Below are 42,929 nucleotides of genomic sequence, written 5' to 3' on the forward strand. Positions count from 1 at the left end.
GCATCACCTTTCTTGCCGGGGCCATCCATGAAATCCGTCGTTCAGCCGCTTACCTGGTTCGTCATGCTCTCCTGCGTCGTGGCGCTTGCCAGCGGCCTGTCCCTGAGTCTGGTCTGACCCCGCCCCCTCTTTAGCCATTACAAGGATCCATGCCATGGTGCTCCACCGTGTCCATCACCAGATTCTGCGCAGCCATCATCTGTTCGAGCCCTTGAACGAAGAACAGCTCGACGAATTGATGAGCAACAGCCAACTACTGAGCATCGACAAGGGCGACCCGTTGTTCCGTCAGGGGGAGCCGGCGCAGGCGTTTTATTTCGTGATTTCCGGGGCGGTGAAAATCTACCGGCTGACCCCGGACGGCCAGGAAAAAGTCTTCGAGGTCATCGGCGAGCGCCAGACCTTCGCCGAAGCGATGATGCTGATGGACACGCCCAACTACGTCGCGTCCGCCGAAGCCGTGGGCCCGACCCAGCTGTATCGACTGTCCAACGCCACCTACATGCGCCTGTTGCAAAGCAATAGCCGGCTGACCTTCGCCCTGCTCGGCAAGCTCTGCGTACGCCTGCACCAGCGGGTCAACGAGATTGAAACCCTGTCGCTGAAAAACGCCACTCACCGCGTGGTGCGCTACCTGCTGACGCAACTGGTGCGCCTGCAAACCGTGGACAGTCAGTTCGAACTGCCGATGGCCAAGCAACTGATCGCCGGGCACTTGTCGATCCAGCCGGAAACCTTTTCGCGGATCATCCGGCGCCTGATCGATGAAAAAATCATCACCCAGGACGGTCGCCAGATCGCCATTCTCGATCGCCTGCGCCTGGAGCAATTCGAATGAGCGCGCAGCCCACTTGCCTGTATTGCCAACTGGCCAACCCTGTCGATACCACCGAATGCCGCCAGTGCGGCATGCCGTTGCCAGCCGAGGCGGCAAGGGCCGGCGAGCGCCGGCTACGGCGCTTCGGTTGGTTCTGTGGCGGGCTGACGATCTTCTGCATCGTCATGTTCTTCTGGTTGCCTCGCAGCATCGTCTGAACCCTCAATCCTGAGTCAATTGCCGGTACAACTGCGGTAGACGCAGTGGCAATTGCTCGGGCTGGCGAATCAAGGTGTAGCCGTTGGCCCCGAACATGTACGGCAGGTAATCCCCTGCTTCGCGGTCGATGGTGATACAGAACGGCGTCAACCCTTGGCGCCGCGCCTCAAGCACCGCCTGGCGGGTGTCTTCCACGCCGTAGCGTCCCTCGTAGAGGTCCAGGTCATTGGGCTTGCCGTCACTGAGCAGCAACAACAATTTGCGCCGGCGTTTGCAGCCCGCCAACCGTTGCGTGGCCTGGCGAATCGCCGCGCCCATGCGCGTGTAGTAACCAGGCTTGAGGCCCTGGATGCGTCCGCGGGTGTGATCGTCGTAACGCTGGTTGAAAGCCTTGAGTTCATGCATGCGCACCTGCTGGCGGCGCAGGGAAGAGAACCCGTACAGAGCGAAATCATCCCCCAGCACCGACAGGGTTTCGCCGAACAGCAACAGGCTGTCGCGGATCACATCGATCACCCGGTGCTCGTCATTGAGGTGGGCATCGGTGGACATCGACAGGTCGGCCAGCAGCAGGCAGGCCAGGTCGCGACGGGTCTGGCGCTGGTCCATGAACAGTCCGCGTTCGCTGCACTGGCCGTGCTGGCGCTCGACATGAAAATCCAGCCAGGCTTGCAGGTCCAGCTCCGAACCTTGGGTTTGCTGGCGCAACCACTGGCGATCGTTGCGCAAGTGTTCGAACTGGCGACGCAGGCGCTGGGCCGAGCTTCGCAGGCGTGCGGGCAACGGCTGGGGCTGGCAATCGCGGGGGGTGAAGGTTTGCAGGCTGACGAAGTCGTCCTGCAGGCGTTGCTTGCGGTAATCCCATTCCGGCAACAGGATGCCCGCGCCCAACGGGATGTCGTCCACATCGGCCGGGGGCAGGTCCAGGTGCAGTTTCAAACCACCGCCCTTGCGTATGCGGGTGCGTGACAAGGTCAACTGGTCCAGGTCCTCGGCGACGCGAGCGGCGTCCGGGTCTTCGCTGTCATCGGCCCAGCGATCCAGGTCCACGTGTTCGGTCCAACTGAACAGGTTTTCCAGGCGCACGATCAGCAGCCCACCGTCACGGGTGGTGTCATCGATTCGCTCGGCGCGCTTGCGCCCACCTTGCTGTTCACCGGGCGGCGTCGCCAGGTATTGCTCGGACTCTTCGAGATTGGCGGCCTGGGGATTGGCCAGGTGTTGGGGTGGGTAGAGCCACAGCGGCAACGGCCAGGCGGCCCGCTCGCTGCGGGGAAAATGTTCGACACTGCCCGGTTCGCGCAAGGCTTGGCACAACGCCCGCTCCAGGGCGGCTTCGACCGGGTTGAGCGTGGCGGGATCGGGGCGCAGGGACAGGTGCGCGTCCACCAGCCGCCGGTAGCGAGGGCGCAGCGCCGGGTAGCGCGTCAACACCGCTTGGGTCCAGCGCTGATTGTCTCGCCCCCAGTGCGTCATCGGTCCCGACTGCGCGGCCAGCAAGGCGAGCCAGCGATACAGCTCTTGGTTGAGCCCGATATCGGGGAACGCCGCCAGGCTCGCTGGCAGACGCAGGTTGTCGCCGTCGCAGCAGGCCAGGGGCACTTGCTTGCAGGTGCCGGCGATCTGCTGCAACAGGTTGCGACGCAGCAGCAGGTCGCGGTCGCTGACCGCTTCCACCCCCAGGTGAGGCGCACCGCCGGTGGCGCGGAACAGTACCTGGAGGGCGCGTTGCCGGGGAATCAGTTCGACCCGTGCTTCAGGAAAATCGGCGCTGGCCCGACGGGTGATGAAACGGTGCCAGACACTGCCGACCCATTCTTCCAGCTCGAGGGTGAATGCCATGGTTGTTCTCCTCTTAAGCCGAACCCATTGTGGCGAGGGGATTTATGTGGGAGCAAGGCTTGCTCGCGAAACAGGCGCCTTGATCTCTGGAAGACCGCATCGCCCCCATCGCGGGCAAGCCTTGCTCCCACATAAATCCCCTCACCACAAATGAGTTCGGCTTAGTCGTTGTGGCGACTCATGAAGGCACCACCGCCGCCGGTGCGCGAAGGGCCGCACGACCACGTTGACGGAAGCTGAACAGGTAGCAGAGCAACCCGGCCAGGAACCCGACGCCGCTGACCAGTCGCGCCCAGAACAGCGGCTTCAAATGGTCCATCGTCGCCATGAACGGCAAGGCGCTGCCATCCGGCATCCACCGCTGCAACCACACCTGGACCACACCAGCGGCGGTGAGGAACAAGGTGATCATCACCATCGACAGGGTCATCAACCAGAAGCCCCAGATCTCCAGGCGCTGGGAGCGTTCGTCCGCCGCTTCACCCAAGCCCCGCAAGCGCGGCATGGCGTAGCTGATCAGCGTCATCACGATCATCGCGTAGGCCCCGTAGAAAGCCAGGTGACCGTGGGCCGCGGTCAGTTGCGAACCGTGGGTGTAGTAGTTGACCGGTGCCAGGGTGTGCAGGAAACCCCAGACACCCGCGCCGAAGAACGCGGTGACCGTGGTGCCCTTGGCCCACAACGTGGCGGCACGGTTCGGATGCTGCCGACGGCGGTTTTTCACCATGCTGAAGGCGAAGACCACCATCGCCAGGAACGGCAGCGGTTCCATCGCCGAGAAGATCGAGCCGACCCACAACCAGACCTCGGGCGCGCCGATCCAGAAGAAGTGGTGACCGGTGCCGATGATCCCGGTGATCAACGCCATGGCGATAATCACGTAGAGCCATTTTTCCACCACTTCCCGGTCTACGCCGGTGATCTTGATCAGGACGAAGGCGAGCATCGAACCCATGATCAGTTCCCAGACGCCTTCCACCCAAAGATGCACCACCCACCACCAGTAGAACTTGTCGCGTGCGAGGTTTTCCGGGTTGTAGAAGGAGAACAGGAAGAACACCGCCAGGCCGATCAGCCCGGTCATCATCACCATGCTGACCGTGGTCTTGCGCCCCTTGAGCAGGGTCATGCCGATGTTGTAGAGGAACCCCAGGCATACCACGACGATGCCCATCTTGGTGATGGTCGGCTGTTCCAGGAACTCGCGGCCCATGGTCGGTAGCAGGTCGTTGCCGGTGAATTTCGCCAGCGTGGCATAAGGCACCGAGAGGTAACCCAGGATCGTCGCCACGCCTGCGGCGGCGAATACCCAGAACAACACCAGCGCCAGTTTCGGGCTGTGCAGTTCGCGGTCGGCCTCCTCCGGTATCAGGTAATACGCCGCGCCCATGAAGCCGAACAGCAGCCAGACGATCAGCAGGTTGGTGTGGACCATGCGGGCCACGTTGAAGGGGATCAGCGGGAACAGGAAGTCGCCGACCACGTATTGCAGGCCCATGATCAAACCGAACAGCACCTGCCCGAGGAACAGCATCAGGGCAAACACGAAATAGGGTTTGGCGACAGCCTGCGAGGCGAATTTCAGATGCGGATTAGCCATGCTCATCTCTCAGCCCTCCTTGTTTGGCGGCCAGCCATTGGTATTGATTTTCGAACTCCACTTGAGGAACTCGGCGATGTCGTCGACCTCCTGCTCGCTCAGGTTGAACTGAGGCATGGCCCGCCGCCCCGGAACGTTCAGCGGCTGCATTTTCATCCACGCCTGCAGGAACGGCTTGAAGGCCTCGTCGCCACCACGCCGGTTCACGACGTTGCCCAGCTCCGGCGCAAAATACGCGCCCTCGCCCAACAGCGTATGGCAGCCGATGCAGTTGTTGCGCTCCCAGACGCCCTTGCCGCGTATCACCGACTCCGTCAATTGCGCCTGGTTGCTGCGTTCGGGAAAGGTCTGTTCCGTGTGGTAGGTCAGGGCCAGGAATATCAGGAAGAAGAAGATGCTTCCCCCGAAGTAAATATTCCTGGCCATGCCTTTGGTGAAGGTATCTGACATGGTCACTTCCTCATTGCTTGGCGTGACCATTCTAGGAACCGAGGGGGCTGAAACCGCTTGATGGCGATCAAGAATCTCCGATGGTTTTGGTAGGTTGTTCCAACACAGCCCGAAAGGCAGATGAGCTTTTGTGGCGAGGGCGCTTGCTCCCGCCGGGGCGCGAAGCGGCCCCAGGCAAGTTGATCGCGGTCAGCCTGATACACCGGGATGCCTGGCCTTGGGGCTGCTGCGCAGCCCAGCGGGAGCAAGCTCCCTCGCCACGGCTATGTGCCAGACATGAGTGTCGAGGCAATCAGCACGGCCAATAGTGCGGCCCAACTCAATATCAACCGCCGCCACAGGCGCGGCGCATGGCGCAGTTCCATGAAGCCGTCGGCGATCAGCCAGGCCTTGGTCACCGCGACCGCCAGGATGGCGATGGACACCAGTGCGCTGGCGGCGACTTGGCCCAGGGCGACGGTGCCGGTGCTCAGCACGGCCAGCGCCATCCAGCAGGTGATCAAGACACGGGAAGCCGACATGAGCACCTCCGCTCAACCGAGAATGTAGACAACCGGGAACAGCAACACCCAGACCAGATCGACCATGTGCCAATACAGCACGCCGGACTCCAATCCGCTGTGTTCCTGCGCACCGTAGCGCCGACGCCGGCAACCCTCGGCCAGCCAGGCGAGGATCACCATGCCCAGCAGCACATGGAGAAAATGAAACGCGGTGAGGATCCAGTACAAGGTGAAGAACGTGTCGTGCTCCATCCCCAAACCGTTCGCCAGCAGATGGGCATACTCAGTGAGCTTGATCGCCACATAACCGCAGGCGAGCAACAACGCCCCGCACAACAACAGCGCGGCGCGACGCGGCCGGTCCCGCCTGACTTGCTCCTGGGCCAGGGCGGCGAACAGCCCGGCGGTGATCAGGCTCAGGGTCATGGCCAGGCCCGTGGAGCGGTCCAGCAACTGCCGGCCCTCGCTGAACATCTGCGGGTGCAACGCCTGGGCGACAGTGAATGCCAGGATCAACAGCGCGAACACCGACAACTCGGCGAGGATGAAAAACCACATCGCCAGATCCCCGGGCAACCGCCGGGGCACGCCAGCGGTTTCAGCCGAAGTGGACATCGACCACATCCATCAAAGCGGCAACGGTCTGCGGGTCGTCACTCAACGGCTCGGCCAGGCAGGCCAGACAGGCTTGGCGCGGGTCCATGCCGGAGCCGATCATGCGCGCGGCGAAAATCAACAGGCGCGTTGAGGCGACTTCCTCCAGGTCATGTTGATCGAGCCGGCGCAGCGCCTGCCCCAGCCGCACCACCTGGGCCGCCAGGGCCAGGTCCACACCCGCCTCGCGGGCGACGATGCGCTCTTCATCGGCCACCGCCGGATAGCCAAAGCGCATCGCCACGAAACGCTGGCGCGTGCTGGGCTTCATACCCTTGAGCAGGTTCTGGTAACCGGGGTTGTACGACACCACCAGCATGAAGGACGGCGGCGCCTGCAGCACTTCGCCGGTGCGTTCCAGGTACAGCTGCCGACGATCATCGGCCAGCGGGTGCAGCACCACCGCCGTGTCCTGGCGCGCTTCGACCACCTCATCCAGATAGCAGATTCCGCCCTCACGCACCGCCCGGGTCAAGGGCCCGTCCTGCCACCAGGTGCCCTGGGCGCCGATCAGGTGACGGCCCACCAGGTCAGCCGCGCTCAAGTCATCGTGGCAGGCGACGGTGTACAGCGGCAGTTTCAGGCGGTGAGCCATGTGCTGGACGAAGCGGGTCTTGCCGCAGCCGGTGGGGCCTTTGATCAGCACCGGCATGCCGTGATGCCAGGCCTGTTCGAACAGCGCCTGCTCGTTGTCCTGGGGTTGATAAAAGGGTTCGTCGGGGTGCTGCAGAGTGTGGATAGCGTTCATGGCGAGGGCCTGATCAGACAACACGATTGCCGGCCACGCTACGGCGCCCTGCGACAACCTGGCAAGGGCGGCGGCCAGCAAACTTGATCGCCGTCAAGCGGCTCACCACCGCCCTGGGCATAGCCTTGCATCGCACCAAGAACCTGCGCGCCGAACGTCAATTACAGCACAGCGCGGGTCATGCCTGAGGAGAAATGGAATGCTGATCAGCCACAAAAAAACGTGGGCCCTGAGGGTGACGGCGCTGTGTACAGCGCTGGTCGCTCCCTACGCCTTCGCCGACCAACCCACCACGCCGGAACCGTCCCGCGTGGTCAAGACCGAAGGCGCGCCGGACCTGAGCCAGGCCGACTTCGACTCGGCCAAGGAAATCTATTTCCAGCGCTGCGCCGGCTGCCACGGGGTCTTGCGCAAAGGCGCCACCGGCAAACCGCTGACACCCGACATCACCCAGTCCCGCGGCCAGGCCTACCTGGAGGCGCTGATCACCTACGGTTCGGCCGCCGGCATGCCGAACTGGGGCACCTCCAATGCCCTGACCAAAGACCAGATCACGGTGATGGCCAAGTTCATCCAGCACACCCCGCCGACGCCGCCGGAATGGGGCATGGCCGAAACCCTCAAGACCTGGAAGGTCCTGGTCAAACCCGAAGACCGTCCGACCCGGCAGCTGAACAACCTCAATCTGCAAAACCTGTTTTCAGTCACTCTGCGCGACGATGGCAAGATCGCCTTGATCGACGGCGATACCAAGAAGATCGTCAAGCTGATCGACACCGGTTATGCGGTGCACATCTCGCGCATCTCCGCATCGGGGCGCTACCTGCTGGTGATCGGCCGCGATGCCAAGATCGACATGATCGACCTGTGGCCGAAAGAGCCGACCAAGGTGGCGGAAATCAAGGTGGGCATCGAAGCCCGCTCGGTGGAGACCTCCAAGTTCAAGGGCTACGAGGACAAGTACACCATCGCCGGTTCCTACTGGCCGCCGCAGTTCACCATCATGGACGGCGAGACCCTGGAGCCCAGGCAGATCGTCTCGACCCGGGGCATGACCGTCGACACCCAGCAATACCATCCCGAGCCACGGGTCGCGGCCATCATCGCCTCCCACGAATGGCCGGAGTTCATCGTCAACGTCAAGGAAACCGGCAAGGTGATGCTGGTCAACTACCAGGACATCAAGAACCTCACCATCACCAGCATCGACGCCGCGCCGTTCCTCCATGACGGCGGTTGGGACAGCAGCCATCGCTACTTCATGACGGCCGCCAACAACTCCAACAAGGTCGCAGTGATCGACTCCAAGGAACGCAAGCTCACCGCCCTGGTGGATGTCGGCAAGACCCCGCACCCGGGGCGCGGCGCCAACTTCAACCACCCACTCTACGGGCCGGTCTGGGCCACCAGCCACTTGGGCGACGCCGGGGTTTCCATGATCGGCACCGACCCGATCAAGCATCCGCAATACGCCTGGAAGCAGGTCGGTTCGCTCCAGGGCCAGGGTGGCGGCTCGCTGTTCATCAAGACCCACCCCGCCTCGCGCCACCTGTATGTCGACACCACCCTCAGCCCGGACGCCAAGCTCAGCCAGTCGGTGGCGGTGTTCAACATCGACAAGCTCGACGCCGGCTACACCGTGCTGCCGATCGCCGAATACGCCGGCATCGAGAAAGGCGCGCTGCGCGTGGTGCAACCGGAATACAACAAGGCCGGCGACGAGGTCTGGTTCTCGGTCTGGAGTGGTCAGGAGGACGAGTCGGCGCTGGTGGTGATCGACGACAAGACCCTCAAGGTCAAGAACGTGATCAAGGACAAGCGCCTGATCACCCCGACCGGGAAATTCAACGTCTACAACACCCAACACGACATCTATTGAGCCCCATCAATAAGAGGAAAAACCATGAAGCCTATTCTGATTGCCCTGGCCTTGACTGCCGCCTACAGCCTGCCGGCGTTGGCGCAAGACGGCCCGACGCTGTTCAAGAGCAAACCCTGCGCCGCCTGCCATTCCATCGACACCAAGGTGGTGGGCCCGGCGCTCAAGGAGGTCGCGGCGAAAAACGCTGGCGTCGCCGGGGCCCAGGACGTGCTTGCCAAGCACATCAAGGAAGGCACGCAAGGTAACTGGGGACCGATGCCGATGCCGGCCAACCCTGTGACGGAAGAGGAAGCCAAGATCCTGGCTGCGTGGGTCTTGACCCTTAAATAACGCTCAAGGAGTCCAGCTCTGTGGCAAGGGGTTGTATGTGGGAGCAAGGCTTGCCCGCGATGGGGGCGGTGCGGTCCTTCAGAGATCAAGGCGGCTGTTTCGCGAGCAAGCTTTGCTCCCACATAAACTCCCTCACTACAGGGACCGCGCTCAACTTTATTTCTTGATCAGGAGGCGTCATGGAACGACACAACACCGCAATCTCGATGACCACCCTCCTCTTCGCTTTCTCTTCCTGCGTGCTGGCCGCTCCCGACAACCAGCGCCAGGCCCAATTGCAACACCTGCTGGACCAGGACTGTGGCGCCTGCCACGGCCTGTACCTGACCGGCGGCCTCGGCCCGCCCCTGACCCACGAAGCCCTGGCCGGAAAATCCCGCGACAGCCTCATCGCCACCGTCACCCTCGGACGGCCCGGCAGCGCCATGCCCGGTTGGGCAGCGTTGCTTGCGCCCGACGACATTCGCTGGCTGGTGGACCGGCTCCTTCAAGGAAAACCCGCCCCATGATCCGTTCCTTCCTGTCCTCCACGGCCATCGCCCTGCTGCTCTGCGGTTGCGCCCAGACACCGTTGCGCGGTACCGGCGATTTGGGCGTGGTGGTGGAGCGCGCCAGCGGCAGCCTGCAAATCATCGAAAGCGACACCCGCACCGCCCTGGGCCGCGTCGAAGGCCTGGGCGACTTGTCCCACGCCTCGGTGGTGTTCTCCCGCGACCAGCGCTATGCCTATGTCTTCGGCCGTGATGGCGGCCTGAGCAAGGTCGACCTGCTGAGTGCGCGCGTCGAACGCCGGATCATCCAGGGCGGCAACAGCATCGGCGGCGCGATCAGCCAGGACGGCAAGCTGATCGCCGTTTCCAACTACGAGCCCGGCGGTGTCAAGGTGTTCGATGCCCAGACCCTGGAACAGGTCGCCGACATCCCGGCCACGCCATTGCCCGGTGGCCAAAAGCGCTCACGGGTGGTGGGCTTGGTGGATGCGCCAGGACAACGCTTCGTGTTCAGTCTGTTCGACACCGGCGAAATCTGGACCGCCGATTTCAGCCTGGGCCTCACCCCGCGCATCGAGCGTTTCACCGCCATTGGCCAACAACCCTACGACGCCCTGATCACCCCGGACGGGCGTTATTACATGGCCGGACTGTTCGGTGAAGACGGCATGGCCCAACTCGATCTCTGGCACCCGGAGCGCGGGGTGAAACGGGTACTGGGGCATTACGGGCGCGGCCAGGAGCGGCTCCCGGTGTACAAGATGCCGCACCTGGAAGGCTGGGCCATCGCCGACCGGCAAGCCTTCGTGCCCGCCGTCGGGCATCACCAAGTGTTGGTGATGAACGCCCAGGACTGGCAACAGACCGACGCCATCGCCGTGGCCGGTCAACCGGTGTTCGTCACAGCGCGACCGGATGGCCGACAGTTGTGGGTCAACTTCGCCTACCCGGACAACGACCGCGTCCAGGTCATCGACACCCAGACCCACGCCATCGTCGCCGACCTGCGGCCGGGTCCGGCAGTGCTGCACATGGAGTTCACCGCCCGAGGCGACCAACTGTGGCTGTCCGCCCGGGATGGCGGTCAGGTGCAGGTCTGGGACCCTTATCGCCTCGAACGCCTGGGCAGCTTGCCGGCCCTGAGCCCCAGCGGCATTTTCTTCAGTAGCCGCGCCCACAAGCCGGGGTACTGACCATGACACTCAACTCACTGGCCCGGCGCCTGATCGATCGATTCCAGCATGGCCTGCCGTTGTGCGCCGAGCCCTATCAAGCCATGGCCGAGGCCTTGGGCTGCAGCGAAACCCAGGTCATCGACTGCCTGCACCACCTGCACGTGGCCGGGACCTTATCGCGCGTCGGCCCGGTGTTCGAACACACCCGGGCCGGAGCCAGCACCCTCGCCGCCCTGGCCGTGCCCGAAGACCGCTTGCACCAGGTGGCGGCACGCGTCAGCCAATACCCGGAAGTCAATCACAACTATGCCCGGGAGCATCGCTACAACCTCTGGTTCGTACTGACTGGCCCCAATCGGCCCCATCTGGACAACATCCTCCAGGAACTGGAACACGACACCGGTCTCACGCCACTGGACCTGCCCATGCTCACCGCCTACCGCATCGACCTGGGCTTTGCCCTGGAGGCCACCCCATGAAAAACGCCCTGAGCGAGCAACAGTCACTGGCGCTGCGCCGTCTGCTGGAAACCGGCCTGCCCCTGACATCGCGGCCCTTCCAGGCCCTGGCCGAGCAGATCGAGGCCAGCGAGCCCGAGGTGCTCGAGCAGGTGCAGCGCTGGCACGAACAGGGCCTGTTCCGGCGCGTCGGCCTGGTGGTCAACCATCGCGCCCTGGGGTTTGCCGCCAACGCCATGCTGGTGCTGGACGTGCCGGACGCCTTGGTCGATGAAGTCGGTCGGCGCCTCGGCCAGGCCCCCGGCATCAACCTTTGCTACCAGCGCCCGCGGCGCCTGCCCCAGTGGCAATACAACCTGTTCTGCATGATCCACGGTCGCCAGCGCGACCGCGTCGAAGCCCAGGTCCAGGCGCTGCTGGAAGAACACTTGCTGGACGACCTGCCCCACCAATTGCTGTTCAGCACGCACCTGTTTAAGCAATGCGGCGCACGTTACGCCGCACCGGTCGGAGCCCGTATCGATGGATGACCTCGACCGCCGCCTGATCAATCGCCTGCAACTGGGCCTGCCGCTGGTCCGCCATCCTTGGCAAGCCCTGGCCCAGGAACTGGACAGCAGCAGCACTGAATTGCTCGACCGCCTGCACGAACTGCTCAACGACGGCGTACTCACCCGCTTCGGCCCGATGTTCGACATCGACCGCCTGGGTGGCGCGTTCACCCTGGCGGCGCTGGCGGTGCCCGAACCGCGCTTCGAAGCCATCGCCGAGCTGCTCGCCGACATGCCCGAAGTGGCCCACAACTACCGCCGCGAGCACACCTGGAACATGTGGTTCGTGCTCGCCTGCCCCAGCGAACAGGCGATCGACGACACCCTGCTGCGCATCGAACACCTGACCGGCCTGGTGCCGCTGAACCTGCCCAAAGAGGAGACCTACCATGTCGGCCTGTACTTCCCCGTCTGAGACTGCGTGGAAAGCACCGCCAAGGCTGGATGAAACGCCCTTGGCGTTGCGCCTGGTGGAACTGACCCAGGCCGGCCTGCCCTTGCTCGAAGACCCCTGGGCCTGGCTGGCCGAGCAACTGGGCTTGAGCGTGGAATCCACCCTCGACCTGCTCAAGCGCCTGCAGGCCGAAGGGGCGATCCGGCGCATCGCCGCCGTGCCCAATCACTACCGCCTGGGTTATCGCCACAACGGCATGACGGTCTGGGACGTGGCCGACGCCGACATGTCGCGCCTCGGCGCGCTGCTGGGGGCGCAGCCCTTCGTCAGCCACTGCTATCGGCGGCCGCGCCGGCCCGGCTGGCGCTACAACCTGTTCGCCATGGTCCACGGCCGCAGCCGCGAAGAAATCGACAGCTACCGCGAACACCTGCGCTACCTGCTGGGGGACGCCTGCGCCGCCGACGAAATGCTGGTGAGCAGCCGCATCCTGAAAAAAACCGGCCTGCGTCTGACGCCTGTGGGAGCAAAGCTTGCTCGCGAAACAGGGGCGTCGGTTTTATGAAGGAGCGCATCGGCTTCATCGCGGGCAAGCCTTGCTCCCACCAACCCTTGCTCCCACAACGCGGGAGCAAGCCGCGCTGAACCCGCACGTCGATCGAAATCGAAGGAGCGCTTTATGTTGAGGATCAGCCACTACCTGCGAGCCCTGGCCGGGCAATGCCCCGCCCCACGCGTCGCGCCACCGGGCAAGCACCGCCCGCCGGTGGTGATCTGGAACCTGCTCAGGCGTTGCAACCTGACCTGCAAGCACTGCTATGCGACGTCGGCCGACAGCGTGTTTCGCGACGAACTGGACACCGCGGCGGCGCTCAAGGTCATCGATGACTTGCATGACGCCGGGGTGCGCGTGCTGATCCTGTCCGGCGGCGAACCGCTGCTGCGCGACGACCTGTTCCAACTCAGTGCCTATGCCCGCAGCAAGGACTTTTTCCTGGCCCTATCCACCAACGGCACACTGATCGACGCCTCCAATATCCAACAGATTGCCGCGGCGAACTTCGATTACGTCGGCATCAGCATCGACGGCCTGGAAGCGACCCACGATGAGTTCCGCCAGCTCAAGGGCAGCTTCGCCAGCTCCATGGCGGCCATCCGGCTCTGCCGCGAGCAAGGCATCCGGGTCGGATTGCGCACCACCCTCACCCAGCACAACCACGCCCAGTTGCCGCGCTTGCTGGACTTGATGGATGAGTACGACGTGCAGAAATTCTATCTGTCGCATCTGAACTACAGCGGCCGGGGCAAGCGCAGTCGCAAGCTCGATGCCCATCAGCAGATGAGTCGCGAGGCCATGACCCTGATCTTCGAGCGAGCCTGGCACGACATCGAACAGGGCCGCGACAGTGACTTCGTCAGCGGCAACAACGACGCCGATGCGATCCTGTTGCTGCAGTGGGTATCCCGACGCCTGCCCCAGCACTACGCCGCACTGGAGCAGATGCTGCGGGCCTGGGGCGGCAATGCGTCGGGCAGCGGCATCGCCAACATCGACAATACCGGCGAGGTCCACCCCGACACGTACTGGTGGCAGCACTCGGTGGGCAACGTGCGCCAGACGCCGTTCAAGACACTCTGGTCAGACCGCCCCGATGCCCTGCTGCTGAAGCTGCGCGAACATCCACGGGCCGTGGGCGGCCGTTGTGGGCAATGCCGCTGGCTGGACATCTGCAACGGCAATACCCGCACCCGCGCCTGGGCCGACGGCGACCTGTGGGGCCAGGACCCCGGCTGCCACCTCAGCGATGACGAAATTGGCCTGCACGCGATTCCCAGCGTTGCGATGCCCTGCGCCTGATAAACCGACGGCGAACCTGATGACGAACCAAGGAAGTCCCATGCCTGCCTCCATCGTTTTGCCCGCTGCCCTGCAATCACCCTTCAGACCGGGTGAGGTCGCCCTGGTCGGCGCCGGCCCCGGTGATCCGGGCCTGCTGACCTTGCGCGCCTGGAGCCTGTTGATGCAGGCCGACGCGGTGGTCTACGACCGCTTGATCAGCCCGCAACTGCTCAACCTGATCCCCCTGCCCTGCGCCCGGCACTACGTCGGCAAGGCCGCCGGCTGCCACAGCCTGCCCCAGCCACAAATCAACGAACTGCTGGCCGACCTGGCCGACCTGGGCCAGCGGGTGGTGCGGCTCAAGGGCGGTGATCCGCTCATCTTCGGTCGCGGTGCCGAAGAGCTGGAGTATCTGCTGGCCCGGGGTATCGATTGCCAGGTGGTGCCCGGCATCACCGCCGCGGCCGGTTGCAGCACCTATGCCGGGATTCCCCTGACCCATCGCGACATGGTCAATTCCTGTCGTTTCATCACCGGTCATCTGCAACGCGAAGGCGACTTGAACCTGCCCTGGCAAAGCCTGGCGGATGACAGCCAGACCCTGGTGTTCTACATGGGCTTGTCGAACCTCGGCACCATCGCCACGCGGCTGATCGCAGCGGGCCTGGCGGCCGACACGCCGGCGGCCTTGATCAGCAACGGCACGCGACCCGACCAGCAGGTCCTGCGTGGCACCCTCCAGCAATTGCCGGAGATGGCACTGACGTGCGCCGAAGGCCTGCCGACCTTGACGGTGATCGGCAAGGTGGTCGGCCTGTTTGCCCATCAGTTGCTGGAGCATCCGGCGCGCCTGCACCCGGGCATACCGCTCCAGCCCGGTATCGCGAGGGTGGCATCATGAACCTCGGCTGGCTTGCCCCGTTGCTGTGGATCGGTGCCGTCCACGCTGCCACGGCGCCTGAACCGGACCTGGCATTGGCCGAACACAACTACCAGCAACATTGCCAGCAGTGTCACGGGGTCAATCGCATCGGCGCTGCCGGGCCGGCGTTGTTGCCCCAGAGCCTGAGCCGGATCAAGCCCGACGAGATTCGCCAGGTGATCGAGCATGGACGCCCAGCCAGCCAGATGGCGGCATTCGGCGCGGTGCTGGAGCCCGCGCAGATCGATGGCCTGACCCACTATCTCCAACGTCCGCCCGCCGTCGAACCGACCTGGAGCGAGGCCGACACTCGCCGCAGCCATCGCCTGCTGGCGGATGTCGCCACCCTGCCCGATAAACCCCAGCACCACGCCGATCCGCTGAACCTGTTCGTGGTGGTGGAGGCTGGCGACCATCACGTCGATATCATCGACGGGGATCGCTTCGAGGTCCTGGCGCGCTTCGCCTCACACTTCGCGCTACATGGCGGACCGAAATTTTCGCCGGACGGACGCTTCGTCTATTTCGCCTCCCGGGACGGCTGGATCAGTCTGTATGACTTGCACAACCTCACGCTCATCGCCGAGGTGCGGGCCGGGCTCAATACCCGCAACCTGGCGGTGAGCAAGGACGGGCGCTGGGTGCTGGTGGGCAACACCCTGCCGGGCAACGTGGTGGTGCTGGATGCCCGCGACCTGTCGCTGGTCAAGACGGTTGCAACGGTGGGACTGGGCGGCCAGGCCTCGCGGGTCAGTGCGGTCTATACCGCGCCGCCGCGCAACAGCTTCATCGTGGCCTTGAAGGATGTGAAAGAGGTCTGGGAGCTGTCCACCGGGCCGAACCCGGACTTCGTGCCCAGGCGAATCGAAGCCGAGGATTACCTCGACGACTTTTCCTTCTCGCCCGACTACCGGCAGTTGCTCGCCACCTCGCGCAAGGCCCAGGGCGGCCAGGTGATCGACCTCGACACAGGGCGGATCGTCACCGACATCGCGCTGCCGGGCATGCCGCACCTGGGCTCGGGGACCTATTGGAAACGCGATGGGCACTGGGTGTTCGCCACACCCAACATCAGCAAGGGGCTGATCTCGGTGATCGACTTCGACACCTGGAAAGTCATCAAGCAGATCCCCACCCTGGGGCCGGGTTTCTTCCTGCGCAGCCATGCCAACTCTCGCTACGCCTGGACCGATGTGTTCTTCGGCCCCGACAACGACGCCATCCACCTGATCGACAAACAGACCCTGGAAATCGCCCACACCCTGCGGCCCATGCCCGGCAAGACTGCCGCCCACGTCGAGTTCACCCGCGACGGGCGCTACTTGCTGCTGAGTATCTGGGACACCGATGGCGCGCTGATCGTCTACGACAGCAACACCCTCAAGGAAATCAAGCGCCTGCCCATGAACAAGCCTTCGGGCAAGTACAACGTCGGCAACAAGATCGAGTTCGCCGAGGGGACATCCCACTGAAAAAAGGGGGCTGATGCGCAGCCCCCGGGAGCAAACTTCCCCGCCACAAAAGACTGCGACGGTGTCCAGTTGGAATGACTATTGTGGCGAGGGGATTTATCTGTGGGAGCAAGGCTTGCCCGCGATGAACGATAACGCGGTTCATCTGTTCGAATGCGGCGCGGCTATCGCGGGCAAGCCTTGCTCCCACAGACGGCGTCGGACCCAAAGGATCCAACTCTTACCAGGTGAGCACCGCGCCCACCGCAAAGGTGTCGGTGTCTTCGTTCTGGGCACTGGTGTCGTGGCCGTTGATTTCGAACTGGTTGTACTCGGCCACGAGCTTGAGGTTGTCATTGATGTCGTGGAACAGCGCGATGCCCCGGGTTTCGTAATCGGCGCCACTGCCTACCACGCCGTTGCCGTCGTCATCGGTCTTGCCGTAGGACAGCGCCAGGCGGTTCTTGCCCAGCTTGTACGAGCCCTGCAACAGGTAGCCCTTGCTGTCGACATTGCGCAGGGTGGCCTCGCCGGCGTTGTTGGTGAAGAACGGGTTGATGCCCTTGGCCTGGAACCCCGAACCGGTGAGCGACAACCCACCCATCTTCGCCTGTACGCCATACCCCAGGCCTTTGGAAGTTACCGACTCGACGGTGGAATCGGTGTTGTCCGAGGTCTGGTAGCTGCCGTTGAGCCAGCTGTAGATCTTCGCCCCGCCCAGGTCGAACTGGTAGGTGATTTCGCTCTCGGTGCGCGGGTTTTCCTGATAGGCCTTGCCGGTAGCGCTGTTGTCGTTGGTGTCCACCGGGTCCATGATCCCCACCGCCACCCGCAGCCCGTCCATCACGGGTGTGCGGTAGGTGATCTGCGAGGTCGGGAACGGGTACGGGTAACCGCTGCCGATGTTGCCGAACGACACGCCACCGCCGTCCACCAGCCCCAGGGTATCGCTGACCTGACCATAACCGGCGAGCAGTTCATCCAGCAGGATGTTGGAGCGGGCAAACAGGCCGAAGTCCTTGCCGATCAGCACTTCGCCCCACTCCGGGTTGGCCACGGTGCCGTAGAACTGGCGCACGTCGATGGCGGTGTCGGTGCCATTGGTTTCACTGTCGTTGATGGTCACCCAGAACGAAGCCCGGGCGCCGAGCTTGAGGTCATCGACCTGCTTGCCCATGTTGAAGCCCAGGTAGTTGGGCAAAAAGCCCATCTTGACCCGCGCCTGCCGACGGTCGTACTGCTCACCCGCGCGGTCCACGTCGCTGTTGACGTAAAAGGCGTTGATGTAGCCGTCAGTGGAAAAAGTGGTCTGGTCCTTGTCGTACAGCATGATTTCAGCGTTGGCCCAAGACGTCAGGCCCAGACTGGAAAGACCGGCGATGACCGCAGGCAAAAAACGCAGGCAGGTATTTTTATTGTTGTGCATGGCGCGCTCCGCAACAGGGGACGGGATGTCGGAGGCGATTATCGAAAGGTGCCAGGGCGCGTCATACGCTGCCTTGGAGGCAATTGGCGAATGCTTTGGCAGCGCCGGCCCGGCGCGGCAGTTTGGGTGTAAGACGGCGAGGTCGAGGGGCGCGACAGCTTGGGTGTAAGACTGCCTTGCCGACGGGTGCGATACTTTGGGTGTGGGCCGGTTGTCCTGCTTATTGTGGGAGCGAGCTTGCTCGCGATGGCGACAGTGCATCCAACATCGATGCAAGCTGACTCACCGCTATCGCGAGCAAGCTCGCTCCCACAGGTTTGCACCGTGTAGCTTTTGTAGCGAGGGAGCTTGCTCCCGCTGGCCTGCGCAGCAGGCCCCCTCGCTATCAGCTCAGAACCTCGGCTTGACGGTCTTCCACTCCGGCCGGTAGCGCTGCATCTGCCGCACATCGTCGCGCTGGCGGATACCGCAACTGAGGAACTGGTCATGCAGCTTGCCCAGTTGATCCCGGTCCAATTCCAAGCCAAGGCCAGGCGCCCGGGTGATCTTCACGCAGCCGTCGACAATCGGCAGTTTGCCGCCCTTGATCACTTCTTCATCCGGCTCCTGCCACGGGTAATGGGTGTCGCAGGCGTAGTCCAGGTTCGGCACCGCGGCCGCCACGTGGGCCATGGCCATGAGGCTGATGCCCAGGTGCGAGTTCGAATGCATCGACACGCCCAGGCCGAAGGTGCTGCACATTTTCGCCAGGGCCTGGGTGTCCCGCAGACCACCCCAATAATGGTGGTCGGCCAAGACGATCTGCACGCTGTCCAGGGCCACGCTACGGCGGAACTCATCGAAATCGGTGACCACCATATTGGTCGCCAGCGGCAGCCCCGTGCGCTTGTGCAGCTCGGCCATGCCTTCCAGCCCTGGTGTCGGGTCTTCGTAATACTGCAGGTCATCCCCCAGCAGCTCGGCCATGCGAATCGAGGTCTCCAGGGACCAATTGGCATTGGGATCGATGCGCAACGGGTAGCCGGGAAAGGCCTGTTTCAGCGCCTTGATGCACGCCACTTCATGTTCCGGATCGAGGGCGCCGGCCTTGAGCTTGATGCTCTTGAAGCCGTAGTCCTGGATCATCCGCCGGGCCTGGGCGACGATCTGCTGTTCGTTGAGCGCCTCGCCCCAACTGTCGGGCGGGTACGGCGAATCGATGTGCTCGGCGTACTTGAAAAACAGGTAGGCACTGAACGGGATCTCATCGCGAATCGCGCCGCCCAGCAGGTCCACCAGCGGCACGTTCAGGTAATGGGCCTGCAAATCCAGGCAGGCCACTTCGAACGCCGAGTAGGCATTGCTCACCGCCTTGCTCGCATGGGAGCCCGGTGCCAGTTCGGCACCGGCAACGCTGGCCGGTTTCTGCGCGGCGACGGTCGCCTGGACGATGGCCCGCAACTGATTGAGGTTGAACGGGTCCAGGCCGATCAACTGGCTCTGCAACTGCTGCTGGATTGCCAGGGCCGGGGCATCGCCGTAGCTCTCCCCCAGGCCGATGTAACCGTTGTCGCTCTCGATCTCGATGATCGAGCGCAGCGCGAACGGCTCATGGATACCGCTGGCGTTGAGCAAGGGTGGATCGCGAAAAGCGATGGGTGTCACGGTGACGCGTTTGATCTTCATGCAGCGGCTCCCGATGGGCCAGGTTTCAAGGCTTGCGATTTTTCCAGCTGATTCGCTTCGGCAACGGTTTCGGGCCGACCGGACAGTGAGTTCGGGGTGTCGCGCTTCGGTGCGGTGCGGGCGAAAAAGATCACCACCGCGGCGACAAGCGAGGTGGCGGCCAGCCCATACAGGCCGCCCTCGATGGAGCCCGTGGTCTGTTCCAGGAAACCGAAAGCCGTGGGCGCGACGAAGCCGCCGAGGTTGCCGATGGAGTTGATCAAGGCGATCACCGCCGCCGCGATACGGGCATCCAGGTAACTTTGGGGAATCGGCCAGAACAACGCCGACGCGGCCTTGAAACCGATGGCCGCGAAACAGATCGCCACGAAGGCAAAGATCGGCCCGCCGGTGGTGGACATGAACATGCCGAACGCAGCGATCACCAGCGTCACCGCGACCCAGGCCTGCTGGAATTTCCATTTACCGGCCAGGGCGGCAAAGCCGTACATCGCGACGATGGAAATGATCCACGGAATGGAATTGAGCAAACCGACCTGGAAGTCCCCCAGGCTCCCCATTTTCTTGATCATGCTCGGTAGCCAGAACGTGGCGCCGTAGATGGTCAGGGCGATGGAAAAGTAGATGAAACAGAACAGCGCGATCTGTCGGTCGGCCAACAACTTGAACATCGACGGCTTGATCACTTGCGCGGCTTCCCGGGCCCGCTGCTCTTCGGCGATGGCGGCGATCAATACGGCTTTCTCTTCAGCCGTCAGCCATTTGGCCTGGCTCGGGTGCGATTGCAGCCAGAACCAGACAAACCCGCACAGCACGATGGAGGCAAAACCTTCGATCAGGAACATCCATTGCCAGCCATGCAGGCCCATCCCGCTGATGTGCAGCAAGGCGCCAGACACCGGGCCGGAAATCACCGAGGCGATGGCCGAACCGCTGAGAAAGATCGCCATCGCCTTGCCGCGCTCGTTGGCGGGCAGCCACTGGGTGAAGTAGTAGATGATGCCGGGAAAGAAGCCCGCCTCCGCGGCGCCAAGAATGAAGCGCAGCACATAGAAGCTGGTTTCACCTTGCACAAAGGCCATGGCCATCGCCGCCGCGCCCCAGGTGAACATGATGCGCGTCAGCCAGGCCCGCGCGCCGTAGCGTTGCAACAGCATGTTGGACGGGACTTCGAACAGCGCGTAGCCGACGAAGAACAACCCGGCGCCAAGCCCATAGGCGGCAGCGCCGATGCCCAGGTCGGTTTCCAGGTGACTGCGCACGAAACCGATGTTGACCCGGTCGATGTAGTTGACGATGAACATCACCACCACCAACGGCAGTACATGACGTTTGACCTTGGCCGCCGCGAGCGCCAGGGTGCTGTCATGGGTGGAGTCCGTTACGTTATTCAAGGGGTGCCTCCCGATCATTGTTTTTGTGGGGAACGGGACGATGATGGACGCGGTGGATTGTTCCCGTCTAATCTAACTTGGCACTTGATTGATACCTGGATTGAATCAATGTTTGAACTGGCCCAGTTGCGCTGCTTCACCACCGTGGCGACCGAACTCAACTTCCGTCGCGCCGCCGAACGCCTGAACATGACCCAGCCACCGCTGAGCCGGCAGATCCAATTGCTGGAACATCACCTGGGCGTCGAACTGTTCACCCGCAGCACCCGCAGCGTGGCACTCACCGCCGCCGGCCGGGCGTTTTTCATCGAAGCGCAGAACCTGTTGGAACAGGCACAACAAGCCGCCGTGGCGGCCCGGCGTTTCGCCCAGGGCGACATCGGTTCGGTGACCATCAGCTTCGTCGGCAGCGCGGTGTACGAGTTCTTGCCCAAAGTGATTGCCGAGGCCCGGCTGAAACAGCCCCAAGTCAAAATCGTCCTGGCGGAGATGAACACCTACCAGCAGCACGAAGCCCTGCGTGCCCGGCGCATCGACCTGGGCATCGTCCGCTCGCCGCTGCTGGAGACCGGCTATGCCACCGAGTGCCTGGTGCGCGAGCCCTTCGTGCTGGCGGTACCCGCCGGACATCCCCTGGCGACTGCCGACACGGTGAGCGTCCAGGACCTGGACGCCCAGCCGTTCCTCATGTACTCGCACTCCGCCTACCCGCCCTTCAACGAACTGCTCACCGGCATGCTCCGCTCGGCCCGGGTCGCGCCACAATTCGTCCAATGGTTGGGGTCGTCACTGACAATCCTGGCCCTGGTCAACGCCGGCATGGGCCTGGCCTTGGTACCGCGGTGCGCCACCAGCGTGGTGTTCAAGCAGGTGGTGTTTCGTGAGATCGACCTGGGCGAAGGGGTCCAGAGCGAGTTGCACCTGGTGTGGCGCGAGGACAACGATAATCCGGCGTTTACCATGTTGCTGGAGGGGATTCGTGGGGCGGTGCGCGAAGGGTTGTGAATGCGCCATCACGGCTAAAGAGTCTCCTGTGGCGAGGGAGCTTGCTCCCGCTGGGCTGCGAAGCAGCCCCTGGAATGGGTGCCGAGGCGTGTCAGGTTCATTGAGTTGTTTTTTTGGGGCTGCTGCGCAGCCCAGCGGGAGCAAGCTCCCTCGCCACATTGTTGTCGATCCCCCGAGGTGCTTTTGACCAGGCCAGGTTGATTTCGCACATTGCCCAACGACTCGGCTATTCCCGTTATCTTCGACAAGTTGTACGATGACAGACGAGAGCGACCAAGCCCTCATACGCTCCGGATACCTACAACAACAAGGAAATCCCCATGAAAAAAGCGACATTGATCGTCAGCTTCTTGTGCCTGTTCAGCGGTTACGCAGCGGCAGCCACGTCATCGGCCGAGCAGGAAGTGGCCCAGGCCGTCGACCACCTGACCCAGGCCATGCTGCATAAAGACATCCCCCAACTCCAGGCCCTGGCCGCCGAGAACCTCACCTACGGGCACTCCAGCGGCAACATCCAGGATAAGAAAGCCTTCATCGCCGACATCGAAACGGGCAAGAGCGCATTCAAGACCCTGGAAATGCAGAACCAGAAAATCACCTTGTCCGGGGACACTGCGCTGGTGCGCAATCACTTCTCGGCACAGGCGCTCAAAGGCACGGAAGTGGTGCCAACGGAAATCGAGAACTTCCAGATCTGGCAGAAGCAGAAAGATGGCAAGTGGCTGTTGATCGGCCGTCAGGCGTTTCGGTTCTGATCGCTGGCTGAACGCAAAACTGATGTGATTCATTGTGGGGAGGGGGTTTTGTCAGGCTCCGGACCAGTGCTGCCGGTACTCCAACAGGAAGTCCACGAAGGCACGCACCCGTTGCGGCACATACCGGCCATGGGGATACAGCAAGGTAAACGGACGCGAGCGCCCCGAAAAAGGCGCAAGTACCTCCACCAATTGCCCATTGGCCAGCTCCTGCTCCACGATGAATTTGTAGGTCTGGAACAAGCCGGCGCCATGTTTGGCCAGCGTCACACCGCCGAGCACGTCGTCGGAACAGCAATACCCTCCTTCGCCGAACACCTCCTTTTCCTTGCCCTCGACATTGAACAACCAGGATATCCGTCGCCCGCTGCTGGGCAATTCGAACTGGATGCACTCGTGGTCGTCCAGGTCTTCAAGAACCTGCGGCGTGCCGGCCTTACGCAGGTAATCCGGGGACGCGACCACCACCAGTTTCGCGTCTTCCAGCAGACGGGCGATCATCGACGAGTCCGGCTGGGCCCGCACCCGGATGGCGAGGTCATAACCTTCGGCGACGAAATCGATGTTTCGATTGCTCAGGTGCAGGTCCACGCTGACTTGCGGGTACAACGCCCGAAAGGCCGGCAGCAAGGGCAGGATCCGATGATGCCCGTAGGTGGTGGGCAAGCTGATGCGCAGTTGCCCGGACGGCACCGATTGCGCGCCCATCATTTCCTGTTGCGCCTCGACCAACTGCGTCAGCGCTTGCCGGCATTGTTCGAAATAGGTCTTGCCGGCTTCGGTCAGGCGGATGCTGCGGGTGGTGCGCACGAAAAGCCGTGAGCCCAGGCGCTCTTCCAGGCGAAAGATCGAGCGGCTCACCGCCGCCGGGGTAACCCCCGCCAACTGCGCCGCGGCCGTGAAACTGCCCGCCTCCGCCGCGAGGCAGAACAGTTCTATGCTACCCAACTGCAGGTCTTCGAAATGCCGCTTCATGATTCGTTACACCGCGTATCAACTGAAGTTTCCAAAGGCCTGTTTATCAGCCCGTGGCGTATAAATACAGTGGCCTTGCAACACGCGGGCGTTGTCCTGCGTCCATTTCCCATCAGCTGGAGTGCAACATGCCTTTCGTCAATGTGCGAATTACCCGAGATGGCGTCACCCGTGAACAGAAAACCCAGGTGATTGCCGAAATCACCGAAACCCTCCAGCGCGTGCTGGGCAAGGACCCTCACTTGACCCATATCGTGATCGAGGAAGTGGATACGGATAACTGGGGTTATGCGGGGATGACGACCACCGAGTATCGAAGTCTTCCCAAGGAATAATCTCCCACCCTTGCGAGCCCGGTCCGATTGACCGGGCTTTTTTCTGCCTGCCAATCCGACAACCCAACAACACTGTGGGAGCGAGCTTGCTCGCGATGGCGGCGTGTCAGTCAACATCACTCCCGACCGACCTGACGCTATCGCGAGCAAGCTCGCTCCCACAGGGGTTATGTGCTGCCCTTGCCATTGATTACATGACGTATCAACTCAAATACCAGAAGCCTTATTTATCAAACCCTGAGGCATCAATACCCTGATCTCAACCACCGCCATACAGGCGCATCGGTTCCATTCAATGATCAGGAGTCAATCATGAGCCTCAACAAAACCGTCATCATCACCGGCGCTTCCAGCGGGATCGGCCTGGGTTTGGTCAAGGCGTTCCTGGCCCGGGGGTATAACGTGGTGGGCAATGCCCGCTCTCAGTCCGGGCTGGACGCTGCCGCCGCCCAGCTCGGCCACCCGGCCGGTTTCATGGCCGTGGCCGGCGACATCGCTGACCCGGCCACTTCAACCGCCCTCATCGCCCAAGCTGTCGAGGCGTTTGGCGCCGTTGACGGGCTGGTGAACAACGCCGGTTTCTTCCTGCCGAAACCCTTCGTCGAATACAGCCCCCAGGACCTGGACGCGCTGCTGGACACCAACCTCAAGGGCCTCGTCTACGCCAGCCAGGCCGCAGCGGCGCACATGATCGGGCGCCAGCGCGGCTTCATCATCAACATTTCAGCCGCCGTGGCGCTGCAACCGAACATCCAGGTGCCGGCTGCGCTGCCCGTGTTGATCAAGGGCGGCGTCAACCAGATGACCCGTGCGCTGGCCCTGGAACTGTCGCCCCACAACATCAAGGTCAACGCGGTCGCCCCCGGCATCATCGACACACCCATGCATGACCCGGCGCACCGCGACTTCCTCGACAACCTGGCCCCGGCCGGTCGCGTGGGCACCATCGAGGAAATTGCCGAGGCCGTGTTGTACCTGGCGGGCGCTGATTTCACGACTGGCGCGATACTGCCGGTGGACGGCGGGATGAGCACCGGTAAGTGGTAGGAAAAAACTGTGGGAGCGAGCTTGCTCGCGATGGCGTCAGGTCAGTCGGGATTGATGTTGACTGACACACCGCCATCGCGAGCAAGCTCGCTCCCACTTGGACTGCGACTGCCCGCGGCCTCAAAGGGTGTAGGAAATCCCAGCCTGTACCGTCCGCGGCGCACCTGGATAAGCATAGACCCCACCGAATGCACCCTCTTCGTAGTCGGCGTCAAACAGGTTCTTCAGGTCCAGGTTGAGGCGGATTCGCTCGTTGACCTTGTAGTAACCGAGCAAGTCCACGACGGTGTAGCTGTCCATGGTAAAGGTGCTGGCCGCGGTATTGCCGGCCCGCTCATCGACGTACTTGGCACCTACGCCAAGACCGAGGCCCTTGAGGCCACCGTCCTGGAACTCGTAGACGTTCAACAGGCTGAAGGTGTTCTTGGGCACGTTGAGCAAGCGGGTGCCGGACGGGATGCTGATGTCCTTGGTCACTTCGGCATCTACATAGGCATAGCCACCGATCACCCGCCATTGCGGCGTCAGGTTGCCCGCCACGTTCAGGTCAAAGCCACGGCTGCGCACTTCGCCAGCAGCCACGTTGAATGTTGCATCCTGTGGGTCGGGCGTGAGGACGTTGCGCTTTTCAATCTGGTAGATCGCCGCGTCGACGCTCAACTGGCGATCCAGCGCTTCCCACTTGACACCCATTTCGTAGGACTTGCCTTCTTCCGGCTTGAACCCTCCACCCTGGAGTCTGGCACCGGTGTTGGGCTTGAACGAGCGTGCGGTATTGGCATAGACCGCCACGGTGTCAGTCAGGTCGTAGATCATACCCAGGCGTGGGGTGACGGCACTGTCGGTGACGTCCCAGTTCCGACTACCAGGCGGGTTCTGGGGGACGAAACTCTCATACTGATGCTCGAATCGCTCGAAACGCGCCCCCGCCAACAACTTCAAACGCTCCGTCAGCGCCACCTGATCCTGGACGAACACGCCAAACGTCTTGAGGTTTTCCTGGTCATCGGTGGGCGTGCGCGTCAATGCCGGGCGTGGCTGGCCATACACCGGGTCGAAGATATCGATCGGGTAGGCACCGGTGCCCGCGGCGGAACGCTGGATGATGGACTGGTAGTCGTAGTTTTCATACTCGATGCCCGTCAACAACGTGTGCTCGAACCCGCCGGTGGAAAAATGCCCGGTGAGGTTGAGTTGGGTGTCACGGTCGGTCCACTCCAATTTGCGGTAGTTGAAGTTGCGCCCCAGGGTGCGGCCATCGGCGGCGATGCCGTTGCCTTCGACGGCATTGCCCTGCAGGGTGCCGTCGAGCCACTGAGTACCGCCAGCCAGGGTCCAGTCGTCGTTGAGCATGTGCTCGAAGCGCACCTGCAGCATGTTGTTGTCGTTGTGCAGCTTGCCGGCGTCTTTTTCGCCGAAGAACGTATCGCGCGAGGCGGTGCCACGCTGGCCGGCGTAATGGGTCAAGCCACGGTCCAGCGGATGGTTGTTGCGCATGAAATCGCCTTCGAAGGTCAGGCGCGTGGTGTCGTTGACCTGCCAGGAGACCACCGGCGCGACGCCGTAGCGTTCGGTCTCGACGTGGTCGCGGAACGTATCGCCGCCCTCGCCGATCACGTTCAGGCGATAAGCCAGGCGCCCTTCTTCGTCCAATGGGCCGGACGCATCCAGCGTACCGCGACGCATCCCCTGGTCGCTGACCTGGCTGCCCAGGGTCACCGTGCGCTCGGCCAACGGCTGCTTGGACACCACGTTGAAGGTACCGCCCGGATCGCCACGGCCATAGAGCATGGTGGCCGGGCCACGCAGGACTTCCAGCCGCTCGATGGTGTTGGCGTCCGGCATGTTCGGGTAGCCACGGTTGATCGGGAAACCGTTGCGGTAGAACTCCCCGGTGGTGAAACCGCGAACAGTAAAAGTGGTCAGGCCCTGGCCGCCAAAGTTGTTGGCCCGGCCTACGCCGCCGGCGTAATCGAGGGCATCTTGCAGGCGCGTGGCGCCAAGGTCTTCGACCACGTCGCGGGACACCACGGAAATGGATTGCGGGGTTTCATGGATCGCCGTGTCGGTACGGGTGGCACTGGCCGAACGGGTGGCGTGATAGCCCTTCACCGGTCCCTGTGCTGATTCATAGTCGGCGTTACCGACGATATCCGTGGCTTGCAACTCAAGGGAGGCCGGCTTGGCTGGGACTGGCTGTTCGGCCCAGGTGGAAACGGAGTAAGCCTGGAGCACACACAGTGAAACGAGAATCCGACGCATCGATGCACAATCCTAATGGAAAAAAGCCTCCACATCGGGAGGCTGACAAGAATGTGTCGCGAAAGATACAGCAACTCATTGCTATTTGATATTTATTCCCATTAACGCCGGATATTTCGTAACTATTTAGTCAGCCATCGGGAGCAAGCTTTGCTCCCACAGGGATCTTCAGCGTACAAGTCTTATGATTGGCCGCTACTCTCCCTCAGTGGGAGCAAAGCTTGCTCGCGATAGCGCCAGAACAATCTCCCCACACTCTACTGGCCCGCCCCAATCGATTCCTGTGCGACCCGCTGGAAAAACGTCTGCGCACGATGATCCTGGGTATAGGCCACATTCAACCGCAACCAATCGCACGCCTCCCCCTGAGGCAGGAACGTCGAGCCCTGGGACAGTTGGATCTGCAACTCCCGGGCGATCTGCTGCACCCGTTGTGCCGCCAGGCACCGAGGCCTGGCCCAGACGAACATCCCCCCCATCGGCTCGGCAAACACCTCCCAGTGGGCCGGGTCCAGTTGGCGCAGCGTACTTGCCATCTGCTTGTTCAGGCGTTGGCGCAAGCGTTGGATCAGCTTGCGATAAGCACCGTTGGCCAGCAACGTCGCTACCACGTTTTCCGCCAGCAGCGAACAACCGATGCCGGTAATCATCTTGACTTCGGCCAAGCGCCGGATGATGTCGGGCTGGGCGACGACATAACCAATGCGCAGCGAACTGGACAAGGTCTTGGAAAAACTCGCCAGGTAGATCACCCGGTCCAAGGCATCCAGGGAAGCCAGGCGGGACGTCGGGCCATTCTGGAAATCGGCGTAGATGTCGTCCTCGATGAGGCGAAAGTCATGGGCCGTCGCCAGTTGCAGCAGACGATAGGCCACGCTCGGCGCCAGACTGGTGCCGGTGGGATTCTGGTACATGCTGTTGATGAAGAAATACGAGGGTTTGTGCTCGCCGAGAAGCTGTTCCAGGCGGGCGATGTCCGGGCCCTGGGCAGTCCTCGGCACCGCCACGGTCTTGACCCCCTGCAGCCTCAGCAGATTGAACAGGTTGTAGTAGCCGGGGCTTTCCACCAGCACCAGGTCACCGGGCTTGAGCAGGGTTCGCACCAGCAGATCGAGGCCCTGGCTGGCGCCTTGGGTGGTGATGATCTGTGCCGGGTCGACGTGAATGTCGATCAGGCCCAGGCGTTTTTGAAGGTGCAGGCGCAGATGAGGCGAACCCAACGGGGTGCTGTAGTTGAACAACGCGTGGTTGTCGCTGCGCACCACCTGGCGGATCGCCTGGCCCAGGTCGGTGTCGTCGCGCCAGGCGTCGGGCAGCCAGCCGCAACCGAGCTTGAGCTGCGTCGATTCATTGTCGAACAACCGCCACGACGGGTTATCCGTTTCAGCTATCGGCTCCACCGGCAGGACCACCTGTTGCGCGACAAAAAAGCCCGCGCCATGCCGAGACTCCAGCACCCCGCTGGCAACCAGTTGGTCATAGGCCTTGATCACGCTCGACAGGCTCAGGCCATTTTCCCGGGCCAGCTGGCGAATGGACGGCATTCGCGCGCCGGGGCGAATGCCATGGGCGTTGATCCAGCCCGTGAGGTGCGTCACGAGCTGCCGGATCATGGGCTCGGCAGTGTTGCGATCAATCTTCAGGTCCACGGCGGGCACTCTTGGCCAAGTGTTCTCGATTTTCTAGAAAACAGTTAAACACAAATGACCGGCGTCTGTTCCTTGTTTGCGTTGTGCCCGGCGGCGATAGTCCCCGGGACTTCATGCGCACCCTTTAAGGAACACTCTTGAACCCACAGCATCGACATGCCTGGGGGCTGGCTTTCGGCCTCTGCCTGATCACCCTCGCGGTCAACCTGCAGGCGCCGCTGTACACCACCTACGCGCAATTGTCCGGCTCCGGGGCCGGGGCCACGGCGGTGGCGTTTTCCGGTTATGTGCTGGGCGTGCTGCCGGTCCTGCTGGCGTTCGGTGGGTTGGCCGACCGGGTGGGCCGCAAGCCGTTGATCCTGGTGGCGCTCGGGCTGTCGATGTTGGCGACGCTGGTGACGTTGCTCTGGCCGAGCCTGGTGGCGCTGGGTGTCGCGCGCTTGATGATGGGGGTCGGCACCGGGCTGGCCTCGGCCACGTCGACCGCCTATATGACAGAGCTCATGGCAACCCGCGATACCCGCTCGCCGGCCAACCGGGTCACCGCCAGCACCTCCCTGGGTTTTGGCCTGGGCGCGGCGTTGACCAGTCTGTTCCTGTTCGTCCATCCCAGCGCCACGCCCGGCAGCTTCTGGCTGCAGCTGCTGTTGGCCGCCCTGGCGATTGTCGTGGTCTGGCGGCTGCCGGACCCGGCGCTGAAAATCAAAGACGCGCGGCTGCTGCGCCTGCCTTTGTTTCCCGCCGGCAGCCTGCCCTACAGCTTTTCCATGCTATTGGCCTGGGCGACTTCGGGCCTGGTCATCGCCATATTGCCGTCGGTGCTGGCAACCCACGACTTGCAGCGTTGGTCGGGCCTGTCGACCTTCACGGTCATCAGTTGCGGCTTGCTCTTCCAGCCTTGGGTGCGGCGCATGTCGCCGGCCAGGGCCACGGGCCTGGGGTTGTTGATCCTGCCGGTGAGCTATGCCTTGCTGGCCTGGGGCGCGAGCGCCGGCTCCCTGCTCGCCGTGTTGCTGGGAGCGCTGGGCGCCAGCAGCGCTTGCTACGGTTTTCTGTACCTGGGTGGGTTGTCGGCCGTCACGGCCATGGCCGGCGCGGAAAAGGCTCGGGTCAGTGCCGGTTTTTTCCTGTTCGCCTATGTCGGGTTCAGCATCCCGGTGGTGGTGACCGGGTTGCTGGCCGATCATTTCGGCGCGGACGTGGCGTTGATCGTATTCGGCCTGGCGTTGTTGGCTGGGGTGTCTGTTACCGGATGGCGCATCGTCCGGACTGAGGCTTATGTGAGCCACCTGTCCCACGGCTGAACACACCAACCTGTGGCGAGGGAGCTTGCTCCCTCGCCACAGGGGGCTGGCTGAAGGATTGGGGGAAGCCTTGGACAGCTCGACACTGCGCTCGGCAAAGTCGTATACCATATCCCCACCTAAGCCGAACGACCCGCCGCCGTGACTTTATCCAAGTTCAACCTGCCTGACCTGGGCAACACCCCTTCCACCTCGGAAATCATCACCCGCCACCTGCGCGATGCCATCGTGGCTGGGCATTTTGCCGAGGACGAGCCGATTCGCCAGGATGACATCGCCCGGCAGTTCAACGTCAGCAAGATCCCCGTGCGCGAAGCCCTCAAGCGCCTGGAGGCCGAGGGCCTGGTGATGTTCCAGCGCAATCGCGGGGCGATGGTGACGCGCATTTCCGAGGCGGAGCTGGCGCAGATGTTCGAGGTGCGCATGCTCCTGGAAGACAAAGTGCTGCGCCTGGCGATTCCCAACATGACCGAAGACACCTTCGCCCGCGCCGAAAGCATCTGCCGGGAGTTCGTCGGTGAAGACGACGTCGGGCGTTGGGCCGAACTGAACTGGCAACTGCACGCCTGTCTCTACGAACCGGCGCAACGGCCGTTCATGGTGAGCCTGATTCGCTCGGTCCACGACAAGCTGGAGCGTTACTTGCGCATGCAGATGAGCCTTTCGGCCGGTAAGGACCGTGCCGATCACGAGCACCGGGAAATCATCAAGGCCTGCCGCGCCGGTGATGTCGAGCGGGCCGTGGCGCTGCTGGACGAGCACATCGCCGGGGTCTGCGAGACCTTGTTCAAGTTCCTGCCTTCCAGCCATTGATCGGCCAACGTTGTGCCGATTTCGTCATCGGCGACAGATAAAACCATCAAGCCGCCACCCCTGGGCGCGAGCCACGCTTACCGTCACTCACCTGAACGGACGTGGCCCTCCCATGAAACGCATCACCGTGATCGATTCCCATACCGGCGGCGAACCGACCCGACTGGTCACCGACGGTTTTCCTGACCTGGGCCAGGGCAGCATGGCCGAGCGCAAGCAACGCCTGGCCGCCGAGCATGACACCTGGCGCACCGCCTGCGTGCTGGAACCCCGGGGCAGCGATGTGCTGGTGGGGGCGCTGCTCTGCGAGCCGGTGGACCCGAGCGCCTGTGCCGGCGTGATCTTTTTCAACAACAGCGGCTACCTGGGCATGTGCGGCCACGGCACCATCGGCCTGGTGGCGTCATTGGCCCACCTGGGCAGGATCGGCCCCGGCGTGCACAGCATCGAAACCCCGGTGGGCACGGTACAGGCAACCTTGCACGAAGACCGCTCGGTCAGCGTGCGCAACGTGCCGGCCTATCGTTACCGCAAGGCACTGGCCCTGGAAGTGCCCGGCATCGGCCAGGTGGTGGGCGATGTGGCCTGGGGCGGCAACTGGTTTTTCCTGATCGCCGAACATGGCCAGCGCGTGGCCGGCGATAACCTCGACGCATTGACCGCCTACACCTACGCCGTACAGCAAGCCTTGGAGCAACAGGGCTTTCGCGGCGAGGACGGCGGCCTGATCGACCATATCGAACTGTTTGCCGATGACCCGCAAGCCGACAGCCGCAACTTCGTGCTCTGCCCGGGCAAGGCCTATGACCGCTCCCCTTGCGGCACCGGCACCAGCGCCAAACTGGCGTGCCTGGCGGCCGATGGAAAACTGCAGCCTGGGCAGATCTGGCGCCAGGCCAGTGTCATTGGCAGCGAGTTCGAAGGCTCCTACGAACACTCGGGCGAGCGCATCGTGCCAACCATTCGCGGTCGCGCCTACATCAGTGCCGAAACCACCCTGATCATCGAAACCGACGACCCGTTCGCCTGGGGCATTCGCCCGTGAGCAAGGGCCATGTCGCCGACGTGATCGTCATCGGCGCGGGCATCATTGGCGCGGCCTGTGCCCAGGCATTGGCCCGGCGCAACGTCAACGTGTTGGTGCTGGACGCCGGTTGGCACGGCGCCACGGCGGCCGGCATGGGGCATCTGCTGGTGCTGGATGACAACCCGGCGGAACTGGCCCTCAGTCAATACTCCCTGCAACGCTGGCGCGAACTGGCACCGGCCCTGCCCGAGGGTTGTGCCTGGCGCAACAACGGCACCTTGTGGCTGGCGGCAAATGCCGAAGAAATGGCCGTGGCCCAGAGCAAATACCTGAACCTGCTGGCCCATGGCGAAGCCTGCGAATTGATCGGCCAAGCCGCTCTGCATCAGCGGGAACCCGAGCTACGCCCAGGGTTGGAAGGCGGGCTGCTGATCAAGGGCGACGGCATCCTCTACGCTCCGGCAGCCGCCCGCTGGATGCTGGACGCGCCTAACATTCGCCAGCAGCGGGCACAGGTCAGCGAAGTCGACGGTCACCGCGTGCGCCTCGACGACGGTCGCTGGCTGAGCGCCGACGCGGTGGTCCTCGCCAATGGCATCCAGGCCACCGAGTTATGCCCGGAACTGCCGATCGAGCCGAAGAAGGGCCACCTGCTGATCACCGACCGCTACCCCGCCACCGTCACTCACACCCTGGTGGAACTGGGCTACGTCACCAGCGCCCATAACGCCAACGGGCCGTCGGTGGCGTGCAATATCCAACCACGCCCGACCGGACAATTGTTCATCGGCGCCTCACGGCAGTTCGGCAGCGTCGATCCGCAGGTGGAAGGCTGGATGCTGGCGAAGATGCTCAAGCGCGCCGTCGAATACATGCCAGGGTTGGCGCATCTGAACGGCATCAGGGCCTGGACCGGTTTTCGCGCGGCGAGCCCCGACGGCTTGCCGCTGGTGGGGCAACATCCACAGCGCAAGGGGCTGTGGCTGGCGGTCGGTCACGAAGGCCTGGGCGTCACCACTGCGCCCGCGACGGCCGACTTGCTGGTGGCCCAGCTGTTCGACGAAACCTCGCCGCTGGCGCCTCAAGCTTACCTGCCGCAGCGTTTCCTTGGAGAGCCGGCCCATGCCTGAAGCCCGACACAAGTTCTTGTGGCGAGGGAGCTTGCTCCCGCTGGATGGCGCAGCAGTCCCCTGGATTGGCCCGACACACCGAGTTGTCAGATCGTTGTCGGGGCCGCTGCGCGCCCCAGCGGGAGCAAGCTCCCTCGCCACGGGATGGGCGTTTGGTGCTGATATCCATTTACCCTTGGGGGATTGTTCCTATGCCTGATCTATTCCTCGACGGCCACCCCTTGTCAGTGGCCAACGGCACCAGCGTCGCGGCGGCATTGGCGCTGGGCGCGGACGGTTGCAGCCGCACCTCGGTCAGCGGCCAGCGACGGGCGCCCTTGTGCGGCATGGGCATCTGCCAGGAGTGCCGGGTGTTGATCGATGGCCGGCGCCGCCTGGCCTGCCAGACCTTGTGCCTCGATGGCATGCATGTGCAGACCCGACCATGAACGAAACCACCGACCTGCTGATCATCGGCGCCGGCCCCGCGGGCATGGCCGCTGCCCTCGCCGCGGCAAGCAGCGGTGCACGCATCGTGCTGCTGGACGACAACCCGCTGCCCGGCGGGCAGATCTGGCGCGACGGCCCCCAGGCCAACCTGCCCGCCGCCGCCCGACGCCTGCGCGATCAACTGCACACCTGCGCCAACGTACGCTGCCATGCCGGTACTCGCGTAATCGCCTGCGCGGCGGATAAAACCTTGCTGGTGGAAGATGCCGAGCGCGGCTGGCAGATCAGCTACGAGCGCTTGATCCTCTGCACGGGTGCCCGTGAGCTGCTGCTGCCGTTTCCCGGCTGGACACTGCCCGGCGTGACCGGCGCCGGCGGGTTGCAGGCGTTGATCAAGGGCGGCTTGCCAGTGCGCGGCGAACGGTTGGTCATCGCCGGTAGCGGCCCCTTGCTGCTGGCCAGCGCCGCCACGGCAAAACATCAGGGCGCACAGGTGGTACGCATCGCCGAGCAGGCCCGTCGCGGCGCCGTCGTCGGTTTCGCCGCGCAATTGCCACGCTGGCCGGGGAAGCTTTTCCAATCGTTCAGTCTGTTCGACCGGCACTACCGCACCGACACCCATGTGGTGGAAGCCCTCGGCCGGGACCGGCTGGAGGGCGTGCGCCTGCAACAGCAAGGCAAGACGATTGAATTGGCCTGCGATCGGCTCGCCTGCGGTTTCGGGCTCATTCCCAATACCCAGTTGGGCCAGGCCCTGGGCTGCGCGGTCGAAGACCAGGCGCTGGCGGTGGACGCGTGGCAAGCCACCTCTCGCCGCGAACATTACGCCGCCGGTGAGTGCACCGGTTTCGGCGGCAGCGAACTGGCGCTGGTGGAAGGCGCCATCGCCGGCCATGCCGCCGTCGGCAATAGCACCGCCGCCCAACAGCTGTGGCCCCGTCGCGCACGTTGGCAGGGGTTCGCCCGGGCCTTGAACACGGCCTTCGCCCTCGATCCACGACTCAAGACCCTGCCCGCGGCGGACACCCTGGTCTGCCGCTGCGAGGACGTGCCGTATGGCGAACTGGCCGGCCATGCCAACTGGCGCGAAGCGAAACTGGCCAGCCGCTGCGGCATGGGCGCCTGCCAGAGTCGAGTGTGCGGCGCCGCCCTGGAACACCTGTTCGGCTGGACTCCACCCCTGCCGCGCCCGCCCTTCAGCCCGGCGCGGATCGAGACCTTGCTGAACCTGGCAGAAACCCCGCCCACCTGACCGATCTGCACTCACCCCAATCCCCTGTGGGAGTGAGCTTGCTCGCGATAGCGGTGGGTCAGCTTGCATCGATGTCGGATGCACTGACGCCATCGCGAGCAAGCTCGCTCCCACAGAAGGTTCGCAGGAGACACCGCGGCCCCCAATGTGGGAGCGAGCCTGCTCGCGAAGGCGGCGTGACAGGCAGCACATTTTCAACTGACACTGCGCCATCGCCCCACAAAAAAGACGACGCCGGCCATGTACCCCTCGCTCACCGCCCTAGCCCCTTGCGACCTCGACACCCTGCTGCGCAGCCTGCAGCCCATCGCCCCGCTGCTGGACACTCTCGCGGACGTGGTGTTTTTCATCAAGGACCCGCAGGCCCGCTACGCCTTCGTCAACCAGACCCTGGCCCGGCGTTGCGGCTTCAAACACCGCAGCGACCTGCTCGGCCTCACCGCCGACCAGGTGTTCCCCGAACGCTTCGGCCCGCTGTACACCGAACAGGATCGCCGGGTGCTGGCCAGCGGGCGGGAGTTGGCCGACCAGCTCGAACTGCATTTGTATTACGGCAACCAGCCCGTATGGTGCCTGACCCACAAGCTCGCCCTGCACGATCCGGAGGGCCGGATCGTCGGCCTGGCCGGCATTTCCCGCGACCTGCAACTGCCGCAATCGAGCCATCCGGCGTTTCACAAACTGGCGGCGGTGGACGCCCATATCAAGCAGCACTTCGCCCGCCCCATCAGCCTTGCCGAGCTGACCGCCATCGCCGAATTGTCGGTGGCGCAACTGGAACGGCACTGCAAGCGCATCTTCCAACTCACACCACGGCAGATGATTCACAAGGCAAGGTTGGAGGAAGCCTCGCGGCTGTTGCTCGACCAGGACCTGCCGATCACCGAAATCGCCCTGCGCTGCGGTTACACCGATCACAGCGCCTTCAGTCGCCAGTTCCGCGCCCTGACCAGCCTGTCGCCCAGCCAATATCGCGAGAATCAGCGCTGATCCATGTTCCCTGATGGGGCGTCGGATCCCGTGGCTGCTCCCATCTGTAACACCACAGGCCAACGTAGCACCCTGCCCTCATACGCCACCGCCCGCCTGGAAAGCCTCTAGGTCAGTCCTCCCACACAATTACTGCGACTCAACCCGAAACAGGCATGCCGATTGCTTATCTAATATCGTATACGAAATCCTCAATACGATATCTCACCGCATTTATTCGACAGCGAGGCATTTATGAAAAACCCTGCATTGGCCGTAGCCCTCAGCGTTGTCCTCACCCCACTTTTCATCGCCCCGGCCCACGCCGACAAACTCGACGACATCATCGGTTCCGGCAAACTGCGCTGCGCCGTGACCCTGGACTTCCCGCCCATGGGCTTTCGCGACGAAAGCAACAAACCGGCGGGATTCGACGTGGACTATTGCCAAGACCTGGCGAAGGTCCTCGGCGTAGACGCCGAAGTGGTGGAAACGCCGTTCTCCGATCGAATCCCCGCGCTGCTGTCCGGTCGCGCCGACGTCATCGTCGCCTCTACGTCGGACACCTTGGAGCGAGCCAAGACCGTCGGCCTGACCGTGCCCTACTTCGCCTTCCAGATGGTGGTGCTGACCCGCGACAACACCGGCATCAACAGCTACGCCGACCTCAAGGGCAAGGCCTTGGGCAACACCAGTAGCACCTACGAAGCCATCGCCCTGGAGAAGGACCAGAAGAGCTGGGGCAGCGGCAGCTTCCGCGCCTACCAGTCGCAGAACGACACCCTGCTGGCCGTCGCCCAGGGGCACATCGATGCCACCGTGGTGACCAACACCGTGGCCGCCGCGACCATCAAGTCGGGCAAGTACAAGGGCCTGAAGATCGCCGGTGACGCGCCCTACGTCATCGACTACGTGTCCCTCGGCGCCAAGCGCAGCGAGTACGGCCTGCTCAACTACCTCAACCTGTTCGTCAACCAGCAGGTGCGCACCGGCCGCTACAAGGAGTTGTTCGTCAAATGGGTCGGCACCGACATCCCGCCGGCCAACCTGACCGTTCCCCAGGTCTACTACTGAGGATCGGCGCATGCCAAGCACGCCTGTCCGTGTGAAAGGCCGCAGCCTGGTGGAGGGTGCCGCCCAGGGCGCCCTGCTGTTCGCCGAGGTGGGGCTGAGTTTCTGGGGCGGCGTCGATCCAGCCAGTGGCGAGGTCATCGACCGGCACCATCCCTTGAGTGGCCAACGCCTGGCCGGGCGCGTATTGGCGATTCCCAGCGGACGCGGCTCCTGTACCGGCAGCAGCGTCTTGATGGAGCTGATCAGCAACGGCCACGCCCCCGCAGCCCTGGTGCTGGCCGAAGCCGATGAAATCCTGACCCTGGGCGTGCTGGTGGCGCAGGTGATTTTCCAGCGTTCGTTGCCGGTGTTGTGCGTGGGACACGAGGCCTTCAATGGGCTGCGCGGCCAGGGTTTTGTCCGTCTGGAAAGCGATGTCCTGACATTGTCTGGCCGGCCCCTGGACGACGGCTGGCAAGGTTCGTACGCGGCGTCGCAGCCGCCCACGTTCTCAACCCTGGAACTGACCGAACAAGACCGGGCATTGCTCGACGGCAGCCATGGCAAAGCTGCCCAAGTGGCGATGCACATCGTGCTGCGCATGGCCGAGATCCAGGGCGCCACGCAATTGCTGGACGTGACCCAGGCCCACATCGACGGCTGCATCTACACCGGTCCCGCCAGCCTGCGCTTTGCCGAACAACTGGTGCAGTGGGGCGCGAAGGTGCGCGTGCCCACCACCCTCAATTCCATCTCCGTGGACCAGCGTCGCTGGCGCGAGCTGGGTGTCGACCCGGCGCTGGGCGAGCCGGCCAGTGCCTTGGGCGACGCCTACATGGCCATGGGCGCCCAGCTGAGTTTCACTTGTGCGCCCTACCTGCTGGACACCGCGCCAAAAGCCGGCGAGCAAATCGTCTGGGCCGAATCCAATGCGGTGGTCTATGCCAACAGCGTGTTGGGCGCGCGCACGCAAAAGTACCCGGACTTCCTCGACATCTGCATCGCGCTGTGCGGGCGGGCACCGTTGACCGGCTGCCATCTCGACGACCCGCGCAAGGCCCGACTGATCGTCGACGTGCCGGCGCTGGGCAAGGTCGATGACAGTTTCTATCCGCTGCTGGGCTATCACATCGGTAGTCTGGCCGGCCGGCGTATTCCGCTGATACGCGGCCTGGAACACGCCGCACCGAGCCTGGACGACCTCAAGGCCTTCGGCGCCGCGTTCGCCACCACCAGCGCCGCGCCGCTGTTCCACATCGCTGGGGTGACACCGGAAGCGCTCGACCCGGCCGATGTCCTGGAGCGCGACGTAGCGTTGCCACAGGAAAGCGTCGATGCCACCGGCCTGCTTGCCAGTTGGCGCGAACTCAACAGCGCCCGAGATAACTGGGTGGACGTGGTGTCCCTGGGCAATCCGCATTTCTCCCTCAGCGAATTCGCCGCCCTCGCGACCTTGTGCGCGGGGCGGGTCAAGCATCCCTATGTGGTGCTGGCAATCACCTGCGGTCGGGCGGTGCTGGAGCAGGCCCGCAAAGCCGGGTATCTGACCGCCATCGAGGCCTTCGGCGCGGTGCTGGTGACCGACACCTGTTGGTGCATGTTGGGTGAGCCGGTGATCCCGCCCCACGCCACCACGCTGATGACCAACTCCGGTAAATACGCCCACTACGCACCCGGCCTGGTCGGTCGCGGGGTGCACTTTGCCGCCCTCGCCGATTGCGTCGAGGCCGCGTGCACCGCCGCCACTCGCGGCCAGCCGCCAACGTGGCTACAACCGAACCGCACCGGGAGCCCGACCCATGTTTGACTACAGCTTCCAATGGCGCCCAGCCTTGCGCGCCCTGCCCGACATGCTCGCCGGGGCCTGGGTGACCTTCGAGACCGCCGCGCTGTCGATGATTTTCGGCGTGCTGATCGCTCTGGTGCTGACCGTGATGCGCCAGGCCCCGAATCGCTTGCTGCGAGGCGTAGGCAATGGCTGGGTGTCCATCGCCCGCAACACGCCCTCGCTGTTCCAGATCTACATCCTCTACTTCGGCCTCGGCTCCCTCGGGCTGCACGTCAGTTCCTGGCTGGCCTTGCTGGCCGGGATCACCTTCAACAACGCCGGCTACCTGGCGGAAAACTTTCGCGGCGGCCTCAAGGCCGTGCCCGGTACGCAAATGCGCGCCGCCCGTTCGTTGGGGATGAGTGCCTTCCAGGCCTACCGGATGATCATCGTCCCGCAACTGTTGCGCATCGTCTTCTACCCGCTGACCAACCAGATGGTCTGGGCGGTGCTGATGACGTCCCTGGGGGTGGTGGTCGGCCTGAACAACGACCTCACCGGCGTCACCCAGGAATACAACGTCAAGACCTTCCGCACCTTCGAATACTTCGCCCTCGCGGCGGTGCTGTATTACCTGATCGCCAAGCTGATCGTCGGGTTGGCCCGGCTGTTGTCCTGGCGGCTGTTTCGTTACTGAGGAGGGTGGGTCATGTTTTCTACAAGCCTCAGCGTCAACGACCTGCTGTATTTGCTCGAGGGGGCCTGGGTCACGCTGCAACTGACCGTGTGGTCGATCCTGCTGGGCACCTTCGCCGGGTTGCTGTTCGGCCTGTTGCGGGCGCTGTTGCCGCGGGCCAGCCTGCCGCTGGCCTGGCTGCTGGACGTGTTTCGCAGTGTGCCGCTGCTGATCCAGTTCGTGCTGTTCAACTCCCTCAAGAGCATCGCCGGCCTGAACCTCAGCGCCTTTGCCGTCGGCTGCATCGTCCTCGGGATCTACGCCGCGGCGTACTTCACCGAGATCGTCCGCGGTGGCGTGCTGGCGGTGCCGTTGAGCACCCGCCGGGCCAGCCGGTCGCTGGGCCTGAGCTATGTGCAGGATCTGCGCTTCATCGTCCTGCCGATTGCCACGCGGGTGGCCTTTCCCGGCTGGCTGAACCTGGTGCTGGGCGTGATGAAGGACACCGCGCTGGTGATGTGGATCGGCATCGTCGAATTGCTGCGGGCGTCGCAAACCATCGTCACGCGCATTCAGGAACCCCTGCTGGTGCTGTGCATCGCGGGCCTCATTTACTACGTCATGAGCCTGGTGGTCGCCCGCCTCGGCGCACGCCTGGAAAGAAGGTGGCAGGAAAATGATTGAGATCGAAAACGTACACAAATCCTTCGGTGACCTGGAAGTGGTCAAGGGTGTGAGCCTGACGGTGGACAAGGGCGAAGTGGTGTCGATCATCGGCGGTTCCGGCTCTGGCAAATCGACCCTGCTGATGTGCATCAACGGCTTGGAGCCCATTCAGAAAGGCAGCATCCGCGTGGACGGCATCGAGGTTCATGACCGGGCCACTGATCTCAATCGCCTGCGGCAGAAAATCGGCATCGTCTTCCAGCAATGGAACGCCTTCCCTCACCTGACCGTGTTGGAGAACGTCATGCTGGCGCCGCGCAAGGTGCTCGGCAAGAGCCGGCAGGACGCCGAGGCGCTGGCGGTGCAGCAGCTTGAACATGTGGGCCTGGGGGACAAGCTCAAGGCCTTCCCCGGCAAGCTTTCCGGCGGCCAGCAACAACGCATGGCGATCGCCCGGGCGCTGGCGATGTCGCCGGACTACATGCTCTTCGACGAAGCCACCTCGGCCCTGGACCCGCAACTGGTGGGCGAAGTGCTGGACACCATGCGCATGCTCGCCGAAGACGGCATGACCATGGTGCTGGTGACCCACGAGATCCGCTTCGCCCGGGACGTGTCCGACCGCGTGGCGTTCTTTTGCAATGGGCGGGTCCATGAAATCGGCCCGCCGGACCAGGTGATCGGCAACCCGGTGCAGCCGGAGACGGCGGCGTTTCTCAAGTCGGTGAAATAGCAGATGACCCTATCGCGAGCAAGCGCGCTCCCACAGGGGAACGCATTTCAATGTGGGAGCGAGCTTGCTCGCGATGAGGCCCGAACAGACAACCCAAGGATTTGACTCATGCGCTCATCCAAAATCATCCATGTAGTCAGTTGCCACGCCGAAGGCGAAGTCGGCGATGTGATCGTCGGCGGTGTCGCGCCACCACCCGGTGCCACGGTGTGGGAGCAGTCACGCTGGATCGCCCAGGACCAGACCCTGCGCAACTTTGTCCTCAACGAGCCCCGTGGCGGTGTGTTCCGTCACGTCAACCTGCTGGTGCCGGCCAAGGACCCACGGGCGCAAATGGCCTGGATCATCATGGAACCGGCCGACACCCCGCCGATGTCCGGCTCCAACTCGCTGTGCGTGGCCACCGTGTTGCTGGACAGCGGCATCCTGCCGATGACCGAACCCCAGACCCGCCTGGTGCTGGAAGCGCCGGGCGGCCTGATCGAAGCGGTGGCCGACTGCCGCGACGGCAAGGTGCAACGGGTCGAGATCAAGAACGTGCCCTCCTTCGCCGACCGCCTCGATGCCTGGATCGAAGTCGAAGGCCTGGGCTCCCTGCAGGTGGACACCGCCTACGGCGGCGACAGCTTTGTCATCGTCGACGCCCAACGCCTGGGTTTTGCCATTCGCCCCGATGAAGCCGCCGAGCTGGTGGCCGTGGGCGTGAAGATCACCCGCGCCGCCAACGAACAACTGGGCTTCGTGCACCCGTTGAATCCTGATTGGTCGCACATCTCGTTCTGCCAGATCGCCGCGCCCATCGTCCAGGAGAATGGCATCGCCACTGGCGCCAACGCCGTGGTGATCCAGCCCGGCAAGATCGACCGTTCCCCCACCGGCACCGGCTGCTCGGCACGCATGGCGGTGCTGCACGCCAAGGGGTTGATGCAGGTGGGCGAGCGGTTTATCGGCCGCTCGATCATCGGCTCCGAATTCCACTGCCGCATCGACTCACTGACCGATGTGGCCGGACGCCCGGCGATTTACCCATGCATCGCCGGACGGGCGTGGATCACCGGGATTCATCAGTTGTTGCTCGACCCGGCCGACCCGTGGCCCCAGGGCTATCGGCTTTCCGACACCTGGCCTGGCGCATGAATTTTTTGAACTGGCTTCGCCCCCCTCTGTGGGAGCAAGGCTTGCCCGCGATGAAGATATCGCGGTCTTCCAGGGGAACCGAGCGTCCGCATCGCGAGCAAGCTTTGCTCCCACAAATCCCCTCGCCACATACCGTTAACCACCGGAGACAACCATGAGCAAACGCATCAACTGGAGCGGCGTTTTCCCCGCCGTCACCACGCAATTCAACGATGACTTTTCCATCAACCTGGAAAAAACCCACCAAGTGATTTCCAACGTCATCCGTGACGGTGTTTCCGGCCTGGTGGTCTGCGGTTCGGTGGGGGAAAACACCTCCCTGAGCGCCGAGGAAAAAATCGCCGTGACCGAAGTCGCGGTGGACGCCTCCCGTGGCCGCGTGCCAGTGATTTGCGGCGTGGCCGAGTTCACCAGCGTGCAGGCCGCCAAGGTCGCCAACGCAGTGCGCAAGGTAGGGGTCGACGGGGTGATGCTGATGCCGGCGCTGGTCTACGGCTCCAAACCCTTCGAGACCGCCGAGCATTTCCGCTACGTGGCCCGCCACGCCGATGTGCCGCTGATGGTCTACAACAACCCGCCGATCTACAAGAATGACGTGACGCCGGACATCCTGATTTCCCTGGCCGATTGCGACAACGTGGTGTGTTTCAAGGACTCCTCCGGCGACACCCGGCGCTTCATCGACGTGCGCAACGAAGTCGGCGATCGCTTTGTGTTGTTCGCCGGTCTCGATGACGTGGTGCTGGAGAGCCTCGCCGTGGGCGCCGAAGGCTGGGTCTCGGGCATGTCCAACGTGTTCCCGAAGGAAGGTGAGACCATTTTCCGCCTGGCCCGCGCCGGACGGTTCGCCGAAGCGATGCCGATCTACGAATGGTTGATGCCGATCCTGCACCTGGACGCCCGCGCCGATCTGGTGCAATGCATCAAGCTGTGCGAAGCCATCGCCGGCCGCGGCAGCGCCCTCACCCGCCCACCGCGCCTGGCCTTGCCTGAGGAAGACCGAGTGTATGTGGAGCAGATCATGGCCAAGGCCATGGCCAATCGGCCGGCGTTGCCGGATGTGGGGCTTTGACCCCAGGGCATGGCGCCAACTGGCGGTGACTGGGACGCCGCCATCGCGAGCAAGCTCGCT

The 42,929-nt window shown here is 63.5% G+C and carries 43 protein-coding genes; 31 read left to right on the plus strand and 12 right to left on the minus strand.

Annotation, left to right across the window (positions count from 1 at the left end):
• Positions 1 to 154 precede the first annotated feature (154 nt).
• Both J4E53_RS13415 and J4E53_RS13420 read left to right on the plus strand, forming a co-directional pair.
• The gene (locus J4E53_RS13415) at positions 155 to 838 is read left to right on the plus strand and encodes a Crp/Fnr family transcriptional regulator (protein ID WP_060742081.1); all 684 of its coding nucleotides are present in this window, start codon (positions 155 to 157) and stop codon (positions 836 to 838) included.
• Positions 835 to 1,035, plus strand: a complete 201-nt coding sequence (locus J4E53_RS13420; RefSeq protein ID WP_103309365.1) for a protein DnrP — start codon at positions 835 to 837, stop codon at positions 1,033 to 1,035. The genes J4E53_RS13415 and J4E53_RS13420 overlap by 4 nt, the downstream gene beginning before the upstream one ends.
• Before the next feature lie 4 nt (positions 1,036 to 1,039).
• Here the strand turns inward: J4E53_RS13420 and J4E53_RS13425 are convergent, their stop codons facing one another.
• From J4E53_RS13425 to J4E53_RS13450, 6 genes are all read right to left on the minus strand, one after another.
• Positions 1,040 to 2,878 (minus strand): nitric oxide reductase activation protein NorD, encoded by a 1,839-nt coding sequence (locus tag J4E53_RS13425; protein WP_103309367.1) that lies wholly within the window; start codon positions 2,876 to 2,878, stop codon positions 1,040 to 1,042.
• Positions 2,879 to 3,056: 178 nt separating this feature from the next.
• Entirely contained in the window at positions 3,057 to 4,484 is a 1,428-nt protein-coding gene (locus J4E53_RS13430) for a cbb3-type cytochrome c oxidase subunit I (RefSeq protein ID WP_060742078.1), read from the minus strand.
• A gap of 3 nt (positions 4,485 to 4,487) precedes the next feature.
• Positions 4,488 to 4,928 (minus strand): cytochrome c, encoded by a 441-nt coding sequence (locus J4E53_RS13435; RefSeq protein ID WP_003202495.1) that lies wholly within the window; start codon positions 4,926 to 4,928, stop codon positions 4,488 to 4,490.
• Positions 4,929 to 5,191: 263 nt separating this feature from the next.
• Positions 5,192 to 5,449 carry a cytochrome C oxidase subunit IV family protein gene (locus J4E53_RS13440; RefSeq protein ID WP_060742077.1) on the minus strand — a complete coding sequence of 86 codons (258 nt, stop codon included), beginning with the start codon at positions 5,447 to 5,449 and terminating at the stop codon, positions 5,192 to 5,194.
• 12 nt (positions 5,450 to 5,461) lie between these two features.
• The gene (locus J4E53_RS13445; RefSeq protein WP_103309368.1) at positions 5,462 to 6,046 is read right to left on the minus strand and encodes a cytochrome c oxidase subunit 3 family protein; all 585 of its coding nucleotides are present in this window, start codon (positions 6,044 to 6,046) and stop codon (positions 5,462 to 5,464) included.
• Positions 6,030 to 6,833: a CbbQ/NirQ/NorQ/GpvN family protein gene (locus J4E53_RS13450; RefSeq protein WP_018613485.1), complete on the minus strand. Its 804-nt coding sequence runs from the start codon at positions 6,831 to 6,833 to the stop codon at positions 6,030 to 6,032. Before J4E53_RS13450 ends, J4E53_RS13445 begins: the two co-directional genes overlap by 17 nt.
• A 199-nt stretch (positions 6,834 to 7,032) precedes the next feature.
• Here J4E53_RS13450 and nirS point away from each other — a divergent pair, with 199 nt between their 5' ends.
• The 11 genes from nirS (at position 7,033) to J4E53_RS13505 (ending at position 16,348) form a co-directional block, all read left to right on the plus strand.
• Complete coding sequence (gene nirS, locus J4E53_RS13455; RefSeq protein ID WP_103309370.1) at positions 7,033 to 8,712, plus strand: nitrite reductase; 1,680 nt, start codon at positions 7,033 to 7,035, stop codon at positions 8,710 to 8,712.
• Positions 8,713 to 8,736: 24 nt separating this feature from the next.
• The gene (locus tag J4E53_RS13460) at positions 8,737 to 9,045 is read left to right on the plus strand and encodes a c-type cytochrome (protein WP_053119574.1); all 309 of its coding nucleotides are present in this window, start codon (positions 8,737 to 8,739) and stop codon (positions 9,043 to 9,045) included.
• Positions 9,046 to 9,251: 206 nt separating this feature from the next.
• Positions 9,252 to 9,554 carry a cytochrome c gene (locus J4E53_RS13465; protein WP_256587192.1) on the plus strand — a complete coding sequence of 101 codons (303 nt, stop codon included), beginning with the start codon at positions 9,252 to 9,254 and terminating at the stop codon, positions 9,552 to 9,554.
• On the plus strand, positions 9,551 to 10,729 hold the full coding sequence (locus tag J4E53_RS13470) for a cytochrome D1 domain-containing protein (RefSeq protein WP_103309374.1): 1,179 nt from the start codon (positions 9,551 to 9,553) through the stop codon (positions 10,727 to 10,729). Before J4E53_RS13465 ends, J4E53_RS13470 begins: the two co-directional genes overlap by 4 nt.
• A 2-nt stretch (positions 10,730 to 10,731) precedes the next feature.
• Entirely contained in the window at positions 10,732 to 11,190 is a 459-nt protein-coding gene (locus J4E53_RS13475; protein WP_103309376.1) for an Lrp/AsnC family transcriptional regulator, read from the plus strand.
• Positions 11,187 to 11,699 (plus strand): Lrp/AsnC family transcriptional regulator, encoded by a 513-nt coding sequence (locus tag J4E53_RS13480; RefSeq protein WP_060742071.1) that lies wholly within the window; start codon positions 11,187 to 11,189, stop codon positions 11,697 to 11,699. Before J4E53_RS13475 ends, J4E53_RS13480 begins: the two co-directional genes overlap by 4 nt.
• Positions 11,692 to 12,135, plus strand: coding sequence for an Lrp/AsnC family transcriptional regulator (locus J4E53_RS13485; RefSeq protein WP_103309378.1), 444 nt, complete (start codon positions 11,692 to 11,694; stop codon positions 12,133 to 12,135). The genes J4E53_RS13480 and J4E53_RS13485 overlap by 8 nt, the downstream gene beginning before the upstream one ends.
• Complete coding sequence (locus J4E53_RS13490) at positions 12,110 to 12,679, plus strand: Lrp/AsnC family transcriptional regulator (protein WP_103309380.1); 570 nt, start codon at positions 12,110 to 12,112, stop codon at positions 12,677 to 12,679. The genes J4E53_RS13485 and J4E53_RS13490 overlap by 26 nt, the downstream gene beginning before the upstream one ends.
• A 114-nt stretch (positions 12,680 to 12,793) precedes the next feature.
• Positions 12,794 to 13,972, plus strand: a complete 1,179-nt coding sequence (gene nirJ / locus J4E53_RS13495; protein WP_103309382.1) for a heme d1 biosynthesis radical SAM protein NirJ — start codon at positions 12,794 to 12,796, stop codon at positions 13,970 to 13,972.
• A gap of 40 nt (positions 13,973 to 14,012) precedes the next feature.
• Positions 14,013 to 14,855 carry a uroporphyrinogen-III C-methyltransferase gene (gene cobA, locus J4E53_RS13500; RefSeq protein ID WP_103309384.1) on the plus strand — a complete coding sequence of 281 codons (843 nt, stop codon included), beginning with the start codon at positions 14,013 to 14,015 and terminating at the stop codon, positions 14,853 to 14,855.
• Entirely contained in the window at positions 14,852 to 16,348 is a 1,497-nt protein-coding gene (locus J4E53_RS13505) for a nitrite reductase (protein WP_103309386.1), read from the plus strand. The genes cobA and J4E53_RS13505 overlap by 4 nt, the downstream gene beginning before the upstream one ends.
• Positions 16,349 to 16,568: 220 nt before the next feature.
• On the opposite strand, the gene J4E53_RS13510 is transcribed toward J4E53_RS13505, so the two are convergent.
• From J4E53_RS13510 to J4E53_RS13520, 3 genes are all read right to left on the minus strand, one after another.
• Complete coding sequence (locus J4E53_RS13510; protein ID WP_060742065.1) at positions 16,569 to 17,753, minus strand: porin; 1,185 nt, start codon at positions 17,751 to 17,753, stop codon at positions 16,569 to 16,571.
• Between the two features lie 390 nt (positions 17,754 to 18,143).
• On the minus strand, positions 18,144 to 19,418 hold the full coding sequence (locus J4E53_RS13515; protein ID WP_060742064.1) for a glucarate dehydratase family protein: 1,275 nt from the start codon (positions 19,416 to 19,418) through the stop codon (positions 18,144 to 18,146).
• Positions 19,415 to 20,812, minus strand: coding sequence for an MFS transporter (locus J4E53_RS13520; protein WP_103309388.1), 1,398 nt, complete (start codon positions 20,810 to 20,812; stop codon positions 19,415 to 19,417). The genes J4E53_RS13515 and J4E53_RS13520 overlap by 4 nt, the downstream gene beginning before the upstream one ends.
• Positions 20,813 to 20,920: 108 nt before the next feature.
• Between J4E53_RS13520 and J4E53_RS13525 the strand changes: the two genes are divergently transcribed.
• Positions 20,921 to 21,817 (plus strand): LysR substrate-binding domain-containing protein, encoded by an 897-nt coding sequence (locus tag J4E53_RS13525; protein ID WP_060742062.1) that lies wholly within the window; start codon positions 20,921 to 20,923, stop codon positions 21,815 to 21,817.
• A gap of 320 nt (positions 21,818 to 22,137) precedes the next feature.
• The gene (locus J4E53_RS13530; RefSeq protein WP_060742061.1) at positions 22,138 to 22,572 is read left to right on the plus strand and encodes a nuclear transport factor 2 family protein; all 435 of its coding nucleotides are present in this window, start codon (positions 22,138 to 22,140) and stop codon (positions 22,570 to 22,572) included.
• A 51-nt stretch (positions 22,573 to 22,623) separates the two neighbouring features.
• Here J4E53_RS13530 and J4E53_RS13535 read toward each other — a convergent pair whose 3' ends face one another.
• Positions 22,624 to 23,547, minus strand: coding sequence for a LysR family transcriptional regulator (locus tag J4E53_RS13535; protein WP_060742060.1), 924 nt, complete (start codon positions 23,545 to 23,547; stop codon positions 22,624 to 22,626).
• 128 nt (positions 23,548 to 23,675) lie between these two features.
• Between J4E53_RS13535 and J4E53_RS13540 the strand changes: the two genes are divergently transcribed.
• Both J4E53_RS13540 and J4E53_RS13545 read left to right on the plus strand, forming a co-directional pair.
• Positions 23,676 to 23,882, plus strand: a complete 207-nt coding sequence (locus J4E53_RS13540) for a 4-oxalocrotonate tautomerase family protein (protein WP_060742059.1) — start codon at positions 23,676 to 23,678, stop codon at positions 23,880 to 23,882.
• A 312-nt stretch (positions 23,883 to 24,194) separates the two neighbouring features.
• Positions 24,195 to 24,929 carry an SDR family NAD(P)-dependent oxidoreductase gene (locus J4E53_RS13545; RefSeq protein WP_060742058.1) on the plus strand — a complete coding sequence of 245 codons (735 nt, stop codon included), beginning with the start codon at positions 24,195 to 24,197 and terminating at the stop codon, positions 24,927 to 24,929.
• Positions 24,930 to 25,049: 120 nt separating this feature from the next.
• Here J4E53_RS13545 and J4E53_RS13550 read toward each other — a convergent pair whose 3' ends face one another.
• Together J4E53_RS13550 and J4E53_RS13555 are read right to left on the minus strand one after the other, a co-directional pair.
• Positions 25,050 to 27,191, minus strand: a complete 2,142-nt coding sequence (locus J4E53_RS13550; RefSeq protein ID WP_060742057.1) for a TonB-dependent siderophore receptor — start codon at positions 27,189 to 27,191, stop codon at positions 25,050 to 25,052.
• Positions 27,192 to 27,448: 257 nt separating this feature from the next.
• A complete protein-coding gene (locus J4E53_RS13555; RefSeq protein WP_103309392.1) occupies positions 27,449 to 28,840 on the minus strand; it encodes a PLP-dependent aminotransferase family protein in 1,392 nt (463 codons plus the stop codon).
• 137 nt (positions 28,841 to 28,977) lie between these two features.
• Here J4E53_RS13555 and J4E53_RS13560 point away from each other — a divergent pair, with 137 nt between their 5' ends.
• From J4E53_RS13560 to J4E53_RS13625, 14 genes are all read left to right on the plus strand, one after another.
• Positions 28,978 to 30,144: an MFS transporter gene (locus J4E53_RS13560; protein WP_060742055.1), complete on the plus strand. Its 1,167-nt coding sequence runs from the start codon at positions 28,978 to 28,980 to the stop codon at positions 30,142 to 30,144.
• 141 nt (positions 30,145 to 30,285) lie between these two features.
• Complete coding sequence (locus tag J4E53_RS13565; RefSeq protein ID WP_060742054.1) at positions 30,286 to 30,957, plus strand: GntR family transcriptional regulator; 672 nt, start codon at positions 30,286 to 30,288, stop codon at positions 30,955 to 30,957.
• 112 nt (positions 30,958 to 31,069) lie between these two features.
• Positions 31,070 to 32,002 (plus strand): 4-hydroxyproline epimerase, encoded by a 933-nt coding sequence (locus J4E53_RS13570; RefSeq protein WP_060742053.1) that lies wholly within the window; start codon positions 31,070 to 31,072, stop codon positions 32,000 to 32,002.
• Positions 31,999 to 33,114 carry an FAD-binding oxidoreductase gene (locus J4E53_RS13575; RefSeq protein ID WP_060742052.1) on the plus strand — a complete coding sequence of 372 codons (1,116 nt, stop codon included), beginning with the start codon at positions 31,999 to 32,001 and terminating at the stop codon, positions 33,112 to 33,114. Before J4E53_RS13570 ends, J4E53_RS13575 begins: the two co-directional genes overlap by 4 nt.
• A gap of 191 nt (positions 33,115 to 33,305) precedes the next feature.
• Positions 33,306 to 33,542, plus strand: coding sequence for a 2Fe-2S iron-sulfur cluster-binding protein (locus J4E53_RS13580; RefSeq protein ID WP_060742051.1), 237 nt, complete (start codon positions 33,306 to 33,308; stop codon positions 33,540 to 33,542).
• Entirely contained in the window at positions 33,539 to 34,795 is a 1,257-nt protein-coding gene (locus tag J4E53_RS13585) for an FAD/NAD(P)-binding oxidoreductase (RefSeq protein WP_103309394.1), read from the plus strand. Before J4E53_RS13580 ends, J4E53_RS13585 begins: the two co-directional genes overlap by 4 nt.
• Positions 34,796 to 35,035: 240 nt before the next feature.
• Positions 35,036 to 35,785, plus strand: a complete 750-nt coding sequence (locus J4E53_RS13590; protein ID WP_060742049.1) for an AraC family transcriptional regulator — start codon at positions 35,036 to 35,038, stop codon at positions 35,783 to 35,785.
• 234 nt (positions 35,786 to 36,019) lie between these two features.
• Positions 36,020 to 36,838: a transporter substrate-binding domain-containing protein gene (locus J4E53_RS13595; protein WP_072404405.1), complete on the plus strand. Its 819-nt coding sequence runs from the start codon at positions 36,020 to 36,022 to the stop codon at positions 36,836 to 36,838.
• Positions 36,839 to 36,848: 10 nt separating this feature from the next.
• Positions 36,849 to 38,624, plus strand: a complete 1,776-nt coding sequence (locus J4E53_RS13600) for an aconitase X (RefSeq protein ID WP_103310224.1) — start codon at positions 36,849 to 36,851, stop codon at positions 38,622 to 38,624.
• Positions 38,617 to 39,282 carry an amino acid ABC transporter permease gene (locus J4E53_RS13605; protein WP_060742046.1) on the plus strand — a complete coding sequence of 222 codons (666 nt, stop codon included), beginning with the start codon at positions 38,617 to 38,619 and terminating at the stop codon, positions 39,280 to 39,282. Before J4E53_RS13600 ends, J4E53_RS13605 begins: the two co-directional genes overlap by 8 nt.
• Positions 39,283 to 39,294: 12 nt before the next feature.
• Complete coding sequence (locus tag J4E53_RS13610) at positions 39,295 to 39,945, plus strand: amino acid ABC transporter permease (RefSeq protein ID WP_060742045.1); 651 nt, start codon at positions 39,295 to 39,297, stop codon at positions 39,943 to 39,945.
• Positions 39,938 to 40,660 carry an amino acid ABC transporter ATP-binding protein gene (locus J4E53_RS13615; RefSeq protein ID WP_058543020.1) on the plus strand — a complete coding sequence of 241 codons (723 nt, stop codon included), beginning with the start codon at positions 39,938 to 39,940 and terminating at the stop codon, positions 40,658 to 40,660. Before J4E53_RS13610 ends, J4E53_RS13615 begins: the two co-directional genes overlap by 8 nt.
• 108 nt (positions 40,661 to 40,768) lie before the next feature.
• Positions 40,769 to 41,797 carry a trans-3-hydroxy-L-proline dehydratase gene (locus tag J4E53_RS13620; RefSeq protein ID WP_103310222.1) on the plus strand — a complete coding sequence of 343 codons (1,029 nt, stop codon included), beginning with the start codon at positions 40,769 to 40,771 and terminating at the stop codon, positions 41,795 to 41,797.
• 154 nt (positions 41,798 to 41,951) lie between these two features.
• Positions 41,952 to 42,869, plus strand: coding sequence for a dihydrodipicolinate synthase family protein (locus J4E53_RS13625; RefSeq protein ID WP_025213515.1), 918 nt, complete (start codon positions 41,952 to 41,954; stop codon positions 42,867 to 42,869).
• The last annotated feature ends 60 nt before the right edge of the window (positions 42,870 to 42,929 follow it).

The organism is Pseudomonas sp. FW305-28, assembly GCF_017351395.1.
Classification (GTDB): Bacteria; Pseudomonadota; Gammaproteobacteria; order Pseudomonadales; family Pseudomonadaceae; genus Aquipseudomonas; species Aquipseudomonas fluorescens_AA.

What these genes read in the sequence shown, in the direction of transcription:
- J4E53_RS13625 (WP_025213515.1), top strand. Translation starts at nt 41,952, where the DNA reads ATGAGCAAACGCATCAACTGGAGCGGCGTTTTCCCCGCCGTCACCACG.
- J4E53_RS13480 (WP_060742071.1), top strand. Translation starts at nt 11,187, where the DNA reads ATGAAAAACGCCCTGAGCGAGCAACAGTCACTGGCGCTGCGCCGTCTG.
- J4E53_RS13445 (WP_103309368.1), bottom strand. Translation starts at nt 6,046, where the DNA reads ATGTCCACTTCGGCTGAAACCGCTGGCGTGCCCCGGCGGTTGCCCGGG.
- J4E53_RS13550 (WP_060742057.1), bottom strand. Translation starts at nt 27,191, where the DNA reads ATGCGTCGGATTCTCGTTTCACTGTGTGTGCTCCAGGCTTACTCCGTT.
- J4E53_RS13605 (WP_060742046.1), top strand. Translation starts at nt 38,617, where the DNA reads ATGTTTGACTACAGCTTCCAATGGCGCCCAGCCTTGCGCGCCCTGCCC.
- J4E53_RS13505 (WP_103309386.1), top strand. Translation starts at nt 14,852, where the DNA reads ATGAACCTCGGCTGGCTTGCCCCGTTGCTGTGGATCGGTGCCGTCCAC.
- J4E53_RS13510 (WP_060742065.1), bottom strand. Translation starts at nt 17,753, where the DNA reads ATGCACAACAATAAAAATACCTGCCTGCGTTTTTTGCCTGCGGTCATC.
- J4E53_RS13450 (WP_018613485.1), bottom strand. Translation starts at nt 6,833, where the DNA reads ATGAACGCTATCCACACTCTGCAGCACCCCGACGAACCCTTTTATCAA.
- J4E53_RS13535 (WP_060742060.1), bottom strand. Translation starts at nt 23,547, where the DNA reads ATGAAGCGGCATTTCGAAGACCTGCAGTTGGGTAGCATAGAACTGTTC.
- J4E53_RS13465 (WP_256587192.1), top strand. Translation starts at nt 9,252, where the DNA reads ATGACCACCCTCCTCTTCGCTTTCTCTTCCTGCGTGCTGGCCGCTCCC.
- J4E53_RS13425 (WP_103309367.1), bottom strand. Translation starts at nt 2,878, where the DNA reads ATGGCATTCACCCTCGAGCTGGAAGAATGGGTCGGCAGTGTCTGGCAC.
- J4E53_RS13440 (WP_060742077.1), bottom strand. Translation starts at nt 5,449, where the DNA reads ATGTCGGCTTCCCGTGTCTTGATCACCTGCTGGATGGCGCTGGCCGTG.
- J4E53_RS13570 (WP_060742053.1), top strand. Translation starts at nt 31,070, where the DNA reads ATGAAACGCATCACCGTGATCGATTCCCATACCGGCGGCGAACCGACC.
- J4E53_RS13475 (WP_103309376.1), top strand. Translation starts at nt 10,732, where the DNA reads ATGACACTCAACTCACTGGCCCGGCGCCTGATCGATCGATTCCAGCAT.
- nirS (WP_103309370.1), top strand. Translation starts at nt 7,033, where the DNA reads ATGCTGATCAGCCACAAAAAAACGTGGGCCCTGAGGGTGACGGCGCTG.
- J4E53_RS13585 (WP_103309394.1), top strand. Translation starts at nt 33,539, where the DNA reads ATGAACGAAACCACCGACCTGCTGATCATCGGCGCCGGCCCCGCGGGC.
- J4E53_RS13530 (WP_060742061.1), top strand. Translation starts at nt 22,138, where the DNA reads ATGAAAAAAGCGACATTGATCGTCAGCTTCTTGTGCCTGTTCAGCGGT.
- cobA (WP_103309384.1), top strand. Translation starts at nt 14,013, where the DNA reads ATGCCTGCCTCCATCGTTTTGCCCGCTGCCCTGCAATCACCCTTCAGA.
- J4E53_RS13415 (WP_060742081.1), top strand. Translation starts at nt 155, where the DNA reads ATGGTGCTCCACCGTGTCCATCACCAGATTCTGCGCAGCCATCATCTG.
- J4E53_RS13430 (WP_060742078.1), bottom strand. Translation starts at nt 4,484, where the DNA reads ATGAGCATGGCTAATCCGCATCTGAAATTCGCCTCGCAGGCTGTCGCC.
- J4E53_RS13485 (WP_103309378.1), top strand. Translation starts at nt 11,692, where the DNA reads ATGGATGACCTCGACCGCCGCCTGATCAATCGCCTGCAACTGGGCCTG.
- J4E53_RS13540 (WP_060742059.1), top strand. Translation starts at nt 23,676, where the DNA reads ATGCCTTTCGTCAATGTGCGAATTACCCGAGATGGCGTCACCCGTGAA.
- J4E53_RS13615 (WP_058543020.1), top strand. Translation starts at nt 39,938, where the DNA reads ATGATTGAGATCGAAAACGTACACAAATCCTTCGGTGACCTGGAAGTG.
- J4E53_RS13515 (WP_060742064.1), bottom strand. Translation starts at nt 19,418, where the DNA reads ATGAAGATCAAACGCGTCACCGTGACACCCATCGCTTTTCGCGATCCA.
- J4E53_RS13600 (WP_103310224.1), top strand. Translation starts at nt 36,849, where the DNA reads ATGCCAAGCACGCCTGTCCGTGTGAAAGGCCGCAGCCTGGTGGAGGGT.
- J4E53_RS13460 (WP_053119574.1), top strand. Translation starts at nt 8,737, where the DNA reads ATGAAGCCTATTCTGATTGCCCTGGCCTTGACTGCCGCCTACAGCCTG.
- J4E53_RS13580 (WP_060742051.1), top strand. Translation starts at nt 33,306, where the DNA reads ATGCCTGATCTATTCCTCGACGGCCACCCCTTGTCAGTGGCCAACGGC.
- J4E53_RS13595 (WP_072404405.1), top strand. Translation starts at nt 36,020, where the DNA reads ATGAAAAACCCTGCATTGGCCGTAGCCCTCAGCGTTGTCCTCACCCCA.
- J4E53_RS13525 (WP_060742062.1), top strand. Translation starts at nt 20,921, where the DNA reads ATGTTTGAACTGGCCCAGTTGCGCTGCTTCACCACCGTGGCGACCGAA.
- J4E53_RS13435 (WP_003202495.1), bottom strand. Translation starts at nt 4,928, where the DNA reads ATGTCAGATACCTTCACCAAAGGCATGGCCAGGAATATTTACTTCGGG.
- J4E53_RS13490 (WP_103309380.1), top strand. Translation starts at nt 12,110, where the DNA reads ATGTCGGCCTGTACTTCCCCGTCTGAGACTGCGTGGAAAGCACCGCCA.
- J4E53_RS13610 (WP_060742045.1), top strand. Translation starts at nt 39,295, where the DNA reads ATGTTTTCTACAAGCCTCAGCGTCAACGACCTGCTGTATTTGCTCGAG.
- J4E53_RS13590 (WP_060742049.1), top strand. Translation starts at nt 35,036, where the DNA reads ATGTACCCCTCGCTCACCGCCCTAGCCCCTTGCGACCTCGACACCCTG.
- J4E53_RS13545 (WP_060742058.1), top strand. Translation starts at nt 24,195, where the DNA reads ATGAGCCTCAACAAAACCGTCATCATCACCGGCGCTTCCAGCGGGATC.
- J4E53_RS13470 (WP_103309374.1), top strand. Translation starts at nt 9,551, where the DNA reads ATGATCCGTTCCTTCCTGTCCTCCACGGCCATCGCCCTGCTGCTCTGC.
- J4E53_RS13420 (WP_103309365.1), top strand. Translation starts at nt 835, where the DNA reads ATGAGCGCGCAGCCCACTTGCCTGTATTGCCAACTGGCCAACCCTGTC.
- nirJ (WP_103309382.1), top strand. Translation starts at nt 12,794, where the DNA reads ATGTTGAGGATCAGCCACTACCTGCGAGCCCTGGCCGGGCAATGCCCC.
- J4E53_RS13620 (WP_103310222.1), top strand. Translation starts at nt 40,769, where the DNA reads ATGCGCTCATCCAAAATCATCCATGTAGTCAGTTGCCACGCCGAAGGC.